This is a genomic window from Mesorhizobium sp. CA4 (assembly GCF_020165075.1).
In the GTDB taxonomy this organism is placed as follows: domain Bacteria; phylum Pseudomonadota; class Alphaproteobacteria; order Rhizobiales; family Rhizobiaceae; genus Mesorhizobium.
In genome coordinates this window covers 1-57,671 of sequence record NZ_JAIUHK010000036.1, presented here as the reverse complement: position 1 = coordinate 57,671, position 57,671 = coordinate 1, and the positions used below count along the sequence as shown (strand labels likewise).

Here is a 57,671-nt window from a genome sequence, read left to right as displayed (position 1 = left end):
GGAGGCGAGAAAGACCGCCGCCATTGCGATCTCTTCCGGCGTGGCGATCCGCCCGCCCGGATGCAGCGCCAGCGTCTTGGCCCGCGCAACCTCCGGATCGTCGAAGCTGTTCCAGTAATCGACGACCTTCTGGGTGGCGACATACCCGGGCGCCAGCGCGTTCACGCGGATATTGTTGCCGGCATATTCGATCGCCAGCGATTTGGTCAGGCCAAGCAGAGCATGCTTGGCGACGGGATATGGAAAGGTGTGCGGGATGATGGTAAAGGCGTGCGTGGAGGCGATGTTAAGGATCACGCCGCCGCCCTGCCCGATCATCCCCGGCAGCGCCGCCTTGGCGCAGTGCCAGGCGCCTTTCACATTGACGTCGAGATTGCGCGTCCAGTCGTCCTCGGTGGCTTCGAGCGGCGTCGAAAAGACGTTGATACCGGCGTTGTTGATGACGGTGTTGACCGGACCGATGGCTTTCGTCGCCGCCGCCATGGCGGCCTCGATTGCCTTGGCGTCGGCGATATCGGCTGCGGCATGCGCGACCTTACCCAAACGGCCGGCACTTTCGGCGAGCAGGCTCGCGTCGAGGTCGACCAGGAACAGCTCGGCCTCCTCGCGCAGACAGGCCTCGGCGATGGCATAGCCGATGCCTTGCGCAGCGCCGGTGAGGAAGATGCGTTTTCCGAAGAGGCGTCCCATCAGCGCCGCCCCAATGCCGAAGAACGCAGATTGTCGAGGAGCACGGCCAGGAGCAGGATCACGCCTCTGACGATGTATTGGTAGAAGGCCGGGATATTGAGCAGGTTCATGGCGTTCTCGGCGATGCCCATGATCAGCACGCCGACGATGACGCCCGGCATCGTCGCCCTGCCGCCGGCAAGCGAGACGCCGCCGAGCACGCAGGCCGAGATCACCGAAAGCTCCAAGCCCACCGCGGCGTTGGGCTGGCCGGAGGTGATGCGCGAGGCAAGCAGGATGCCAGCGATGCCGCAGACCACGCCCTGCAGCGTGAATATCCAGATGCGTGTCCGGTCGACATTGACGCCGGCAAGGCGCGAAGCCTCCGGATTGCCGCCGATGGCGAGCGTGTTCTTGCCGAAGACGGTGCTGTTAAGCACAAAGCCGAAAATGGCGAAGAGCACCGCCAGCACCCAGATCGGCGTCGGTATGCCGAGCAGCTTCGAGAGGGCCAGCTGGTAGAAATCCGGGCTGTTGATGCCCACGGCGCGGCCGTCCGACGAGATCAGCGCGAAACCGCGCACGATCTGCATGGTGGCCAGAGTGGTGATCAGGGCATTGATGCGGAATTTGGCGATGACGACGCCATTGACCCAGCCGACGATGGCGCCGCAGGTGATAGCCGCGATGAGGCCAAGCAGGATCGAGCCGGTTGCGTTCGAGGCCATCACAGCGACCATGCCGGCAAAAGCGACAATGGAGCCGACCGACAGGTCGAAGTCGCGCGCCGCGAGGCAGAACATCATCGTGCAGGCGACGATGCCGACGGTGACCACGGACTGAAGCAGGCCGAGCATGTTGCGGTCGGTGAGGAAGTTCGGCACCAGCAGCGACACCAGCGCGAAGGCGACGATGAAGATGACGACGAGGCCTTGTTCGCCAAGCAAGATCTTCTTCAGCCGACTGGTCATTAGAAGTCCTCAGGATGCGATCGCGTCGGGGGTTTTCTTGTCGGGGAGCGCCGCGGCCAGGATCGCCTTTTCGGCGAATTGGTCGCGCGCGAGCTCGGCGCTGATGCGCCCGCCGCACATCACCAGGATGCGGTCGCAAATGCCCATCACTTCCGGCAGCTCGGAGGAGACGATGACGATCGCCATGCCCTCCTCGGCCAGTTGGTAGAGCAACTCGTAGATCTCCGATTTGGCGCCGACATCGATGCCGCGCGTCGGCTCGTCGACGATGAGCACGCGGATGTTCTGCTCCGACAGCCAGCGACCGAGGATGACTTTCTGCTGGTTGCCGCCGGAGAGATTGACGATGTCCTGCTTGCGCGACGGCGTGCGCACCTTGAGCTTCTTGATGAAGGTTTCGGCCGTCGTGATCTCGCTGGTCCGGCTAAGCACGCCGAAGCGCGTGTGATGGCGCCTGGACGAGATATTGATGTTCTCCTCGATTGAGCGGCCCTGGATGATGCCGTCATGCTTGCGGTCTTCCGAGCACAGCACGATGCCGGCCCTGATCGCGTCATGCGGGCTGGCGGCGGCAACCGCCTTGCCGTCGACCGTGATCGTGCCGCCCGAACGCGGGTCGGCGCCGAAGACCAGCCGCATCAGCTCCGAGCGCCCGGCGCCGATGAGGCCGAAGAAGCCGACGATCTCGCCGGCGCGGGCTTCGAAGCTTGCCGGCGTGCGCAGCCTGGCGCCGCTCAGATTGTCGACCTTGAGGCGAACCTCTCCCGTCCTGCGCGGCCGAAAACCCCAGATGTCGGAAATCTCGCGGCCGACCATTTCGGCCACGACCTGATCGCGGGTGACATCCTTCAGCGATTGATGATGCGCGGCAAGCTTGCCGTCGCGCAGCACCGTCAGGCTGTCGCAGAGCCGGAACACCTCGTCCAGGCGGTGCGAGACATAGATGATGACCTTGCCTTCGCCGCGCAGCCGGCCGATCAGCTTAAACAGGATCTCGCTTTCGCGCGAGGACAGCGACGAGGTCGGCTCGTCGAGCGCGATCACGCGGGCGTCGAGCATCACCGCCTTGGCGATCTCGACCATCTGGCGCTCGCCGATCGAGAGCGTCTTGACCTTGCGGCGCATGTCGATATCGATGCCGGCCGATTTCAGCTTGGCGCCGACATCGTCGAGCATGCGGCGGCGGGCGATCACGCCGGCGCTTGCCGGAAAGCGTCCGAGGCTGAGATTCTCGGCGACGCTCAGCTCGGGCACCAGCTGCAATTCCTGGTGGATGACGATGACGCCATTGTCGAAGGCATTCCTGGTCGAGGCATAGGCCTGGACCTTGCCGTCGATGCTTATCTCGCCGGCATCGGCATGCTGGTCGCCGGACAGGATCTTGATGAGGGTGGATTTGCCGGCGCCGTTCTCGCCCATCAATCCGTGCACGGCACCCTTTTCGACGCCGAACGACACATCCGACAAGGCTTTGACGCCCGGATAGGTCTTGGTGATGTTGGAGAATTCGAGAAAGGACACGGGGCTTCGATCCTTCTTGAGCATGCCAAACAGGCGGCGGCATCAAGCCGCCGCCTGTTTGTACAGGGAGGACTATTCGATGCCGAGGTCCTTGCGCACCTTCTGGTAGTCGTCGCGCTTGGCCAGTGCGCCAGCGGTCAGCGTCAGCTTCGCCGGCTCCTTGTTGTTGGCGATCCAGTCATACATGCCGAGCGCCGTCTCGTAGCCGTGGCGCTTGGGCGAGATGATCACCGTGCCGACGAAGCCGGTGGCGGCGGGCTTCTTGAACTCGTTGATCGCCGATTCCGCGCCGCCGATGCCGACGCCGATCATGCCGTCCGCCGGAATGCCGACGCTTTCGGAAGCGCGCACGGCGCCCAGCACCGCCTCGTCATTGAGGCCGAAGGCAATCCACTTCTTGATGTCGGCATGGGCGTTGAGCACCACGGTCGCGGCATTGAGCGCGGCTTCCGTGTCGGTTTTGGCCTGCGGCGCGTCGAAGATGTTTTCGGCCTTGAAGCCGGCGGCCTTCAGCACCGAGATCGCGCCTTCGACGCGGTCGACGGCGGTCGGCAGTTGGTCGTACGAAACGCGGATCGCGCCGACCTCGTCCATCTTCCAGCCGCGCGCCTTCATCTCCTCGACGATGGCCTGACCCACGGCCTCGCCGATCTTGGTGGCGGAGATGCCCATATGCGGCACATCCTCCAGCGGCTTACCGTCGGCGCCGACGAGGCGGTCGTCGACCGTCATCAGCTTGAGATTGTTGGCGGCGGCCTTGGCGACGATGCCGGGGCCGAGCTTCACGTCCGGCGTGCAGACGACGAAGCCTTGCGCTCCTTGAGCGCCCAGATTGTCGATCGCCGACATCAGCTTCTCGCCGTCCTCGGCGCCGATCTTGACGAGAGTAAAACCCTTTTCCTTGGCGGCTTGGTCGGCGAACTTCCATTCGTCCTGGAACCAGGGCTCCTCCGGCTGTTTGACGATGAAGCCGATCTTGGTGTCCTGAGCGTAGGCCGACGCGATCGTCGTGACCGACAAGACGGCGAGAGCACCCGCGACGAGCGCGGTTTTCAAAAGTCGCATGATTACCTCCCAGCAAACAGCCGGGCGCCCGCCCGGATTGGTCGTGTGTAATCAATTTTATCATACCCGTCAATTGATCTGGTATGATAAATGAGATAGATAGTCCGATAAGTAGTCGCTGGCGCAAATCACTCGCATCCGCTAAGGCCGGACCAATTGCGCGCAAACCGAAGAGTTCGCTGCCTTGGAGGAGGGGCTGAGGTGAACGAAACACCGAAGAAGGCTGACGAGGACACGGAAACGCGCGAGACGGCGCGCCGGCCGCGCGTCATGCCCGACGTGACCAAGGCGATCGCCTCCGACATATTCTCCGGGCGCTACCCGGCCGGATCGTCGCTGCCGACCGAGAACGACCTCGGCATCGAATATGGCGTCAGCCGCACGGTCATCCGCGAAGCGCTGAAAGTGCTGGCGGCCAAGGGGCTGGTGCTGTCCCGGCCACGCGTCGGCACGGTGGTGTGCGACCAGGACAACTGGAACATCATCGACCCGCAGGTGCTGGCCTGGCATGCGCCGCATGCGCTGGACGACAAGCTGTTCGACGCGATCCTGGAAACCCGCCGCGCCATCGAGCCGCTGGTCGCCGAACTCGCGGCAACGCGCGCGACGCTGCAGGAGATCGCCGATCTCGAACTGGCCTGGCAAGGCATGGCGGGTGCCGGCGAGGACCTGACGCAGTTCTCGCGCTCCGACATCGTCTTCCACCAGATCGTCTATGGCGCGAGCCACAACCCGATCTTCCGCCAGATCGGCAAGCTGATCGACACGGCGCTGTTGTTTTCGCTGGAAGCCACCGCAACGATCTCGCCGATCAGGCGCAGGGAAGCGGCGGCGGCGCATGGCGAAGTGGTCGAGGCCTTGCGCATGCGCGACGCCGTCGCCGCGCGCAACGCGGCGAACAAGATACTCGATCTTGCCGCGCGCGACCTCGTCAGCGCCAAGAAACTGAAAAACAACTGAGACCGGCCGGCCGCATGAAGATCACCGCTCTGACCACCTATATCGTTCCGCCGCGCTGGCTGTTCCTCAAGATCGAGACCGATGCCGGCATCAGCGGCTGGGGCGAGCCGGTGGTCGAAGGCAAGGCGCTGACGGTCGAAGCGGCGGTCAAGGAACTGGCCGACTATCTGATCGGCAAGGATCCGCGTTTGGTCGAGGATCATTGGACGGTGATGCATCGCGGCGGCTTTTATCGCGGCGGGCCGATCCTGATGAGCGCCATTGCTGGCATCGACCAAGCGCTGTGGGACATCAAGGGCAAGGCGCTCGGTGTGCCGGTGCATGAATTGCTCGGCGGCAGGCTGCGCGAGACGATCAAGGTCTACTCTTGGATCGGCGGCGACCGGCCGGCGGAAGTGGCGGCCGGCGCTAGGGATATGGTGGCGCGCGGCTTCCAGGCGCTCAAGATGAACGGCACCGAGGAACTGCAGATCGTCGACAGCCACGACAGGATAGACGCGACTATAGAGCGCGTTGCCATGGTGCGCGAAGCAGTCGGGCCGAATATCGGCATCGCCGTCGATTTCCACGGCCGCGTGCACCGGCCGATGGCCCGAATCCTGGTGAAGGAGCTGGAGCCATACCGGCTGATGTTCATCGAAGAGCCGGTGCTTAGCGAAAACCGCGAGGCGCTGAAGGAGATCGCCGCGCTCGGCTCGACGCCGATCGCGCTCGGCGAACGGCTCTACAGCCGGTGGGACTTCAAGTCGGTGTTCGAGGAAGCGGTCGTCGACATCATCCAGCCGGATCTCTCGCATGCCGGCGGCATCACCGAATGCCGCAAGATCGCGGCGATGGCCGAAGCCTATGACGTGGCTGTGGCGCCGCACTGTCCGCTCGGGCCGATCGCGCTAGCCGCATGCCTGCAGCTCGACGCGGTGAGTTACAACTGCTTCATCCAGGAGCAGAGCCTCGGCATCCACTACAATGCCGGCAATGACCTGCTCGACTACGCCGCCAACAAGGACGTGTTCCGCTACCAGGATGGCTATGTCGCCATTCCCGATGGCCCGGGCCTCGGCGTCGAGATCGATGAAGACTATGTGAAGGAACGCGCCCGGGAAGGACACCGCTGGCGCAACCCGGTCTGGCGCCACCAGGACGGCTCATTCGCCGAGTGGTAGGCCGGCCAAGATTCCGACGGATTGGTTTGCGAGACGACCGGTGCGGCAGGAAGTGCAACCAACATCTCCCGAGCGGCGCGCGTGGCGCGATCATCTGAGCAACTTGAGCATGCCGATCGATGGGGCGCCCTCCCCACTGAACCGGCTGGCGCGCGGCAGGATGCTTACCTTGAGCTCGTGGGGACGGATCTATCATACGGCGGTATCGGAGGGCTTCGACCGCATTCGTGATGCAGGAGAGCTCATCGAGCGGGCGCGCACCGAGAGCGCGTTGACAATCTCCTGTCTACCATCTCTGGCAAGCAAGTGGCTGGCCCCACAGCTTTTCGACTGGCAGTGACACCATGCGGGCGCCACAGTTCGGCTGATCGGCTCAGAGCCCAAGGCCCGCTTCGGCGAGGAACAGATCGATTTCCGCATTTCCTGTGGCGCGAAGAGTCGCGACTACGATCACTATGTCGAACTCTTCACCGACTGGGTGGTGCCTGCCTGAGCCCGCCTTAGCTGTCGCTGTGACACGCAGCCATCTCTACCCGGACCCGGAGCAATTCAACCGCAGCTTGGCGGCGCTGCCCGAATGGACCCCGGCGCCCAGTAGCTGGGAGGCGCCGAACCAAGCGCACTGAGGGTGGCGGATTCGATTTCGCTTCGTCTGCCTCTGGCGTACGATGACCTCCGGAATTGTCACCCTGCAATGTCCGCTTCCGGCGGAGGCAAAGCTCTGCTTGAATGGCCGACATTGGACGCAAAGCAGCCATGCATCGAAACTTGATCAGACTAATGTCAGAAGTGCCATTTCGCCGAAACGCGACAACGGTCGCTCAAGTTCAGCACTCGCGATGACTGGCTCGATTCGATGTCCTTGAAATGCGTAAAAACGCTTCGAGGTTCTTCAAACTAGAGGGGGTTCGAGTCCACGTTGTGGGCAACTCTCAAAGAAAAAGGCGATAACAACGGGTTATGCGGATGTTTTGGGCCCGGAGGATGTGCAAGGAACCTTGATTTAATTAACTTTTTCGCGGGCAGATATCAGAAGCCTTTCCGCGTTGTTCCGCGTGGCCTCGCAACTGTATAAAGTACAGCTTCGGCTACGTCCAAAAGACGACAGAAAGCATTGCCGCTTTTTGTTCGGTGTCATGTTTACCTCGTTCGTAAGTCTATTGGGCGACTTGGGACACGGCCGACATCAGTTCCCGCGGGGTTGGCGCCGCAAACATGTATCGCCCACCCTCTGGAACTTCCGTGAAACTCCAGCGGACGATCCCCTGCCGGTCCAGTAGGAACTGACCGATCAGTTGTCCGTGTCCCGTCGCCATCATCTGCTCGTCGGCTTCGGTCACTTCGTAGTGGTCCTTATTGTCGAGGAATTCGCTGGCCGCAAAAGGATCCATGGGACCGGGCAACTCGCCTGGTATGTCGACCCGCATTTTCTTTGCCGCTGCCATCGAGACCTTGTACGGCCAGTTGGTCTCGTCTTGGGTGAATTCGAGATTGGGCAGTCCAAAGGCACGATGCGAAGCGCGTTCAGGGTCGGAAGCCGCAAGCAGATTCGGCATCGGGTGGTAGCGGAAATAGAGTCGCGCCCGCTCGATCGGCGTGTTGACCACCGTCAGGCTCCCGACACCCTTTTCGCGCAGCTCCGGATCAAGCCGCGCCTGAGCGGCGATATGGCGCCGGCAGAACGCGCAATGCAGACCTCGGAAAAGGCCGACCAGCACCGGTTTTTGTCCGCGAAAATCGTCGAGCGCGATCTTGCCTTCCTGGGTTATGGCGTCGAGTACCACGTTCGGCGCACGGTCGCCCGGTTGAAGTGGTACCAAGTCACTCTGCGCGGCCATTTTCCAACCTCCGTCCCGGCTAGTCGAGAAAAGGCAGCACCACAAGCCCTTCCGGGTCGAGCCCGTGCTGGGCGCAAATTCCCTGCGCCAGGGAAAAGTAGCGTTCAGCCTCGGCCAGATTGTCGAGGTCGAGATTGAGCGTCGCAAGGCCATCATAGCACGGAAACAGCAGTTGCGGCTCGCCCGTTTCACGAGCTACGTCCAGCGCCTCATGGAACAAGCCAATCGCCAGTTCCGGACGGCCGTTGCACTGGTGGATCTGCCCAAGCACGATCAACGGCACCGGCAGGTGCTCGCGCTGGTCGAGTGCCCGGTCGATCTCGATGGCCTTCTCCGCAGCGGGCACGCCCTCCGTCGGACAGCGATCCGTGAAGGTACAGCAGGCGACCGCCAGATTGGCGAGCAGGCGCGCTTGGTATCCCAAATCACCAATACGGCGCGCCACATCAAGACCGCGCCGACAGACCTCCATCGCCTTTGTCGGGTCGATGGTCGTGTAAAGCACGCCGAGATTGGTGTAGCCGCGGCAAGCCGTGGCCAGTAGACCGGCAGCTTCGGCCAGTTCGATGCTACGCTCGACTTGGCCAACGGCTTCGCGGTCTCGTCCAAGGCGCGCCAACGCAACAGCCTTGGTATTGAGCGCCTCGGCAGTCACCAGAGTGGCATCACGCCCTATCTCCGACACATGCTCGGTTGTCAGCGTGCGTACGCAATCGAGCGCCGCGTCCGCCCATTTTGCCGCGAGAGCGTTGTCTCCGCTGCGGAACGCCTGTCGGCCACGTTCTTGCCAGAGATGCGCCTGCTCGACCGGGGCATCCGCTCCATCGAGCAGCGCTGCCGCTTCGGCGTAGCGCGATTCCGCGTTGTCCCGCTTGCCGACGTCCCAGAGCAGCCGACCGATCTTACGCAAAACTCGCGCCGAAGCGACTCGATCGGCCGACGTGCGATATGCCTGCAGCACCGTCTCGTAGTGCTGGTGCGCGAGGTCGCGGCGGCCTAACGGGCCGCTCAAATCGGCAATGCGCTCTGCGATTGCCAGTTTGAGCGGTGTTTGCCCTGTCTCGCCCAACGCAATCAGTGCTCGCTCGTAGAAACGAAGGGCGTCGTCGTTGGCGTATATCATGCGAGCGCGATCGCCCGCCGCCTGCAGGTAGTGCGCGCCCCTCTCCCGCTCGGCGCTCTGTGCGAAATGATGACCGAGGGCGGTCAAATCCTCGAGCCGTTCCGGCTTGTCGCCGCACAGTTTCTCCAGGGCAGCACCGACCCGCCCGTGGATGTCGGTGCGGCGTTGCAGGAGAAGGTTCTGGTAGATCACGTCCTGCAGCAATGTTTGCGTAAAGCGGTAGCTTTGCGACGACACCGAGCCCGATCCGGCAACTTCCTCGATGATTTCCGCATCGCAAAGCAGTTCGCAGCCGGCCTCCAGCCGGCCGGGGTCGACCGCCACGGCTTTCAGGAGCGTGGCATCGAAGCGCGGCCCGATTACCGCTGCTTCCTGGGCTAACCGCCGCACCTCCGGGGGTAACCGGTCGACGCGGGCAAGCAACATTGCCTGGATAGTGGCAGGAATGCCGGTTGCGATTTCGCCTGCCGCAGTCCGCCATCGCTGGCCCTTGCGCACCAAGACACCGCGATCGATGAGGCCGCGCACGATCTCCTCGACAAAAAGCGGGTTGCCGCCCGCACGCTCGAGGATCTGGGCGACAAGGCTGCCTGTGGAGCTTACCCAGCTCTCGCCGAAAAGCGCCGCCAGCAGGCGGCGTCCGTCATCGTTGCTGAGCGGCGAAAGCCTGAGCGCTGTGTGGCTGACCCGAGTTGAGTCGAGCTGGTCGTGGTCCGGCGCCGGACGATGCGTGACCAGCAACATCAACCGCGTGCGTTCCAACCTGTCCATCACGAAACGCAGTGCCTCGAGCGACGCGGCGTCGGCCCAGTGCAGGTCTTCGACGACAATCAACAGCGGCGATAAAGCAAGCCGCCGTTCGATGATTGTGCGGACTGCGTAGAGAATTTGCCGACGCAACTGCTCGGGCTCGACGTGCTGCAACGCGGCATCGGGGTCTCCAAGGCCAAGGACATGGTAGAGCAAAGGCATCAGCCGCTTCGCCTCCTCGCCCTGCAGGCCAAGATCGGCGAGCAAGCCTGCAAGCTTGCCCCGCATTTCCTCCCCATTGTCATTTTGCATCATCCCGGCAGCGCTGCGCACCACGGCGCCCAAGGCGCCAAATGATTGTTCCCCCAGCGGTGAGCACGTGGCCTGCCGCACGGCCACGTTGCGAAAACGATCCTCGTCGCCGACGCGGGCGACGAACTCCTTCACCAACCGCGATTTACCGATACCCGCTTCTCCCACGAGGCGGACAAGCTGAGCCGAGCCGCCGCACGCCTGGTCAAGGCTCGCCAGCATTCTATTGAGCTCCGCACCGCGACCTATTATCGGCGCGCTCAGGCCGAGCGCCTCGAGCCCACGCGCTGCACGCGGATCCGCAAGCGGTGCATCCAGTCGATGGACGAGCACGCTGCCAGCCTTGCCGCGCAGCACGACATCGCCCAGCGACTCATATGAGAACGCATGCCGGGTCAGCCGGTGGGTGAGCTCGCCGACCAGCACCTCACCCGGTGCGGCCAGCGATTGCAGGCGTTGCGCCGTATTCACCGTGTCGCCAGTTACCGAATAGGATTTGGCGGTGCCGATGCCCAATCCTCCAGTAACGACCGGACCGGTATTTATGCCGACGTGGAGCAGCAGAGGCGAGCCGGAGTGGGAGGTGCTTTCGCTGAGCCGCGCCGTCCGGGCGATCATGTCGAGAGCGGCGCGAAGCGCACGCTCCGGATCGTCCTCATGCGCGACCGGCGCCCCGAACAAGGCGAGCAGCGCGTCGCCGATGAATTTGTCGACGAAACCACCAAAGTTTCGCACGGCCGCCGTCAATTCCTTGAACAAGTCGTTCTGCAGCACTTGCATGACCTCTGGGTCGAGCTGCTCGCTGAGCGTCGTGAAGCCGCAAAGGTCCGCGAACAGAACCGTCACCGTTCGGCGATCGGCGTCAGAGGGGGGATGCAGACCATCTTCGCTTTCAATGTTCGCAAGCAGCGACGGAGTTCGAGAAGGCGGCACAATGGTCCGGCTTGCTGTCGTTGCGGGACGCTCGACGGCCTTTGCGGACGCACGAACGCTGGCCCCACATTTTGGACAGAACTCGAAATCAGGTGCGCAAAGGTAGCCACAACTGGCGCATGGCACGGGCTGGCGCTTGCCACACTTCGGACAGAAGGCGAAAACGCGCTCAACCTCGAAACCGCAGCCCAGGCAGTTCATGGAACAAGGCCTCACTTGCGGCCGTGACGGCGTGATCTCGCTACGCGCCTCACGGCCAGGGTGCTCACAAGGATGGACCGATCGCGGCCGGCCAGCAAGCGGCTGCGCAATTTGTCTCGCCGCGGCGCATCGATTGCGGGCACTGGGCGGTCGGCATGAGCGCTTGCCAAAAGCCTGTCCTCAAGTCTCTTTTGCCTGCCTCCAATCCACCTCGAGCTTGACATAGCGGTGCTGCCATCCGATGCCGTTATTCCGTTTTAGACAGTCGCCGACTCTTGCCGAACAAACCAAAAGCTCGATGAACCAGGTAATCGCCGGCTATTTTTCGGGACCCTTGTTCTCCCTTCCAAACAGGCGGGGAAGACGGCGTGGCACATAAACCCCTGGTTTCAATCGTGGTACCTGCGCACAATGCGGAGGCGACGCTGCCGCGCGCGCTCGATAGCCTGCTCGAACAGGAAATGGCCGATTGGGAAGCGACCATCGTCGACGACGCCTCCACGGACCGCACTCCCGCGATCATCGCCGCATATGTAGAGCGCGATGCCCGGTTTCGGACGTTGACCTCTTCCGCCAAGAGCCCCGCCCGCGCACGCAACAGCGGGATTTCGACAGCGCGCGGCCAATGGCTCATGTTTCTGGACGCGGACGATTGGGTGGACGCCAGCTTCCTTGCGAAAATGCTGGCCGCGCTGAAAACCGCTCCCGATGCGGTGGCCGCCTATTGCGGTTCCCGGCGCGTGATGCCCGACGGCGCGCTCACCCCGGCGAGCATCTCGCCGGAGGTTGCTGTCCAGCCCTTCGAAACATTCGCCCGCCGATGTGCCACCCGCACGCACGCGCTGCTGGTAGACCGGGAGACTATCGTTAAGTTGGGCGGTTTCGATGCGTCGCTGCGCACCTGCGAGGTCTGGGATCTATGGCAGCGCCTCGCACGTCTCGGCAAAAATTGGGTGATGGTCGACGAGCCGCTCGCTTATTATCGGATCAGCCTGAACGCGCTCTCTCGCAATTCGACGCAGATGCTGGCAGATGCGGAAATCGTTATCGCCCGCGGCTTTTCTCCTGATCCCAGGGTCAAACACCCCGCATCGGCTCATGCCAGTGGGGCGATCGAGGTCAACGGCGGCACCGCTGCCGAAGCACTCGCGTGGTTTGCGTTGTGGAACGCTGCGTCGGATTGCAGCCGAGGCTCGCTCTCGGTCAACCCGCGGTCCCTTCGCGCGCTCCCGGCAGGACGCAAGCGGGCGCGTGAGATCGCCAAAGTGGTCTTCGATGGCCTTATGGAGGGAAGCCTGTCCGTGCCGGCGCAAATGGCAGCCAGGTGGAATAGGTTCGGCGGGGCCATCACCGAGTTGACCACCGAACTCGGCAAGCTCTGCCGCGATCCCGGAGCGGGTCGCCGCGTCCAGTATCACCTTGAGCAAACGCTTCTCGACTTCGATGACCTTGCCGCGCCGCGCAAACTGGGGCGGACACTCGGACTTCGCGTCAACGCTCGAAATCCGTCCTCGACCGAACTTCCGGAAGGAATCGATCAGATCTATGCCTATCTGATGATGGACGGCCAGATCGCGGCGCGCGTCCAGTTCGGCGCACTCGGGACCGTGACAAGACGTCATTGGTTCGAATTGGCGCTCAATTTCGTGCCCGCTGAGCGGCCTGTACGCCGGCCTGTTCGGGACAGCCACTTCGGCAAACTCGCGCAATTGGCCGCCCAGGCGCGGGAGCTGATTCGGTCGAGCGCCGAAGTTAGGGAGCCTCCTCCAGCGTCGCGGCGCGCACGGGCCAAGGATGGGCAAGACGATGATCGCACGTCGTTCTGGAATCGCTATTTCGCGACCGAGGATCCCTGGAACTACGGTTCGCCCTATGAGCAGGAAAAATATGAGCGGCAGCTCGAAATTCTGCCTGCCGGTCCCATCGGACGGGCGCTTGAGCTGGCTTGCGCGGAGGGCCACTTCACGCGGCAGTTGGCGCCGCGAGTGAACCATCTGACCGCAACTGACATCTCCGCCATAGCTATCGAGCGCGCGCGCGCGCGGTGCGGCGATCAGCCTAATATCGAGTTCGGCGTATTGGATTTCATGGCGGATACGCTGCCGGATGAAATGAATCTGATCTTCTGTTCGGAAGTGCTCTACTACCTGGATGATCTCGCCGAGTTGCAACGCTTCGCCAAAAAAGTCGTTGAGGCGTTGGCGCCTGGCGGCAGCTTGATCACCGCACACGCCTTCGTGCTGCGTGACAATCCTCAGAGGACCGGCTTCGACTGGAACACCTTCGGTGCGCAAGCGATCTCGGAGACGCTCGCAGGGACGGAAGGCCTCGTCCTCGAGCAATCGATTGAGACCGAGCTCTATCGCATAGACCGTTTCCGCCGTCTGTCGCCAAGCGACGTGGCGACGGAACCAATGATCGAACATGCGCCAATCCGCGCGCCCGTCGGAATAGGAGTCGCGCGAAATATCGTCTGGGGCGGGGCGCGGGCCTTGCGCCGCGACGTCGCACGCAGCGAGCGGCGGCAGCGCATCCCTGTCCTCATGTATCACAGCGTCGCCGACGACGGTCCGGCCACGCTCGCCCGTTTTCGGTGCACGCCCGCCGCATTCGCCAGCCAGATGGCATGGCTGCGCGCCAATGGCTTTCACGCGATCAATTCCGAGCAACTGGAACGGTTCATCGCCAACCGTCAGCCTTTCGTTGGCCGCCCGGTGCTCATCACATTTGATGATGGTTTCCAGAACTTTGCCGACCAGGCATGGCCGATCTTGCGCGCGAACGACCTGACCGCGGAAGTGTTCCTGGTGACGGACCTGGTGGGTGAAAGCGCACTGTGGGACGCCGTCAGTGGTCCGCCGACGCCGCTTATGGACGCCGGGACGGTGCGACGCCTCGCCGGCGAAGGTGCATTCTTCGGAAGCCATCTGGCGACGCATCGCGCGATCGATGGTCTGTCGACTTCCGACCTGGCCGCCGAGCTCCTTCGCTCTCGCATGTTCGTCGAACGATGGACCGGTCGGCCAATCGCGACGTTCGCGGCACCCTACTCTGTCACCGACCGACGGCTTGGCCGGCTGGCCAGGGAGTGCGGCTATCAAGCCGGCTTCGGCGGTAGACACGGGCCGGCCGACCTCGATTGCGATCCCATCGACCTGCCGCGCATCGAGATTCGTGGGGATCGCTCGCTCGATAACTTTGTCGCCATTATCGAGGCCGTGCTCGGATGAAGCGGCCGGCCCACCGACAGGCCCCCGTCGACTGCCTCAGGTCGCCTTGATCGCTACCTTGCCGATCTTGCGCCATCGGGCGTTTTCGCGAACCAGTTTCAGGTCGTCGGTCGTCTCGGCAAATGTCCGCAATCGGTATTGCCGAAGCAGGTCCGAAAAGAGCGCCCCTTCCGGCAGGCCGGCCAGTTGCTCGCGGACCGAAATCTTTTCGTCGATGACCCGCGTGCCCCAGGCATTTTCCCGAATCTGCAGCTCCGCGGCCAGATCGCGCTCTTCCGGTGCGTTTTCGTCCAGCGCGGCCAGCAGGATCAAGTGGAAAAGCGCCACATAGCCAATCTGTCTCAGGCCGCCCACGACCCTCACCCGTGGCAATATGGCAAGGACAAGGAACATCAGGAATAGGTTCGGCAGCAGCACGCCCTCCAGCAGCGCCTGCCTGAGGTGCGGTCGCTCGAACGGGACGGAAAGACCACGCGGCCTGTCGGGCTCGATCAGGTGCCCGTTTTCGAGGACGAGCCTGCGCACGCGCTCTTCGCGGATGCCCCAGAAATAGTCCGTGGCATTGGGCAGGAATCTGCCAAATGGACTCGACACGGCCTCCTGCAAGGCATGGTCGAGACGCTGGCGTCTTGCGGGCTGAGTGAGCAGCCTGGAAAGAAGACTGCCGTCATGTTCCAGATGCCGCGCTATGGCTGCCGCGGCGAGCCGATCATCGATGAAGACGGGAACGGCCACGCCGGAACGATCCCAGTTGGCGACCAGATCCTCATTGAGGGCCGTCAGCGCATCGGCCGCGGTTCCAAACACCTTGTCCTGGCTCGCAAGCAGTGTGCCCCGCCAGCGGCTTCCATCCGTTTCATCGCCAACCGCTTCAAGCGCGCGCTTGTTGAGGGAGACAGGACCGGCCACGCAGACGCTCTTGCGGCACAGTTTGTGGCGCCCCAAGCCAAACAGGTTGACCTTGTCGTCGCCGACATCGAGCCATCCCGGCCCCTCCCGGCCAATGGTCTCCATGGTCATCGTTGTTCCCATGAAGCCGAAAAAGGCCGACAACCCGTTTTCTACCGCGCCGAGCCAGGCAAGCAGCAGGGCATCGAAGGTAATCCGATCCATTAAGAGGAGGCAGTGCAGGCCGGATTGAAGGACCGGTCTGTGCTCGAACTCTTCGAGGACCTTGGCGACCTCCTCAGGCTGCATGATTGCATCGAGGCGCTGTCGCAGGACGTTGCGCAGGATCGAGCGGGCGGCGATCGCCGGGCCCGATACAGGCCTCGCCACCGGCCGCCACAGATGGCGAGCGTAATCGGAAACCGGTGCATTCCAGTTCTGCTCGACGTCGCGCACGACTTCTGGGCAGAGCAGCGACAACACAGCCAGAATTTCCATCGGAGGCGTAGGGGTTGGATCAGCGACAGCGGTCATTGGTCCCGTCTAGCCGCATGTGGTGCAAACGCCAAGGGAAACAGGGCATCTTAGAACCGCAGTCGGGCCATGCTCAGCAGGTCGTGGTACTGCCCGTCGGTAAAGCCGGCCTTCACATGCCGACCTTCGACCTCGAAGCCGTGGCTCGTGTAGAGACGGACGGCCGGTTCGTTGTCGGCATAGACGGTCAATTCGACCCGCTTCAAGGCCCGCCAGTTATCGGCCACGTCAAGCAGCGCGCCGAGGATGGCAGAGCCGATGCCCTTGCCGACAAAGGCATCATCAAGGCCGACATTGATCTCGCCGATATGCGAGCGGCGCGGCGAATCCTGCACGACCAGGTTGCCATGGCCGACGACCTTGCCGTCGAGCTCCGCGACGATCCAGGTGGTTTCCTGGCCGGACTTGGCGATGCGCCGCTCCACCTGCTCCACCCTCTCGAAGGGCATCCTGAGAGTGCCCTGGCGGAAGCCTGGCATGTTAAAGATAGCGCAAAGCGCCTCCGCATCGCTTGGCCGGACGGATCGAAGCAGCGGCTGGATCTTCTCGGACGATGGCGGGGTCGTGCTGGTCATAGCGTTTCCGACGAAGGCAATCGGTCCGGCACGATGCACCGGACGCCACCCGAAAATCCAGTCATGTCCGTAATCTATAATGCCGATTGCGGGCTAAAATACCGGAAAGCGGCGTAGAGTTTGAAGGCGCCGCTGAAACCGATCCAGCCGAAAAGGGCGAGCCAGCACAATGTCTCAATTGCCGTCCAGTCGATCCGGTGCACCGTAGCGTCGGTGACGATGAGGCCGAGGATGGCAAGCAGGCCAACCAGAAATTGCGCCAGCCCGAGAACCAGCAGTTCCTCACGCGGAGCGTTTTTCCAGAGGAGATACACGCCGCCGGCGCCGGCGAGGAAGATGGCGCTGTAGACCTGAGCGTGGAAGGGATCGACCGGCCACGGCCAGCTGCTGCTGACCACCCGGGGAAACAGCAACATGCCGACGCCGTATAGCCCAAGGATCGTCGTTTCCGTTGACATGTAGCCGCGCCATGCGGGGGTTAAGGCCACTCCTTTTGCCGCAGGACGGGCCCTGGCCCGCCACAGGAACAGCCCGGATACCGCGGCCGAGACAAGATAGACCAGGAACCAGAGCCAGGCCGCTTTTCGTTCGAAGTTGAAATAGCCCAGATTGATGAACGAAGCCGCTGACACGATGACTGTGAAGATGAAGGCCATGACCAGCACCAGCCTGCCGGGCGACCAGCGATTCCAGAACAAGAGCGCCGCCATCACCGCCATTTCGGCGGTATAGAAGCCGCCGAGGAAGCGGGCGCTGAACGGCGTGACGGGCCAGGGCCAGCGCGGCTTGACCAGGGCGGGCGCGAAAAACAGCCCGGCGCCCACGATCAGGACGATGATGACAGCCGCGGAGAAAAGGCGCAGGGCCCCTGGAAATGGCGGATTGTCGGATTTTGGCATGGGAGAGAGCCCCAAAACATCGATGCCCATGCGCCATCATAGTGCCGGTTGGAGTCGGAGAAAATCCGTCGAACGGAAATCGACCGTCGCCGTGCTTGTCTATTCGAATTGGCCGTACGGTCCGTTTCGAAGTAAAATGCGTCATTCGGACCAAGCGCGGTCCGGTCAACACGCCCCCGGGCGCATTTTTCCGGAGCCTTTACCATGAACGAAGCTCAGGATCTGTTCTCGCTTCTGCGGCAATCTAGCGATGTCGATCCGATGGCGATCGACGCGATCAAGCGGACCATCGCGGAGGGCGAGGACCGCGAGCTTTGCCGTATCAATGTGCCGGCCTTCGCCAGCAAGCATGGCCTCGACGAGGAGCGCGCCATCGGCGCCTTTCTCCACGCGGCGCGGGTGGGCGTCTTCGACATCTCCTGGAATGTCCTGTGCCCGGGCTGCGGCGGCGTGCTCGACACCAACGCCACGCTGAAAACCGTGCAGAAGGACGAGTACACATGCGCGCTTTGCGCCACGGGCTATTCGCCGACCCTCGACGAGATGGTCGAGGTGACATTCACCGTCAGTCCCCGCATACGCAGAATCGCCGCCCACAATCCGCATGAGCTGCCGTCGCTGGAATATTTCCGGCAGATCTATTGGGCGTCCGGCGTCGATCTACCCGATGAAGACTTCGCGAAAATCATGGAAGATATCTCGCTGGAGGACATCGAGCTTGCGCCCGGTGAAAAGGCGGTTCTGACAGTACAGCTTCCGTCCGATTTCATCATCGTCTTCGAGCCGGTTACCCATTCGGTGCAGTTCATCGACGTGAAGGGTGAGCCGACAAAGGAGCGCCGAAGCCTTTCGTTGGTGTTCGACCGCGACCACGTCCAGAGCCAGACGCTGGAGATGCAACCTGGGCCGTTGCGCATTTCGCTTGAGAACAGGACCGACACACGCGTGCTGCCGACGGTCTTCATCGCCGGCCAGGGCTTGCACGATCTGCTGGGCAAACGCCGGCCCTTCCTCACAGCCAAGCGCCTGCTCACCAATCAGACGTTCCGCGATCTCTATCGCACGGAGACGCTCGACATCAACCAGCGCCTGAAGATCACCAGCCTGACCTTCCTGTTCACCGACCTACGCGGATCGACCGCGCTTTACGAGCGGGTGGGCGACCTTTCGGCCTTCGATCTCGTGCGCGCGCATTTCCAGGTTCTGCACGAGATCGTCGCGGCTGAAGCTGGCGCGGTGGTGAAGACGATCGGTGATGCGGTGATGGCGACGTTCGCGACGCCTGACCGTGCGATTGCCGCAGCCCTCAGGATGCGCGACGCCATGCGTGCGCTCAACGACAAGAGCGGGCGCGAGGATCTGCTGCTCAAGATCGGAATCCATGCCGGTCCCTGCATCGCCGTGTCCATGAACGAGCGACAGGACTATTTCGGCCAGACGGTCAACATTGCTTCGCGGGTCCAGAACCTTGCTAACGCACAGGCGATCTTCGCCACTCATGCGGTGGTCGACGACAATCTTACCGCCGATCTACTGCACAGGAAGGCGCTGACGCCAGTGCCGCACGAGGTCTCGCTGCGCGGCATTGAGCGGGAGATAGCAGTATATACGATCCCCTGAACTTGGGTCGTCTCTGCCTCTCACACCCGCACATAAATAAAATAACGATCGGCGGGCACCGAGGGCGGCGCCGGGAGGCGTTGCAAGTGCGGGTGATCGAGCGGCGTGCCACTGACGGCGATGCCGCCGACGCGAAGCAGGCGCGCGATCAGGTCGGGAAGCCAGGTAGCGGTCACTGCGTCGCGATCTTCATAGCCGGTGCCGATGTCGGCGTGAACGAGGGCGGCGTCGATGCCGATGAACCTGATCGCCGTCTCGCGTATTTCGCCGAGCACGAGGTTTTCAGCTTCGGGAATTGAGCTGGAGTGGGCGGCCAGTGCGCGGTCGAACGCAACGATCCGGCGTCCGGGCAGGCGCTCGCTCAGATGATGAAAGGTCCGGCCATTGCCGAGACCGAGCTCGAGGACGGGGCCCTCGATGGTCGCCACCCGCGCGCAGACTTGATCGAGAATGTCGCGCTGTGCGGTAAGCCTGCGGATGAAACTCTCGAGCCGACTCATTTGGTGTGTGTCCCGAACCAGCTAAGAGATCGGCACGCACGGCACCGGAACGATCCGCGGCTGAAGCCCGAGGGCGATGTAGTAAACCCCGATCGGACCTCGCGGCATATAGAGCCGAATGATGAACACTGCAACAACCGAAAAGGCTGCCGAGAAGGATCATGCCCGGTGGAGTCGGTAGCCGGCGCAAGGCGCAACGCGATGTCACTTGTAGGGGTCTGCGGCGTCCCGCAAGCCGTCGCCGAGGAAGTTGAACGCCAGGATGACGAGAATGACGGGGAGGATCGGCAAAAGCAGCCATGGATAGAACGCGATCACGCTAACGCTGCGCGCCTCGGTGAGCAGGATGCCCCAACTGGTTATCGGCGCCCTCAGACCGAGCCCGAGGAAGCTCAGCGCCGTCTCGCCCAGGATCATGCCGGGGATGGAGATCGTCGCCGTGGCGATCAGATGCGACATGAAGCCGGGAATGAGGTGCCGCCGGATGATGCGGCTGCTGCTGGCGCCCATCAATTGCGCCGCCAGAACGTAATCCTCCTCGCGCAAGGCCAGAAGCTTTGAACGCACGGCCCGCGCCAGCCCGGTCCAGTGGAGCAGCCCGAGGATGACGGTGATGCCGAAATAGATCAGGATCGGACTCCAGGTTATCGGCATGATCGCCGCCAGAGCCAGCCATAATGGAATGCTGGGAATCGATTGTAGGACCTCGATTATCCGTTGAACTATCAGGTCGAACATACCGCCATGATAGCCGGCCAGTCCGCCGATGACGATGCCAAGGACGAAGCTGAAACCGATGCCGACGAGGCCGATTGTCAGTGAAATGCGTGCGCCGTAAATGATGCGCGAGAGCACATCGCGCCCCAGCCTGTCGGTGCCGGCCAGAAAGAGCTGGCCGTTTTCGGCAGGGCAGACAAGATGCCTGTCACCTTCGATCAAGCCCCAGAATAGGTACCTGTCGCCCTTGCAGAAGAAACGAATCCGCTGAATATCATCCTGCCTGTCCATATAGTTCCGCTTGAGGGTTTCCATATCCAGCCTCATTTGGCGGCCATATACGAACGGCCCGATAAACTGGCCGTCGTGGAACAGGTGCACCCGCTGCGGTGGCGAATAGATGTAGTCCATGTTGCGCGTGTGCAGATTGTAAGGCGCCAGGAACTCGCAGATCAGTATCCCAAGATAAAGCGCTGCGAGGAATATGCCGGATATGAGGGCAAGCCGGTGCCGTCGGAATTTCCACCACATCAGCCGTAACTGCGACGCCTGGAAGACTTTCGACTGCTCAGGCGTCATCGCCTCGACTGACTGCAGGTCAAAGGGCGCAATGGAAACGTAGTGTTGCAGTGGAGCTCCCGGCGCGGGCAGCGGCGATTGCGTGTTCATTTGGTGCTGCCGCCCTGCAAACGAATTCGCGGATCAAGCAGCGCCAGCGCCAGGTCGGAAATCAGGACACCGATGACCGTCAGGAAGGCCAGGAACATCAGGAACGATCCTGCCAGATACATATCCTGGCTTTGCAGCGCCCTGATCAGCATCGGCCCGGTCGTTTCCAAGGACAGCACGATCGCGGTGATTTCGGCGCCGGAGATGATGGCCGGCAGGATGGAGCCTATGTCTGAAATGAAGAAATTGAGCGCCATGCGCAGCGGATATTTGACCAGCGCCTTGAAGGGATGAAGGCCCTTGGCGCGCGCGGTCACGACATATTGCTTGTGAAGCTCATCGAGCAGATTGGCGCGCAGCCGCCGGATCATGCTTGCCGTGCCACCGGTGCCGATGATCAAGACCGGGATCCAGAGATGGGCGAGGATCGACTTCGCCTTGGCCCAGCTCATCGGCTCGCCGAGATATTGCTGGTCCATGAGATGTCCGATGGACGTGCCGAACCAGATGTTGGCGAAATACATCAGGATCAGCGCCAGCATGAAATTCGGAATGGCAAGGCCGAGAAGGCCGAGGAAAGTCAGACCGTAGTCGCCCCAGCTGTATTGATGGGTGGCTGAGTACATGCCGATCGGAAAGGCGATGAGCCAGGTGACGATGATCGTGACGAAGGAAACCAGCACTGTCAGCCACATTCGGTCCCCGATGACGTCGCGAACCGGCAGCTCGTACTCGAACGAATAGCCGAAATCGCCATGCAGCATCCCGCCGACCCAGTAGAAGTAGCGAATGACCGGCGGCTTGTCGAAACCATACTCCTTGCGCATCATCTGGATGCGATCGGAATCCACCGCTTCGCCCTGAGCCCGAAGCTCTGCAACATAGCTGTCGAAATAGTCGCCTGGGGGAAGTTCGATGATCGTGAACACCAGCGCCGATATGATCAGCAGCGTTGGAACCATCACAGCAATGCGCCAGACAATATATCGAAGCACGCTTAGGACTCTCCAAGCCAGAATGTGTCAGGCATATAGACACCGAAATAGGCGGTCGGGTCATAGCCGTAGAGCGCCTTGTCAGGCAGATTGCGCAGCCGCGAGGACGCCAGAATAGGCTGATGCGTTCCGTTCACCGTGCCGATCGAAAACACCTGATCGGTGTAGATCGACAACATTGAATGCCAGATTTCGGTGCGCTCAGCGGCTCCGGTCGAAGCGTTCCAGCGCTTGAGCAAAGCCATCAACTCGACGACAGGCGGAAGATCTGGCGCCTCGCCGAGCGTCCCATGGGACAGGTAGTGAGAACCCCACAGCGGCCATTGCAGTTGGTCGTCCATGGTGGGAGCCAACTGGGACGGGTTCATGTCGGCTGTCGGCACGCCATTGTCGATGCCCGACCATATCGAGATCATGATCTCGCCGCCAAGCGCGCGGCTGCGGAAGATGTCGCGCTGCGAAGTCCGGACGAACAGGGCGATACCGATCTGGCGCCAGTGATCGGTGATGAGTTCGAGCGCGTCGGTTTCCAGCGTGCTTTCGCCAGCCGTTTCCACAATGATTTGCGCCGGGCGTCCATCGGGAAGTATCCGGAGGCCGTCATCGTCACGCCTCTGAAGCCCGACCTCATCGAGCAGCGCATTGGCCTGCTCGGGGTCATGGGCGACCCAGGCTTTCGCGAGTTCCGGCCGGTAAAGCGGGCTCTCCGGCAGGACCGTATCGGCACTTTCCTGCGCCAATCCGTAGAACACCGCCAAATTGATCTCGCGCCTATCCACAGCAAGCGAAAGTGCGCGACGCACGCGCACGTCGCGAAAAAGGCCGCGCCACACCTGGTCGGCACAATTCAGATTGGGCAGTAGCGCCAGCCGCGAACCCTGCGTGCGTTTCCACAGATGCATCTTGACCGGATAACGTTTCTCCGCATCCTTCAGGAATGAATAATCGGAAAAGTCAATTCCCATGCATTGCAGGTCGCTCTCGCCTGCACCGGTCTTGGCGGAAATGATCGCCGACGAGCTGACATTCATGACCACCCGGTCAACATAGGGCAGTTGCCGGCCATTCTCGTCTATTCGATGAAAGAACGGGTTCCGCTCGAAGATGAACTGCTCGGCCGGCGGCTTGGTCCGGTTCTGCCAGGGATCGAGCGTCGGCAGTTCAGGATTCTCCGGGCGATACTGGCGCGACATGCGGATATGCAGGAGCGTCCATTTCTTGGCCCTGTTCTCCTCCATCAGGCCGGCAAGCCGGAATGCGTCCTGGTATTTCTTGTGGAACTGCTTGAGATAGGCGGCCGGCAGAACAAGCGAGAGCGGCGAAGCGCCAGCCAGCTTGGGGAGGAAGTCGGGATTAGGCGCATCCCAGCTATAGCGGACCGTCAGCGGATCGACGATCTCGAAGCGTGGCGGCTTGCCGTCCGCCAACAGGGTCGGGGGAAGCCCGCCTTGCGTAAGCTCATCGTTCAGCCAGACATCTTCCCAGCAATAGCGAAAGTCCTCCGGCGTCAGCAAGCTGCCGTTAGACCATTTATGTCCTTCCCGTATCTTGAAAGTGAAGACGCGATCGTCCGCCACGTCGAAGCTTTCGAGAATGTCGGGTTGCAGGTTGAGCTTTTCGTCATAGCCGACCAGGCGAGTATATCCGTAGATGGTCATCATCCGGATATCTTTCTGGCTGCCGATGATCGTGCGCAGCGTGCCGCCATACTGGCCGGGCTGCCGGCCGATCGCAGCGAGGTTCACCACGCGCGGCCTCTTGGGCAGGCGTTCGGCGAGTGCCGGCAGCGCCAGGGCCTTCAGCAGCGGCTGAAGAAATTCCGGCTCCAGATCGCCGGCGTGCAACGTGCTCGGCACAAACGCCGAAGCCATGAGCCCAAGGATGGCGCGCCGGCTGATCAATGGCGTAGCTCGCTCGCATCGGCCGAGCGTCGGGCCAGAACGAGATGGCCGCCGCCAAGGTCGAGCGGCGACAGCACGTCCGCTTCGCCCTCATCGCGAAATTGCGGTCCCCAGGCGCTGGTGTCGGAAGCGCCGCTGAGCTTCAGCGTCTTGAAATCCATCGGCCTGTCGAGATCGGGGAAGGGTACCGCGGCGAGCAGTGAGCGCGTGTAGGGGTGGACGGGTTTCCTTAGCAGAATTTTGCGCGGCGCAAGCTCGACGATACGCCCGCCGCACATCACTGCGATGCGGTCTGCCATGTAATCCACCACCGCCAGGTTATGGGATATGAACAGGTAGGTAAGGCCCAACTCCCTCTGCAGGTCTTTCAGAAGGTTCAGGATCTGGGCCTGGACAGAGACATCGAGCGCCGAAACCGGCTCGTCGCAGATCAGCAGTTCGGGCCCCAGCGCCAACGCGCGCGCGATGCCGATACGTTGACGCTGCCCGCCGGAGAAACTATGTGGATAACGCTTGATGAAGCGCGGATCGAGCCCGATCGCCTGCATTAGGCTCTTGACCGTGGCGAGTCGGGACGCGGCATTGCCACGTTGATGGATTTCCAGCGGCTCGCTCAAGATGTTCTCCACCGTCATGCGAGGTGAAAGCGACGAAACCGGATCCTGAAAGACCATCTGGATTTTCGCGCGCAGCGTGTGGAGGGCGCCTCCCTCGCCTTTGAGGACGTCGATCGGTCCATCGCGGCCGTTGAAGATCACAGAGCCGCCGCTAGGGGTGACAGCCCGCATGAGGATCTTGCTGACGGTGGTTTTGCCGGAGCCGCTTTCGCCGACCAGACCCAGGCACTCACCCCGCCTGATATCGAAGCTCACGCCGTCCACGGCGCGAACAGAGGGTTGATGATCCCCGCCGAACCATCCGGACTTGCGGACGGTGAAGGTCTTTTTCAGATCCTTGACCGACAGCAGGATGTCGTCCGGCCCCTTCGATGCCGGCGCGGTCTGCTTGCCGAGTAGGTTTCCGACATTCACCGGCACCTCGCGCAGCGCCTTTAGCCTTTCGCCAGGCTTCAGGTCGAAATGCGGAACGGCTGCCATGAGCCCCTTAAGGTAAGGGTGGCCTGGCCGGCGGAATATCGCCTCGACGGGCCCCGCTTCCATGATCTCGCCATGGTAGATGACCACCACCTCGTCGGCGACATTCGCGACCACGCCGAGGTCGTGCGTGATCAGCAGCATCGCCATGTTCAGCTTGGTCTGAAGCCCGCGCAGCAATTGCAGGATTTGCGCCTGGATGGTGACGTCCAACGCCGTCGTCGGCTCATCGGCGATCAACAGGGCGGGCCGGCAGATAAGCGCCATGGCGATCATGGCGCGCTGACGCAATCCGCCCGAAAGTTCGAAGGGACACATGTCATAGGCGCGCTTGGGATTGGGGAAGCCGACAAGGCTGAGCATTTCCTCGGTCCGCGCCCTGCGCTCTGCCCGGGCCATGGGCGTATGAATCTGCAGGGATTCGCTGACCTGGTTGCCGATCGTGTGCAGCGGCGACAGCGATGTCATCGGCTCCTGAAAGATCTTGCCGATGCGGCTGCCTCTCAACGCGCGGATTTCGGGCCCGTCACGCAACATCTTGAGAATATCCTGCGTCGTGCCGGGCTTTTCAGGATCGGAAAACAGGATCCGGCCACGAACATGGGCTGTGTTCGGCAAAATGCCCATCACGGCCTGGCTGAGAACCGATTTTCCGGAACCTGACTCCCCCACAAGCGCGGTAACCTTACCGGGCAGGACGCGAAGATTTGCGCGCCTGACGGCATGCAACGGCCCCCCCATGATGGGAAAAGCGATGCCAACGTCTTCGATCCGCAGCAGATCGACAGCCGAATTCATTCTTACACCAGCCCCACTCTGGCAGCTCCGAAAGCGAGACTAGCGCATTGCCAGCGCAGAGCAACTTGGATTCGAAGCGGTCGTCAGGGGCGGGACGACCGAACTGGCTACAACAGCCGATCGGCCCAGATAGGTGGCGGTTACTGGAGCTTACTCCGGTCGCCCGCCGCCATGCGCGCGGCGTCGCGATGAAGCAGCATGACCTGCTCGGCGTCCGATCTTCGGACCTGAATCGGCTCCGGGGCACTGTCTTCATCGAGTGCGAGAGCTCCCGACAGATCGGGTGAAAGCACCGTCAGCTTCTGCTTGATGCCAGCCAGTTCCTCGTGGCCGAGCGTCAGCCAGCTGTGGGCGCCGCAATAGGCGGCGAAGTCTTTGCTGGCCAGAACGCTGTGCGGATATTTCTTGGTCAGGGTCTGGAGGCGCTGGACCTCGTTCACAGCCGAGCCGAAGACAGAGAATGTGAGCCGGTCGGTAAGCCCGACATTGCCGAACATCACATTGCCGACATGCAGCCCGATACCAAATTTGATGTCGGACAACCCCTGCTCCTTTCTGCGCAGGTTGAGATCCATCATACGCGCGCTGGCCTTATGCGCGGCCGAAAGCGCAGCCTGGCAGGCGATCTCGGACTGCGAACGGTGCCTTTCGCAAGGGTAGACGGCAATGAAGCCATCACCAATGAAACTCATGATCTGCCCGCCATTGCGATTGAAAGGTGCGGCAACGGCGTCAAAAAACTGGTTCAGCGTATCGATATAGATTTCCCGGCCGGAGGTCTCGGCAAGCCTCGACGATCCGCGCATATCTCCCATTACCAATGCGGCCCGGATTGTATCGCCCTCGCCGCGCTTGATCTGGCCGTCAAGCACGCGCCTGCCAGCGTCGCCGCCGAGATAGGTGGTGATCATGTTGTCGGCGAGCTTAGTGAGTACCGCCATCTTGGTGGCGATAGCGAGATGGCTCTGGATGCGCAGCAGCGCCGAAATCATGCTGTCGCTGAAGCCCGCGGCGCTGTCGGTGGACCAGGACCCCATCATGCCCTGACTGGTGTTGCCGCTGAAGGGATGGACGAAAGCCATGTAGTCGGTTATGCCCATAAGCCGGAGGTCGTCGAAAACAGGAAACTCCGACACCACAGGCGGGTCGAGCCGGCGTCGCAGATGATCGAGCTTATTGCTGAGCAGATGGTAGTATGGGCTGGTCAGGAATCTTTCAGACGGCACGCCGGCCTCCTTGCGGAAGCCTTCCACTTCCATGCCTTGGCCGCGAACCCAGGTGAAGCCAAGCGCGTCATAAAGCGGATGAAGCATCGAGAAGCTCAAATGCACCCGCTTCAGCGGCAGGCCGGCAGCAGCCAGCCGTTCGCAAAAGCCATTTACCAATGTTTCCAGGTCCTTGCCCGCCAGCGCCGATTGGTTCAGCCAATCGGCAACCTTATCCATGAGAGTGGTGGAAATTTCTGCGTACGATGTGCTCATTCTATCTCGAAATCCGTCGAAGACTCTGATCTGCAGTTCCAACGACCAACGATAAGACACCCGAAGTCAACAAGGCCGTCGTCGGGGCAAAAGCGCGAAGAATTTCCCCGATGACCATCTTTGCGGCAAAGGGAAGGCGTAAAGGCATCTGTGTTTCGTGCCGTTATGTGGCGAGGCAGCCGGCGGAACGCAACTACGATCCTGATACCGCGCAAGAAATTCGCCGGCTCAGATGCCATCAGGCCTTCACCACCGTCTCCCGGTCCAGCCCGAGGCGGCCAAAAACATTGCGCGTGTCGACGATCAGAGGGGCGTGATCAGCGATCGTCTGATAGTCGATTGCGTCGTGGTCGGTTGCAACGACGACAGCATCGAAAGCCTTCAGGATCGCCTCGGTCAATTCGATCGAGCGGCGCCCCTTGATCGCCATATGCTCCCGTGTGGTCGGTATCTCGGTAACATGCGGATCGTGGAATTCCGCCTTGCCGCCCCAATCCTCGATGAGTTCAATGAGCCGCAATGAAGGGCTTTCGCGGATATCGGGCACATTCTTCTTATAGGCGAGCCCGACGATGAGAATGCGCGAGCGGCTGAGCGCCTTGCCGCAGCGCCGGTCCAGTGCCTTCGCCAGTTCATCGACCACATGACGCGGCATGGCCGTGTTGATCTCTGCCGCCAGCTCGATGAAGCGGGTCGGCAGTTCGTATTCGCGCGCCTTCCACGTCAGGTAGAAGGGATCTATCGGAACGCAGTGCCCGCCAAGTCCGGGGCCAGGATAGAACGGCATGTAGCCGAAGGGCTTGCTCTTTGCCGCCTCAATGACTTCCCAGATGTCAATGCCCATCGCCCCGAGCACGACTTTCAACTCGTTGACGAGAGCTATGTTGACCGAGCGGAAGATGTTCTCCGTCAGTTTGACCGCCTCGGCGGTCGCGGTGGTGGAAACCGGAACGACGGTCTTGACCACCCTATGGTAGAAAGACTGCACGAGCGTCGCCGCTTCAATCCCGTCACCTGCCACGACCTTAGGGATCGTCGCGACTTCAAAGCTGCGGTTGCCGGGATCCTCGCGTTCGGGCGAGAAGCCGAGGAAGAAGTCTATCTTCGACCGCAAGCCGGTTTCTTCCAGTATGGGCTTGATCACGTCGTCGGTGGTGCCGGGATAGGTGGTCGATTCCAGCACGACGAGCTGGCCGGGACGCATATGCTTGGCGATGGTGCCTGCCGTGGTCCTGACAAAGGAGAGATCCGGCTCACGGTTTTTCGTCAGCGGTGTCGGAACGCAGATGATGATGACCTCGCAGACGGCCAGTTCCGCAAAATCCGCAGTGGCGCGGAACCGTCCGCTCGCCACCTGGCCGGCAAGGGTTGTCGACGTCACCGCCTCGATGTAGGACTGGCCGTTGTTCAGGCTCTCGACCTTGTGGGCTTCGATGTCGAAGCCCGAAACCGGGAAGCCGGCGCGTGCAACCGCAACCGCCAGCGGCAATCCGACATAGCCCAGTCCGATCACGCCGACTTGCGCGGCGCGTGTCGAAATCCGGTTTAGAAGTTGGTCATATATCGATCGTGAGGCGTCCAAAAATCTGCTTCCCGTCAATTCGGACAGGCTGTCCGTTCCATGGCGAGGCTCATTAGGCTCCACGGACCATGGCCGAGGCATATTGCGGAAGATCGGTTTCCGCAAGCCGTCATCAAACCGGCGCCTTCGCCTTCAGGCTTGCGGCAGCCATCGCATAGCCGCCGGCCGCGCCATCGATGAAATGAAGGTGATCGCGCTGGAGCGGCGAAGCGACGAGGCATGTCATCAAGGCCGATTTCTGGCGGTGCAGGCCATAGGTGCAGACGCCCGCCTCTTCCGCCTGTTTCAGCCGGTTCTCGATCCGTTGCAAGACGTCCGCGTCCACGTCGATGGTCATCTTCAAGCCGTCGTCGAACTTCCGAAAATCCGAATTGCTCGCCACGTCGCGTTTGTAGACCTTCGGGTCGAAACTGCCGATCGTCCAGCCAAATCTATCGGTGACAGCCGTAAGCGTCATGAGGAACACTACCCACAGCTTCGTCAGCCATCGCCTTCCAGCCGGCGCCGTGGCCCGCGCCTCGATATCGAGCCCGGCGGGCAGCAAACTGTAGGCCGGCCCGTCCGCCGGTACGGGGTGACCATCGCGTTCCTGCCTGCCGGCAAGGGCGATGATGTCGGAAACCAGCAACTGAAACCCGCGTAAGTCGCGCGACGCCCGCGGTATGGCTATGATCGAGACGATTTCGCCATGTCGGGCTTCGATCGGGTTCCAGCGGCAGGAGAGGCCGGTCAGATCCGGCCGCGCGCCGGGCGGCGCGGGATCGATCCGGTAGCGCCCCGCTTTCATCTCGGCTTCCGCCCAGCTGCCGCCACCGCCGGCGAACATGGCATAGAAGACCGCTTCGGAGGCCTGGAACCTCGCCACGCGAACGTCGAGTCCTTGCGCTCTTATATCCCTTATCGGCACGATTGCGGCACGCAGGGCCAGGCCCAGTTCGTCCGCCACCCATCTCTGGACAGCGGCAAGCGCGTTGCGGGTGATCTCCAGCGCCGAGCCGGGAAACGCCACGAGCGCGCCGTCGCCGCCGAAGACAAAGGGAAAATCTTGCCGACCCAGCGCATTGAGCAGCGCCGAAATGACGCTGGCGCCGGCCATATTGACGGTTTTATAGTGCCCAGCCTCGATCGCCTTGGTCGAGCCGACGATGTCGGCGGTGGCCAGCGCCCAGTCATCGGGGAGAGGCCGATAATTGTCGATATCGGCGACGCTTCCGAACTTTGCGAAGACCGGCAGGGAAGCGACAAACGGGTGGGGCGCGGCAGCTGTTTCCATCGGCATCAGATAGCACATTCCACTGCTTGAAGGGTGAAGTCGATCATGCTTGGAAATTGACTTGCGCCGGCTTTCCGATGATAGGGTCCGGCGATGCGAATTGCCTTCTACGCACCGCTGAAGTCACCCAATGATCCCGTTGCCTCCGGTGACCGCCAGATGGCACGGACGCTGATCAAGGCGCTGGAACGCATGGGGCATAGCGTCGAACTGGCATCTGAATTGCGCTTCTATCTACGCGAACCGGAGCCGAAAAGTTTCGATGCGCTCAAGATCGAGGCCCGGGAGGAAGCAGCGCGGATGACAAGGCTTTGGAATCGCGACGGCAAGCCCGATCTCTGGTTCACTTATCATCCCTATTACAAGGCGCCCGACCTGATCGGGCCCGAGCTGGCGGCGGCCTTTGCTGTCCCCTATGTTACAGCGGAAGCCTCCTATTCGAGGCGGCGCAACGCCGGTTTGTGGACTGATACGCAAGCGTTGGTGGCGCGAGCCGTCGAACAGGCGGCGCTGAACATATGCTTCACGCAAAGGGACCGCCAGGGACTGGCGGATGCGGTACCTGGCGCCACTTTCGGCATGCTTTCGCCATTCATCGATACATCGGGATTCCGGGAAACGCCGGCACGGGGCTGTCCGACGCGCCTCGTTACCGTCGCCATGATGCGCCCGGGCGACAAACTCGAAAGCTATCGCATGCTGGCGCAAGCGCTCGGTTCGATCGGTCACCTGCCCTGGACCATGTCGGTCGTCGGGGGCGGGCCTGCCCGTGACGAGATCAAGGCGCAATTCGCCGGCTTGCCCGCCGGCCGTATCGAATGGCTCGGCGCGATTGAGCCTGCCGCCGTGCCGGATGTCCTCTACAGCGGAGGAATTTACGTCTGGCCGGGCTTCGGCGAGGCCTATGGCGTAGCCTATCTTGAAGCGCAGGCCGCCGGCCTTCCGGTGGTGGCTCAGGACATCGCCGGCGTGCCGGAGGTCGTGCGGGATGGCCTGACCGGGTTCCTCACTCCGCCGGGCGATGTGACGGCGTTCGCTTCAGCCATTGAAAGACTTCTGGCCCGTAACGACCAAAGAACCATCATTGCGGCTGAAGCCAGACGTTTCGTCCTCGAAGAACGCTCCCTCGGTGCCGCGGCAGCGCGTCTGGCCGAACTTCTCGCGAAGATCCCGGTTTCATGACATCGGATCGAATCTGGCAACCCTTGGTGGAAGAACTGGCGCGCTGGCAACGGGCGGACCGCAAGGCAGAGTTCTGGCTGCGCGACGATGACGCCGTGGATCCGACGCCTGCGCTCGATCGGCTGCTCGACCTCACCGATGAATTCACAATTCCGGTCAGTCTAGCCGTCATTCCGGCCCTGACTGATGGGAAGCTGGTCACCCGGCTTGACGAGGCGCTGCATGCCACAGTCATCATCCATGGCTGGGCGCACCGAAATCATGCGCCGGAGGGCCAGAAAAAGCAGGAGCTCGGCCCGCATCGGCCACGCGAGGCGGTGCTCGATGATATGGCTCGCGGGCGGTCGCGCATAATCGGCCTGCACGGCGCACGTGCCGTTCCGATGCTTGTGCCGCCCTGGAACAGGATCGACGCCGGCGTGGTATCCGAGCTTGGATCGATAGGTTTTACGGCATTGTCGGTCTATGGGCCGCCCAAGCCGGCTTCGCTGGCGGTCATCAACAGCAATGTTGACATCATGGACTGGCATGGCACGCGCGGTTGCCGCGATCACGGCATATTGGTTCAGACCATCATCGCGCAATTGCGGCACGCATTCGACGGCGGCGAGCCGGTCGGCCTGCTCACCCACCATCTCGTACACAATGGATCGGCCTGGCTTTTCCTTGAACGGCTGTTCACGGTCACCGCACAGACTGAAGCCTGCGCATGGCTTCCGATCAGGACATTGATCGCGCGCGGCGCCAGCAAAGGAAATAGCTCAGCGCGCTTTGTGCGATAAGACTGGAAATTCGAGCGTCTGGCCGTCCCGCGCGGCAAAAGCCCCGGCAAACCTGTCCTTGGCCAGTTTCTCGATCTCGTCTAGTTGCTCGTCGGTGCGCGCCGGATCGTGGTGAATCATCGCGAGCTCCCGCGCACCGGCCGCCTCGCAGAGCTTGACGCCCTGTTCCCATGTCGAGTGCCCGTTGCCGCGGTACCGCTCCATTTCCTCCTCGGTATAGGCGCAATCGTAAATGACGAGGTCAGCATCTTCGATCAGGCCGAGCACCGCCTGATCGAGCTTGCCCGGCTCGTGCTCGGTGTCGGTGATGACCGCCACAACGCGGCCGCTCCATTCGACCCGGTAGCCTATGCAGCCGCCCGGATGGTTAAGACTGCCGGTTCGGACCACCACCCCTTCGCGCGGCCGAAGCACGTCCCCGGATGCGAAATCGCGGCAGTCGATGCTTGCCTTGCAGATATCGAGCGTCACCGGAAACCACGGCGGCCGCATGAATTCATCGACCATCTGCCGGGTCGTCATGCGCCCTGCAAGATGCCCGGACCAGAGCCTGACTTTGACGCTGCGGTCATAGATCGGCTTAAAAGCCGGCAGGCCGATGATATGATCGTAGTGGCAATGGGTGAAAAACAGGTCGAAAGCGGTCACGCCCGACGCCCGAAGCGCTCCGCCGGCAGGCCGCAGGCCAGAGCCCGCGTCGAACAGAAGCGTATGCTCGCCGCATCGCATCTCAATGCAGATCGTGTTGCCGCCATAGCGACAGAATTCTGACCCCGATACCGAAATGCTGCCGCGCACCCCCCAAAACCTGACCAGGAAAACGTCGTCCTCCATGCTGCTCCTTCGCGGTCCAGTCGCCCTTGCTAGCCGGAGCGACGGCGGGGAACTAAGTGTGCGTCACTGCTTACTTGGCGCTCCGTGCGTCGATCAGGTCCGCGGTCGTATGGCTCAGGCGATCGGCGAGGACCCGCACCAGCTCGATGGTCATTTCCGGGAACTCCTTCATAAGCCTCAGGAAATGATCCTTGCGAATTCTCAGGGCTTCCACCGGACTTGCGGCTCTGACGGTGGCCGTGCGGGAGCTGTTGCACAATATTGCGATCTCGCCAACGATCGAATTTGGCAGCAGTTCGGCAACTTTTATTGTTCCGCTGTCGGAATCGACCAGAATATCCGCCTTGCCTGAAAGGATGACATAGGCGGCGTCTCCCTCGTCGCCCTGCCTGAAAAGGATCTGGCCGGCGCTATAGCTTACGCGATCGGATGTGAACGCGAGAAGCTTGAGCTTTGCCAACTCTATGCCGGAGAACAAGGGAACGCGTTGCAGCATCCCAACCTCATCCTTGAGCAGCATTGTCGCAAACCTCCCAAAATTCACGTCTGCCAGACTAGAACAACCGACGCCCAGATGAAATCAATTCCGTTTCCGGGTGGCGATACGAACCACTTGAGGTGGCGAGCCCAACCAGCCGGAAAGCGGACCCCCTTGACCTTGCAGCAAGTTCCCGCCGGCGGAATGATCCCACCTGAATGTCCAATGCTCTATGACAGCAGTTCCTTGAAAATACCGCCTGCTGCCAAAAGCGTCTCGTGTGTTCCGTCTTCCACCAAACGACCCGCGTCGAAGACGACAACACGATCGAACATCATCGCCATTGCCGGATTCGTCACGACCCACACAATTGCCGGCGAACGGCCGTCGCGTCTGGCTTCCTCGAGCACGTTTTGCATCACCTTCTCCTGTACGCGCTGGTCGAGGGCCAACAGCGGCCGGTTGAGAATAAGAAAATCGGGCCGCTTGAGCAGGGCCCGGGCAACATCGAGCTTCTGTCGCTGCCCACCGGTCAGCCGCCTGCCGCCGGCACCGACGTTGAAGTCCAAACCGACATCCAGCAGTTCGGCATAAAGCCCCAATTCATCAAGAATGTCATAGACGATGGAGCGTATGCGGTCCGGCGCGTCGGGATGGTTGCTGCCCAGTCGCCCGAACAGGACATTGTCCATGACGGCAGCCGCGGCAATGTATTTAGCAGGATCGTACCGTTCGACCGCGTTTTCCAGCTCGGGCGGCAGGTTTTCATAGAACTGGTTGCGTGCGGCGACGATCTTGTTCATCAATTCGTCGCTCAGCAGGCCGAAGCGATGCCGAGGCTCGACATAGGCAAAGCTCAGGGTGACGATCATGGCGCGGTCGTTCTCCGAGACCGTCTCGTAGGGACGGTTCTTGAGCCGTTGCAGCAAGGTTTCGTATGCGGGTATCTCCTCGGCGCTCATGAAGGCAAGTTGCTGAAAGAACTGGTGATCGGGCGGAAGGTCGGCGAACAGCTCGATCGCTTGTTCGGCGATCTCCAAGCCCATTTCGTAGAGCGTGCGATCGAGGCCGGCTTGCCTCAGCACGGACGCAAAATAGGGATTTGCCGCCAGAGCCCTGTCGGCCAGTTCCGGGCCGGCGGCAGCGCCGAAGAGCAGGTTCTGGCCGATCGTTGCTTCCTTGTTGTAGGCGCCCGGTTCGAAAGGAACCACCAGTTCGCTCAATCCTTCGTGTTCCAGCCGGGTTCGCAGCGCCGCGCGCAGTTCGACGATCCGTCCCGCCAGTTCCGTGTGACGCGTGAGATCGGCCGAAGAACGCAAACCTAGATCCAGAACGTCGCGCGACAGAACAACCGCGTCGAGCACCCGGCGCACGGCTTCAAAGAGGTCGTGCCGGCCGGTAGCGCCGGCGGAAGCATAGTCAATCCAGTCGCTGTGGATATCAAGGTCCGGGTTGCCCGACCGGCGCGCCTCGTGGATGTTCCAGCGGTGCTGGTCCGCCGCGGCACCCTCATAGGTCACCGACGTCAGCGGCGCGTGCTTCAACCCGTAGAGCAGGTTGTCGCGGAGGCTTGCCTGGAACAGGAAAACATCCGACGAGGCATAGGACATGCGCCGGCCGGTCACTGCTTCTGGCAGTTCAAGCAGGTCGTCGGCACCCGAAGCGACCCTTCCGCTTTCCGGCCAGTTCAGCCGCGCGAAGGCCTCTGCGAGCGCCTCCGCTCCACCTGTTGAGGTGCTGACCAGCGCCACCGTCTCCCCCGGCTTGACCTGGAGAGAGATACGATCGAGGAGCATTGCACCGCCATCGTCTGCCATGGACAGACCGATAGCCGACAGGGGGTTGGTCATCGGGCCTGGATCGTCGATCGTCAGTGCCCCGATTCGCGGCGCAATGAGACCCTCGACGGTGAACTGCTCAACGACCTGCTGGTATTTGACCTGGACATCCTGCCGGTCCTGATCCCAGTCGATCAGTTCCTTCATCGGTCCGGGCAGGTCCTTGTAGGCTCCGATCACGGCCACGAGCTGGCCAACGTCCAGCCGCCCCTGGATGACCAGATACCCGCCGACCATGTAGAACAGAAACGGCGTGATCTGCGCGAGAAAATTGTTGAGGAACTTCACCATGAATTTCCATTGGTAAAGATCGAAGCGGATCTTGAAAATGAGCCCGAGCCGGGCAGCTATGTCGGCGCGCTCGTAGTTTGATGTATCGTGGACGTGAACCGCGCCGATGCCGTCGACGATTTCGCCGACGCGGCCCGAAAGCGCGCGCGCCGTCAACTGCCGTTTGCGCCCGAGCACGATCAGCCGCCGCCGCATTCGCGGGATGAGCACGATCTGGATCAACACGATTACGGCCGCGATCATTCCGAGCCAGAAGTTCTGGACCACGATGAACAGCATAGCCGTCACCGCCTGACCGCCGAGCAGCACCGGCTGCAGGAAAGCATCGCCGATGAAACCGCCCAGCGGCTCCACCTCATCCTTCACCATGGTCGCCACCTCGGCGGATTTCACGCGCTTGAAATAACGCGGCGGAAACCGCAGCACACGATCGACCAGATCGAAGCGGATACGCCGCAACATGCGTTCGCCGAGGCGGCCCTTGTATGTGTTGATGTAGAATTTGAAAAGGCCGTTGATGACGACCAGCAGGAGGAACACGAGGCTCAGGGCAAACAGCGTCGTCGTGCGGTCGAGCTGAAAGCCAGGAAAGAACTGGACCTCTCCGATGAACGGCAGGTTATAGTGTAGCCTCATGAATGGCTGGGTCGCGCCCGGTTGATCGAAGCCCTTGCCTTGGATCGGGCCGTTGACGATCAGCTTCGGCAGGTCAAAGGACATGAAATATGGGATCATCGAAAGCAAGACGATAACCAATATCCAGAGCTGCTGCTTCTTGGTGTGCGTCCAGATATAGCGAGCTAGGCTGGGTTCCATATGCGACTGCGGACCTTCAGTTTAAGGAACAAATAGAAACATCAGCTGGTGAACGTCGCATCGGCAATCATCGCCGGCGACACGAAGCTTGCGAAGCGGCTGGCGGGCCAAGATTGCGTTGTGTCGCCCGAAATCCCCAAATACAAGACGAATATGATGGATGTCACGCAACCACGCAATGCCGGCATGGACGGGCACGAGCAAGCCCTGGACCTCACGCGGGGAATTGCTGCCTATGTCAACCACCCTCTCGTGGCGGGGCTGGCGCGCGTCATCGCCAAACATCCGCAGGCCGACATCGCCAACGCCTTCAATCACAAACAGGTCGCATGCAAGATGTGGGCGCTCGACAGGCTGTTCGAAAGCCGCGGCGGCCGGTTCGAGCGCATTTGGGTTCTGGGTGGATGGTACGGCATATTGCCGGCAATGCTTTTCAACGACGTCCGCTTCGATATTGCGGCAGTCGATAGCATCGACATCGATCCCGAGGTCGCGCCAGTCGCCCGGACCCTCAACCGGGAAGCCGGCGACCGGTTCCAGGCGCTGACGGCCGATATGTACGCACTCGACTACGCGGCCGGGCGGCCCGATTTGGTGATCAATACGAGCTGCGAACACATAACCGATCTGCGCGCCTGGCTTGCCCTGCTCGCGCGGGGCACCAGTGTGCTGCTGCAATCGAATGACTATTTCAGCGAGCCAACGCACATCAACTGCGTGGCTTCACTTTCAGCCTTCGAAGGGATGGCGGCGCTGCGGGAGGTGCGGTTCTCGGGTGAACTGCCGACAAAAAAATATACGCGCTTCATGCTGATTGGAACTGTTTAGTACCTTTCGCCCCCAAGAGCGTCGCTCTACCGTATATTGTCTGTTCGATCGCGAACCTTTCCCAAACCCGGTTCCAATTTTTGGGTCCATGTTCGATGCCGCTCGCGCAGGATTTGCGCCGAACGACGCGCCCCTTCCAGATCGATACGATGCGCGGACGGCGGCGGTGCCACAAGCGCCTGTTCGATCGCTTGCGCCAAACTGCCAGGCGTCAGCTCCTTTTCCATCAAGACCGATGCAACGCCGAGTTCTTCGAGCATCTTGGCGCGAACCGTTTGTTCGGTTTCCCCGCCCGCTGCAAATGGAACAAGCAGGGAGCGACAACCCGCGCGCAGGACATCGCAGACCGTATTATAACCCGCCTGCGAAACCGACAGGCGGGTGCCGGTCAGCAGGCTGGCAAAATCTTGGCGGAAGCGGAAGATGGACAGGCCCGGCGTGGCATCGCGTGCGATCGCGTCAAAGTCATCTTTCGGCAGGTTTGGGCCGGTGATCAAACACCATTTCCAACCGTTGTTCGCATCCCGCGCCGCTGCGATGGTGGAACTGACAAGGCCCCTTCCGGCAGCCCCGCCGCCAACCGACACCAGAACGTCGAAGCGCTCGGTGGCCGCGGGCGGTGGCGGCGCGGCAACGAGCCCTGTGTAGGTGACCTCCGCCTCGATTGCCCCGGCCAGTGGAAATGTCTTGTCGATGGTTGCGAAAGCAGGATCGCCGTGGACCATAACGAGGTCGAAATGCCTGCTGATGAGGTCGACCGTTTCCTCGTTTCGGCCCGGCTTGACGCGTTCCTGAAGGATATCACGGACGGACGTCGCCAGCAGCGGTCTGGGCGACGTCGCTTCGATGGCCTCGATCAGCGGCAAGAGTTCGAAACGCATCTGCCGGCGCCCAAATGGAAAGGCCTCGATGATGACGATATCAGGCCTGCAATCACGAAACGCCTGCACCAGCATCTCTGAACGCCGCTTCTTGAACTCATCGTCGATGGGTTTGCCATGCAGGTCGACAAGTCCGGAAAATCCTTCATCACCGGAGGTGACAGGCGGCAGGGGTACAGATTTCACCCCCAATTCCGGAAACCCCGGGATCGGCGCTCCACCGGTCACGACGGTTACGTCAAACCCGTCATCGACCAGTGCCGCCGCGATGCGACTGGAGCGCGCAAGATGGCCGATGCCGAGCAGGTGCTGGACATACAAGAAGACTCTCAGCCGCTTCATTCGGCAGCCTGCCACTCCTGTTGGAACAGTTGCTTGAGATGTCTAATGCTTGCTATATGATCGAAATTGCTTCGCACGCGCCGTTCCGCGGCGTCGCCGAGGCGACCGCGCAGCACGGGATCACGGATCAGGCGCTCCAGCGCCTGTGCCAGGGCAATCGGGTTTTCCGTCGGAACCAGCAGGCCGGTCTCATCTGGCGACAAAAGCTCCGGCACGCCGGAAATATCGGTCGACAAGCAGGCAAGCCGCTGGCTGGCCGCCTCCACCAGGACATTCGGAAGACCGTCCCGGTCACCATTTGCAGTGATCCTGCAGGCCAGGGCGAATATGTCGGCGCTCCGGTAGTGCTCAAGCACCTCATTCTGCGCAAGCGCGCCTTTCCAGGAGACGCGGCCATCCAGGTCGAGCTTTCGCGCCAGCGCCTTGAGCCGCTCCAGTTCCTCGCCGCCGCCGATATGCTCGAAACGCCACGCCAAATCGCCAGGCAAGAGGGCAAGGGCCTCCAGCAAGGTATCGTAACCTTTCTTCTCGACGGCGCGCCCGACGCTGAGAATGATGACCGGTTCGTCCGGCGCCGAGCCGTCAGGCTGCTTTCGCGCCCCGCCGAAACTGCCGAAGCGATCAAGATCGAGCCCATGATAGCTCAGATGCACGCACGATTTGCCGTTGGCGAGTTCCTTAAGACGGTCGAAGCCGGTTTTCGTGCAAGTGACGGTCCAGCGTGCCGAGGAAAGCTTGCCGGCCAGATCCCAGTCCGCCGAAGTCCAGATGTCCTTGGCATGGGCCGAGCAGCTCCAGGGCTGGCCACGAAGCTGGCTGGCATAGCGCGTCACCGACGCCGGCGTATGCGCGAAATGTGCATGCAACCATCCCGCGTCTTGCGGCCATTCGGCCGCCAGCACGAGCGCTTGCCCGAAGCGGCGCACGCGATTGCGCGTTAAGTCGCGGGATACATCGGCAGCCAGCGATCCGAGCGCGCGCCAGAAACCCGGCCGCAGCACATAGGCAAACAGCGAGCGAAGCACGCGCAGTGGCTCTTCATGCAGATATTCCGGCAGGTAACGGACGGGCGCTTTGATCTCGTCATGCACCGGGTGGCGTTTTTCGTCGGTCGGCCGCCTGAGCGCGACGAGTATCAGGTCGAACCCCGCGCGCTCAAGACCGAGCAGTTCCTGCGCGATGAAGGTTTCCGACAGCCTTGGATAGCCCTTCAGAACCACGACGATCTTGCGGTGTTGCAACTCAGTTCATTCCTTCAATGACCGAAAGGTGTGGAGTGGCCCGCCGGTCGAGCAGTTCCGCGACGATTTCGGAAATATGGGGAAGCCCTTCCAGCCTCAGATGCGGATTGCTCTGGGATGGGCGGGGCCGGTCCGGCAGCGCCACCAGAGCATCGGCAAATCGCTGGGAATCCTTGGCTTCTTCCGGCAAAAGCATCTCGATGAGGCCGAGTTCGGCTGCGCGCCGAGCGCGGATCAGCTGTTCCTCCCGAGGCTCGGTACGCGGGACGATCAGCGCCGGCTTGTCGAAAGACAGTATCTCGCAATAGGTGTTGTAACCGCCCATCGCCACTACCGCCTTGGCCCCGGCAATCAGGTCTTCCATGCGGTTGTCGAACTCGATCATCTTGATGTAGGGGATCTTGGCCCCCTTGTTAAGCAGCTTGTTGCGCTTGCGCGCCGGCATGTAGGGCCCAAGCACGATCAGCGCCCTATGCTGCAATTGCGGGTTCTGCTGATAGGCATCGATGACGTCGTGGATCAGTTCCGCGCCGTCACCGCCGCCGCCTGTGGTAACGAGGGTATACTCACCCTCGGGCCGGTGGCCGGGCAACTCGACCCGCTGCAGGCTCCGTTGCAGGAAACCGACGAACCGCATTTTTGCCCTGACAGCCGGCGGCACATCCAAACCGGTCAACGGATCGTAGAAATCCGGCGGGCCATAAGCCCAGACCTTGTCGTAGAATAGGCCTATCTTGCGCATCACATCCCTGCGTGCCCACTCTGCTGCGAGCAGATGCGGCGCATCCATCACCTCGCGCAGGCCAAGCACCAGGGTGGTACCCCGCGTCTTGAGGTAGGACAGCGTGTCCTCGATCTCACCGCGCAGGCCGAGGGGTTCCTTGTCGACGATGAAGATATCCGGCCGGAAGGTCTCGGCCGTGTGGCGAATGATCGACTGGCGCATCCTGAGCGTTTCTTGCAGATCGATATCCTTTTCCAGCGAGGTGTACTCGCCGTTGCGCAACTTGATGACGCTGGGGATCTTCACGAAGTCGACACGGGCGCGATAGTCGAAGGCGCCGGCAATAGGGGCGCCCGAAATGATCAGCACCTGAAGTCCGCGGAAATCCTCGACCAGCGAATGCGCGATGGTCCGACAGCGCTGCAGGTGGCCGAGCCCGAACGTGTCGTGGCTGTACATGAGAATTCGAGCGTCTTGTGCGTTCTGGATCATTTCTGAACGTCTTTTCGAATTCTCGCCTTGGGAAACGGGCGGTTGGGGAAGCCATCCTGAGGCCTAAGCGACCTGTTGTGAAACATGAGGGCGCAATTTTCAATTCGTATTACTGGGGGGCCATGGCTGAAGCCAGGAAGTCCACTCAGTTGCCCGCTTGCCATGTGGCCGGGAAGAAACCTGTATCACTTTGCCAAAGCGTTGTAGCGGCAGATGCATGCCGTAGGAGCGGGCGCTTCGCGTGAAAGCAGCTCCATGGAAGGCTGCATATCTTTGGCGTGCACAACCACGACATGGACGTCCTGAGTGAAATGTGCCGCCAGGTCCCGTCGCGGGCCCGCAACGATGGCGTCTTGAACCGCGACATCGGTTTCTTCAAGGTAAGGCAACAACGGACATGGATGTCGTTGATTGCCGATCTGGCCGGAGGGCTAACAGCACGATGCCACTCATGAATGGACGATTGGGAGCCAGGAAACCAGGGCGCCTGGCAAGACGTGTCGGAAATTTGACGGCGATGTTGGTCCTGATTGCCCGTCCGATCGTTCTTGCGGTGCTCGCCCTCTTGTTGGCCGGTCCGGCGCAGGCGCAGGCGCCGGCGACCGTCCCACCCGAAAAGGTCAAACAGCTGTTCGATCTTCTTGACGATCCATCGGTGAAGGCATGGGTGGCTGAACAACGAAATCAGGACGCCGGTTCAACGGCAGCCTCTGCCGCGGCAGGAGCTTCACCCGCCAGCGCATCATCTGATGCCGCGGCCGCACCGGACCAGATGAGTACGATGGCATCCTCGACGCTCGATCGGATCAAGCATCACATCGAGAGAATTGTGCAAACTTTGCCCCTGCTGCCAGGTCAGTTCGCGCATGTTCGGGCAAAGACCATGCAGGATATGTCCAGCAGGGGGTCGGCCGGTATATTCTTGCTAATCGCGGTGTTCATTGCCGCCGGCCTGGCGCTCACCTGGGCCACGTACAAGCTCACCCGTCCATTTCGTCTTTGGATAATCGCGCAATCGAAGGATACGCCCCTCGGACGAGCCAAGAAGATTGGCGGTCGCACGCTTTATTCCAGCCTGTTGATCGTGTCGTTCGCGCTGGGCAGCGCCGGCGCGTTCATGCTGTTCGACTGGCCAATGCTTATCCGCGAGATCGTGCTGACATTTCTCATAGCGGCAGTCGTTACATGGGCTGTTCGCACATACGTCATAGCCATGCTGGTCCCGTCCTTCATGAAGGTCGAGAATGCCGTTGAGGTTCGTGCATTGCCGGTCACCAACGAAGCGGCTGACCATTGGTCCTATTGGCTATCCCGGATCGCCGGCGTCTTCGCCTTCTTCGCCGCCGCGTTCAACCTCCTGCCTGGTCTCGGCATCGATCGGGACGGAATGGTGGTTCTTTCGTTGGGCGCCGAGTTCGTACTGCTGTTGCTCCTTCTGCTTGCCGTTTGGCGTCGGCCAAGAACACGGCGGAACGATGGGCACAGTCGCACGGCAGTGACATGGTTGTTGACTGCCTATTTCATCGCTCTGTTCCTGGAGCGCACCGCCGGCCTGTACACGTGGTTCTGGTTTACCTTGGCCGCATTCGTCCTGCCTTTCACAATCGTGCTGACGCAGCGAGGGGTCAATTTCGTCCTGCGGCCGGGTTCCGAAGAGGCTGGCCGGCCTACGATCCCGGCGGTGACGATCGCTGTGATCGATCGCGGAATTCGGATGATCTTGATCCTGGCGGCGGCTTACGTTCGCGCGCGTGTCTGGGGTCTGGATATGCAGTCGATGCAGGACAGCAACACGACGACCACGCTCATATTGCGCGGCTTGATCAATATCATTGTCATTGCGCTTGCCGCCGATCTCGGCTGGTCGATCATCAAGGCCTTGATCGAGAGAAAGCTGGGCATCGAAACGCGGCACGCGGTGATCGGCGACGAGGACATGCCGGTCGTCGATCCGCAGCAGGCGCGGCTGCGCACGCTCTTGCCGATCATCCAGAACATTCTGCTGGCAGTGATCGTCGTCATGGCGGTGCTGATGATGCTCGCCTCGGTCGGTATCCAGATCGGCCCGCTGATCGCCGGCGCCGGCGTCGTTGGCGTCGCCGTGGGATTTGGGGCGCAAACCCTGGTCAAGGACGTCATTTCGGGCGTGTTCTATCTGCTCGACGATGCATTTCGTGTCGGCGAATACATTTCATCGGGCAGCTACAGGGGTACGGTGGAGAGCTTTTCGCTGCGCTCGGTGAAGCTGCGCCACCATCGGGGCCCGCTGTTTACAATACCGTTCGGTGAACTCGGAGCCGTCCAGAACCAGAGCCGTGACTGGGTTACCGACAAATTCAACATCACCGTCGGCTATGACACCGACATCGAGTTCGCTCGCAAGCTGATCAAGCGGATAGGCCTGGAGCTGGCGGAAGATCCAGAATTCAAAAACTGGGTGATCGAACCGATCAAGATGCAGGGCGTACAGGAGTTCGGTGAGTATGGCATCGTATTGAGGGTCAAGGTCACAACCAGACCGGGAGGTGCCTTCGCTATGAAAGGGAGATTCTTTTTACGCCTCCGCCAGGCCTTCAAGGAGCAGGGCATCGAACTCCCATTTCCGACCGTTCACGTCGAGGGGCTGCAGAGCCCACATGGGGCAGAGAATGCGCCTGTGGAGATCACACCCGAGTTGAAACTGGCCGTCGCGCAGTCGCACACGAACCGGCGTAGGAAAAAAGCCAGCACAACGGAATAGGAAAGCTGTGACACCTGTCGGCCACAGCGCGGCGCGGCGCCCGCGCGGCAGGGGTACTTTTATTTTCAACCTCCTCCGAAAAGTGGGAACCGGTTTTCGGAAAAGATCATGCTCCACCAGGAGTTAGATCAGGCTGGCGGTTCGCTGAAACGTCATCCTGATCCAGGCCGACTGTCGTGCATCTAAGGGATTCAATCCATTCGCATCGCGCTGGTTTTTTAGTAGGCTGTCGCGAGGCAAGGTTGAGGATCCGGCGTGACGGTAATCAACGATCGTCTACTCGAAAGCAAAATGACCAAGGTGGAGCAGGCGCGCGCCTGGAGCCCGCGCGTCATCTCGAAGTTTGAGACGCTGATCAGGAGCGCCGACGACCACTCGCTCTATCGTATCAATCCGCTGGCCTTTGCTCGCGACCGCGCAATCGCCGAGCCTGAAGCAATCGACCTCTTCCTTCACGCCGCCCGCTGTGGACTATTCGACATGAGCTGGGATGTGCTTTGTCCCCAGTCCGGGATGGTGCTCGACAGTTTCGGCGCCCTGCGCACGCTGAAGACCCACTACGTCTGTGGCCTGTGCGACGTGTCGGGCGACACCGACCTCGACGATTTCATCGAGGTCACCTTCTCGATATCGCCGAAGCTGCGGCGCCTGCCGCACCATGATCCCGAGACGCTGCCTGTCGAGGATTTTCACTGGAAGCTGTACTTCGGACATGACGGGCGATTACCCGGGCAAGACGTTCGCTTTGTTGACGTTCTGCGCGGCTTCGTTCGGGGCATGACGTTTCTGCCGCCCGGGACTATCACAGTGCTACGCGCCGACCTGGGACCGGGCGCTCTTGCGGGCGTCAACGTGCAGACGCAAGCCGCATTCGCTTTGCCGATATCAGGCGATCCGGTGTTGGCCGACGCTTCTGAAGATCGATTATGACGGCAAACGCTTCTTGCCGGCGTTGCCTGGCGTGCCGCCTGGTCCGATTGTCATTGAGGTGGCGAACAGGGGGCCGGTGCGAGGTTCATTGCTTGCCATCAACTGGCCGCCCGAGCTGGTCGCGCTGACCACCAAGCCGGCGCTCGATTTCGACCCTTATGTCTCCGGCGGAGCGCTGCTTGCGCGGCAAACCTTCCGCCAGCTCTTCCGGTCCGAACGTGTCGACGAGAAGGAGGGGCTCGGCATCCGGCAGATCACCTTCCTGTTCACCGACCTCAAGGGTTCGACCGCCATGTATGAGCGCCTGGGTGACCTCAACGCCTATGCATTGGTCCGCGAGCATTTTGCTCTGGTCAACGCGGCGGTTCAGCAACATTCCGGAGCGGTGGTCAAGACGATTGGAGATGCGGTGATGGCTGCGTTTTCGCAGCCGTCGGATGCGATTTCGGCAGCACTCCACATCTTTGAAGAAATAGATCGTTTCAACAGCGACCATGACGGGCCGGGAATCATCCTCAAAATCGGTGCCCACTGTGGACCGTCCATCGCCGTGACGCTCAACGACAACCTCGACTATTTTGGCCAGACCGTGAATGTGGCCGCGCGCGTGCAGTCCTTGGCGCAAGCCGGACAGGTCTGCATTTCCGAGGCCCTCCATTCCGCGCCGGGGGTTAGCGACATGCTCGCTGGCCATCATGTCGAAGCCTTTGACGCGCCTCTTCGAGGCGTGGAGGGTGATGCTACCGTCTATCGCATTATGCGGTGATAGAAGCGATTGCGTGCCGGCTCCCTTTGGCACTGCCTGGAGCAGTCCCAGGAGACATGCTTTAGGACAGGAGCTTGTGGCGTCCGACTGCTGACCAGTTGATTTGGATTGCGCCCTCGCAGCACGGCAAATCAGCCGCGGAGCCGCCACATTCGCACACGACCCGTGCCACGCAATTCCGTTTCCCCGAGCGGGTCGCAAGCAAAATCGGGTCCAAGCAATTCGTGGGTTGTATCTGAAACACGGATTTCATCGGGCTCTGCGGCCTTTTGAATGCGCGCGGCGAGATTGACGGTGTCGCCCCACAGGTCATAGACGAACCGCCTTCTGCCGATGACGCCCGCGACGATTGGCCCTGAGTGGATTCCAATTCTAAGGCTTAGCGGTTCTCCTGCAAAGCGCTCGCGCCTGGCCGCCTCCCGCAGCTCGAGCGCATAATGTGCAAGGGCGTGCGCGTGATCTGGTCGCGCGACGGGCAGGCCAGCGACCGCCATGACGCAATCGCCGATGGTCTTGATCTTTTCGCAGCCATGCTGTTCCGAGAGCAGATCCGCAGCCCTGAAGAAGTAATTCAAGATAGCGAGCGTCGTCGTGGCTCCGACGCTCCGCGCTCTTTCCGTAAAACCGACGATGTCGGCAAAAAGCACACTGACCTCCGCGTGGTTGTCTGCAATTTGCTCGTCCGCCTTCAGCCGCTCCGCGATCGAGGCCGGAAGAATGTTAAGGAGCAGGGATTCGGCGCGCCGGTACTCGCGCGACAAACCCTCCTGGCTCTCCCTCAATGCCTCGTTCGTCGATTGTAGCTTCGCATTGAGTTGACGCTCCCTCTCCTGCAGAAGCGTCATTTCGTATGCCTTCTGCTGAAGCCGCTGCTGGTGGTCGCGTTCGGGCGTGGCGTCGAGAAAGACCAGCCACACCGAGTCGCCATCGCCAAAGAAGTGAAGGTCCGCGACATGCCCGCCGGGCAGTTCCATCATGGGCATATGGAATGGAAGCTCGGGGCAAGGCAGCAGCCCTTCCATGAATTCAAGCTGCTGGGCAACGGGCTCGCCGATGCGAAGCGACGAGAGCCCGTAAAAGTCGAGATTGCCGCCCTTGGCTTCTATGCATTGCCGGGTATCGATCATGAGATACGCTGCGAAGCGCTCATTCGAGAAGAAGTCGTATATCCAGCTTCTGACTTCTTTCGGCAAACTGGACATGGTCTAGTTGGCGACCATCGAAGCAAGCTGACGAAACGCATCGTCGACATGTTCGCCCGAAAGCGCGCTCGTCAGATAGATCTGCCATCCACGTTGCTTGAGTTCGTCGATCTCGCCCTCCGATATCGCCCACCGATCGGTCAGATCGGATTTGTTGAACAGCAATATGAACGGCATGGCGCCGAATTCGGCCTCGCACCGTTCGCGCAGCGTGAGCGCCACGGCAAGAGTGGCTGGCCGGGTTCCATCGGCGACCAGCACGAGCCCGGTCGCGCCTCGCACATAGCTGACGCGGAACGAGCCGATATCGTCTTCGCCGGCCAGATCCCACAAGATCAGATCGACTGTCTTGTCCGGAAACGCGACGCTCTTCTTGTCGATCTTGACGCCGACCGTGGTCAGGTAGTTTTCCGAGAAGATGCTTTGGACGAACCTGCGCACCAGGCTCGTCTTGCCGACGGCGAACCCGCCCAACATGCAGATCTTTTTTTGCAGCATCCTGGGCTCCGCGCTACTCCAGGTTCACCGTAACCGAAACCCGGCGATTGGTGGAGTTCCCAGTTCGGCTATTTTCATTTTCGGGCACCGCAGGCTCGAAGGTGCCGGCGCCCCGAACCTGCAGGAGTTCCGGAGTAACGCCGCGCTTGTTGAGAAGCGCGCGAACTGTCTCGGCGCGGGCGGCGCTGATCGACGCGTTGGCCGTCTCGCGACCCGTTGTGTCCGAATGGCCGGTCAACATGAACCGCGCCGTCACGCCTGCCTTGTGGGCATTTTCTGCGAATTCCTTCAGCTGATCAGCCAGTCTGTCGAGCACCGGCGTCTGCTCCGGTCCCGGGACAACTCTACCGGAAGAGAAGAAAATATCGGTCGTCTGGATGGCCTCTCTCAACTGATTAAGCTCTGCAAGGTTTAGCTCGCTCAGCTGCGAGACGTCCAGAACCACTCCGTCCGCCGAAAGTTGGTCGGCGGCGGCCCGCGCCCGGCTGATCCAGCCGGCAGGTGCCTCGCCCACAACGACGATGCGACCCTGGACGATCGAGAGCCGAACCGATTTCGGCGGGGACAGCGACGCCGTCAGCCGCTTCACCACGAACTTCGGATCAAGACTCTGATAGAATTGCCACTGTGAATGAACGCGAGCGGGATCGACCTGTGTTCCGGACAGCAGAGCTTTTGGGTCGACGGCAAGAGGATCTCTCAGACCGGAAATGTAGAAATCTCCGCCCCTCGCCGATTGCTGAGCGACGATGATTCCCGGTTCGGCCTCAAGTCGCGACACATAATACTGCCAATGCTCCGCCGCGCGTGCATCGGGGCTCACATCACGAACCTTGGAGATGTCGAACTCCGGCCCGCCTTCTGAAAGCTGTCTTGCCGCTACGCGCGCCCGATCTATCCAGGTGTCGGGAGCCTCACCCTCGGCAACGATGCGACCCTTGACGATTGAAAGTCGCACTTTATCCATCGGATAAAGCGACGCCGTTAACCGCTTCAAGACGAACTGCGGCTCAAGGCTTTGATAGAATTGCCAACTGGCATGAACGCGCGCGGGATCGACCTGCGTCCCGGACAGCAGCGACTGCGGGTCGACGGCAAGCGGGTCTCTCAGGCCGGCAATATAGAATTGGCCATCGCGCACATTCTGTTGGGCGACGACGATGCCGGGCTGCGCCTCCAGGCGCGACACATAGGCCTGCCAGCGCTCCTCGGGGCTCACATCACGGACCCCGGAAATGTCGAAGACCGGGCCGCCGGCTGAAAGCTGCTGGGCGGCCGCGCGCGCCCGGTTGATCCACGCGGTGGTGGCTACGCCCGCGGCAACGATGCGATCATTGACGACTGAAAGCCGCACCGAATCCGGCGGAGCAAGCGAGGCCGTCAGCCGTTTAAGCACGAACTGCGGCTCAAGGCTCTGGTAGAATTGCCAGCTTGCATGAACACGCGCGGGATCGACCTGCGTTCCCGCCAACAGCGACCTTGGGTCGGCGGCAAGCGGGTCTCTCAGACCTGTAATGTAGAATTGGCCGTCGCGCACGTTGTGATCGGCGACGATGATGCCAGGCTGGGTCTCCAGTTGCGACACGTAGGCCTGCCAGCGCTCCTCGGCGCTCACATCGCGGACCCCGGAAATGTCGAAGACCGGGCCGCCTGCCGAAAGCTGCTGGGCAGCGGCCCGCGCCCGGTCGATCCACGTGGTGGTCGCGTCGCCCTCGGCGACGATGCGACCATCGACGACCGAGAGTCGTACCGAATCCGGTGGCGCCAGCGACGCCGATAGCCGCTTCAGCACGAATTGCGGCTCGAGGCTCTGATAGAACTGCCAGTTTGAATGAACGCGGGCGGGATCGACCTCCGTTCCCGGCAGCAGCGACCGCGGGTCCGCGGCGAGCGGGTCTCTCAGGCCGGCGACATAGAAGTCGCCGCCACGGATTTCTTGGTCCGAAATGACGATGCCGGGCTGGGCTGCCAGCCGCGACAGGTAGGTCTGCCAGCGATGTGCGGATTGCCAGGACAGAAAGGACCAGCCGCCCGCCACGATCAAAACCAGCAGGACCGCCGTCAGCACCAGCCAGGGAAATCCCTCTTTCGAATCCCTGTGCTGCAGTTCGACGCAGGTCTGCAACTGCGTCTCCACGCCGGGCAACTGGGAACTGTCGCCGTCGAACCGCTCCAGGGCTCGCGAGGATTCTTGATGGATGCGAAGCAGTACATCGCGGATGACTTCATGCAGTTCCTCCGGAGGATTTCCCCGGATCACCGCAACCAGTGTCGCGAACTGTCCGACTTCCGACCAGAGGCGAAGTTCCCCGAACCGGATGGTGTCGAGGCCGCTGTTTTCCTTCTCTTTGAAAGAATCCTTCACAAAATCCTGGATCGCGCTCAGCATCGAGGAAATCAGTTGAGGGTCTTCGCTGGTTGCGTCTTGGGAAGTTACATGTGCAATCAGGAGCCCGGAAGCGCGGCTGATGAGAAAGACATGTTCGACGCGATAGACAAGAGAATGCTTGAGAACAACTGCCGAGAAGCTTGTCCCCGTTCGCCAGGCTTCAAACCTCCACTTCAACCCATGCCATGTGAATATATGCCTTAAAGACTCATTCAACGACTGGAAAGTCTGGTCGATCTTTTCGCCGATCGACTTGCGAATGGCGGGCAGAAACACCGGATACAATATATCCGTCAGCGTGTTCGGGTTCTTCTGGATGGACCGCTGCGCGGCCCTCTCGACAGCCGGAGCAAGGGCCTCGCCCAGTTGCGCATGGGACGCGCGCGCAGTTGCTTCGGGCAGAACGTTGCCCACTGCTGTGGCAAGCTGCTCGGGTTCGTCGAGCAGGTGCGTAACGCGTGACAGCTCCGAGATTTCGCCGCCAACCAGCAACTGGCGGAGCATTTCCAGCCGATGGTCGGCGGCTGGAACGCCTTCGTAAAGGGCATGGTTGTCCGGATCGACGTTCCGGGCAATTTCCACCAAAAGGCGGGCCAAAGCCTCGCGATCAATACCGGTATCGTTCGAAGCTTGTCTTTGAGATAGGCTGATTGGTTCGACGCTCGACGTCAAGTTCCGATCAACTCACTTTCCAGCCACGCTCCGAATTGCCCTTGCTGCCGACGGGATCCTGGTTGAGACATTTCGCGACCTCGACGAACAGGCCGGCCAGAAGATTCCGGTCGGTCTTGACGTTGCTGAGATCGGAAAAGATCTTCTCCATCAGCATTTGAGCGCTTTCGTTCTTCTGCTTAATTTCCTCGCGCAGCAAATGGTCGCTTCTGCTCATGCGATCCGCGAATTCGCGCTCGAGCTCGCTCAATTGATCCGACAAGGCGCGCACCTGCTTTTCGAGCGCCTGGTTTTGATCGCGAAGATTGCGGTCGATCTCCTTGTCGGCCTCGGCGCGCGCATCCTTTTCGTTGCGCAACTGCGTCGCCAGCGAGTCGACCTGTTTCTTGGCATTCGACTCGTAGGTCTCAAGATTGCGCTTAGTTTCGGATTCGACATCCTTGAATCGCTGCAGGAACCGTTCCTCAAGCTTGGAGAAGCGCCGATCATAGTCTTGCATCTGATTGCCGAACAAAAGATCGCGTATCTTATCGACACCTGGAGCGTCACCGCCAGGCCCGCCCTCGCGCCCTTGGGGGGCCATAAAGTTCAGCCCGTTTCCCTCTGCATTACCTATCAGACTTGCATCCGCTTTATTTGCCGAAGAAGCGGCACTCGAAGATTCCTTCGCCATCTCAGAGCCCCATTTACTCACTGCAACATTAGAACATGGTAAATTATGTCAGACAAATACCAGGCCCGCAAGGCGGAATCCCCTTGGCCTGAGCGAATTCGTCCGTCCTTGTTCGCCTCTCGGACCGTCAAATGCGCCGATTGGCGTCGCTGTCGGTACCGCTTGCGCCTTTGGCTAACCGACGGAACCGTAGGGATGACGGCCATGTGCAAAGCGAACGTTACGTCGGCGGGCCTATATCTTCATCGCCGCTCCGGCCTTCGTTGCTGTGCTCCTACCGATGCGGGCCCAACTGGCACCAGCCTGATGTTCGACGGTTCTCGCCTTGTGCTTGAGAGATTGCCCGACGGTGGCGCCAAACTATGCCGCGAAGCGGTCAGAGTTGGCAGAAGGCGAGCGGCTCGGCCGACAACCTTTGGCAAAGCCACCAAGAGCAAAGGCAAAGAGCGCATAGCCCATTGATTGCCGACCCTTGCACGTTTTGCACCAGCTCAGGCGATACGCCATTCGCGGGCGAGTAGTGATAAGCTGCGAGGACTGTGGCGCGTCCGGTCCCGTCTGCATCGACAAATTGGCGTCGTCAGAAGCTGGAGTCGCCGCCCGGGCTGCGCCTGACCAGGTATGTGACTGGGGTCAGCGACCTCATCTTCGCCAAGGCCCCAGAATGGAAGGCGTGATCGGCCCTTTGCGGTCCGCTGCCGTGGTGCGGACCACGGGCCATTGGTGCAACGGGGGTGCTGTCCCGTCGACCAGGAGACACTGCTCTCGATAAGCGGAACCCACTTCAACTGGATTTACGGATTCGCAGGATAACTGGCCCTGTCATAGGCAAGGCCTCCACCGTTTGTCCGGCGATGCGCGCCTCGATCACAGCAGAAAGAGTTCGAGCACTTTGCGATTTTTCTTCTCAGAACTTGATTTTTCGGTACAACGAGTCGCAAGAACCAAGGTTGTCTAAGCTAAGATGGGGGATATCCACAGCTTGCCGGAGTTCCGCCGCCAGAAGGAGCGGGCGGGACGGATTCGTTTCCTCGAAAGGGACGAGGAAGCGAGGCTGTTCGTCGCGATCAGGAGCCGCAGCGAGGATGCCTACAGACTCTCCGTCTTCCTGGTCGATACCGGCTGCCGCCTCGGCGAGGCGCTCGGCCTGATCTGGAATGACATCCAGGAACACCGGGGCAGCCTCTGGATCACAAAGTCTGGCCGCAGCCGCACCATCCCGATGACCGAACGGGTCAAGGAGGTGGTCAAGCTGCCGCCGAAAACGGAAGGGCGCCGGCCGAAAGGCCCGTTCGCCATGCTGACCCAGGCGCAGTACCGCGCGATCTGGAACGAGGCGAAGGCGGAAGTCGGTCTTGGCGCCGACGAGCAGGTGGTGCCGCATATCCTCCGTCACACTTGCGCTTCACGTCTCGTCCAGGGTGGCATTGACATAAGGCGCGTCCAGATGTGGCTGGGTCACCAGACGCTGTCGATGACTATGCGTTACGCGCATCTGGCGACCAATGATCTCGACGGCTGTGTCATGGTGCTCGAGAAGCCGCGCCCGCCACAGGCCCCGGCGCTTGCGTCCCTGCTGACTACGCCTGCCAAAGCTCCTCGCAACGAGAGCGGAGTGGTGGAGGTGCGCGGCAAGAGCTCGAAGCCGTGATCTCGTCAACCCTCAAATGGCGTGGAGCCGCGGGCAGCGCTTGTGACCATATCGACTTTTCGATCCAGAAGGAGATCCAGGCCGGTCTGCCCGCCGAAATCGGACCGTCGCGTCACCAGCCATAGCCAAGCAGTGCGCTGATCGCCGAAAATTGAAATTATTTCCGCAATCCCGCTGAGCGGGCGTCCGTCAACGAACTGCTTCAAAGGGAAAACTGGCTTGCTGCTCGTTCGAGAGTTTATCGACACCACCTCGTTGCGTTTCTGCCATCGATAGAGCGTGGATCGTGGAATTCCAAAGTACCTTTCTATCTCAGTAGGTCCTGCTACTGGGCCAGCCCAATCATCGGCTAATTCGATTGTAGCCTCAAGCGATAATTGGGGAGGTCTGGCGCGGAATTTGCTTAATCGCTTATTGAAAGTCTTCGTGGTCTCGTCAATCAGACCACTAACAAAATCTGTCGCATATTCCGAAAGGTCCTCCTCAATTGTTTTAAAAGAACGCTGGGTAGCTTGAGTCTGCACAGCAATTTGAGCCGCAATAACCGCGGCCAACCTTGATGCAGTGCGGACGGCAGGCAAACGGATGGTTGGATCATGCTCTTTCAGCATTCTCTGAACTTCAGAGTACAGTCGAGTTTCAAGGTCCTCGCGGCGCGTAAGTTTAACGTTGTGAACTGCTCTGGCTAGACGGCGCCTAGTAACCATGTCCCAGCCCCGAAACTCGAAGGATGTAATAACGATCGCACTGTCGCTCTTTCGGATCAACGGATGACACCGAGTCAGGACCCGCGGCGAAGATCAGCGTAGGTGGGGACATTGGAGCATGGCAGAGGCCCGGGAAAAATGGAGTTTCTTGCTACCGCGGCGGCTATAGGGGTGCAAGATTCTTCGTGTGCATGGAGTCTAGATTCCGGCTGTCGCTTTTGCTAGCCAAGAGAGATGACCAATCGATTGCCGCCAGCCTGGGCAAAGCACCTCAAGACGCAGCCTTCGGCGAGGGCGGTATCGCCGAAAGCTGCATCACCCATAGCCCAGCCGAAGGTCGGTCCGCCCCGTAATCAGGCCGACGACATACTGTTGAGACAGGCGCTTGAGCTGCAAAAAGCCGAGCAATTGCCGGAGGCCGAGGAACTCTGTCTCAGGGTTCTGGCGCGCACGCCAAACCATCCTTTGGCTTTCTACATCCTGGGAACCCTCGGCATCGGATACGACGACGAGAAGGCCTTGCGGTACTTTGCCCGTGCGGTCGCAGCGGAGCCGCGAAATCCCTATTACCACCTTAGCCTCGGTGAGGCCTACCTGAAGCTTAGCGAATTTACGCCGGCAATCAGGCACATTCAGCAGGCTTTGGCATTGAAGCCGGACCTGGTGGAAGCTCTTTGCGCCTTGGGCGATGCTTACAATGCGTTTGACAAGGGGGAAATGGCGCTGCCGCTTTTTGAGAAGGCGCTCAAGATCGAACGAGATCACCCTCTGGCCCGGATCGGGCTGCCTCGCGCGCTCACAAGCCTCGGACGCATGGATGAAGCCGCACTTCATCTGAAAGAGGCGATAGGACGGCGCATTGCGGTGCCAGCAGCCTATAACGCACTTGTACACACACGTAAGTACACGGAAGAGCCGCCGGAGCTCGCGGCGATCCTAAGGGAGCTTGAGGACCCAAGCCATATGCCGGAGGAAGCGGCAGCGCTCCATCACGCCGCCGGAAAGGTTCTCAACGACCTCCGTCGCTACAAGGACGCGATAGACCACTTCAAGCAAGGGAATCAGGCTGGGGGCCAAATATTCGACATAGGAAGCTATCGTCGCTGGGTCGATGTCATGATCGAAACCTTCACGCCCGAGCTGGTGGCTTCAATGGCCGCCTATGGCAATCCCTCAGAGGCGCCTGTATTCGTCATCGGCATGCCTCGCTCGGGCACGACGCTGACGGAGCAGATTTGCGCCAGCCATCCTCATGTTCATGGCGCCGGCGAGCTCAGCAAGCTTGCGCGAACAGCCAATGGACTCGGGCTCAAGGCCCGTACCGGCGCAGACCTCGGCAATTCGATTGCCAAAATGACCCCCGATCTGACCAGGACACTGGCAGACGAGCACCTCGCCTATCTGCGTGAGCGAGCACCCGACGCACTCCGAATCGTCGACAAGATGCCCCACAATTTCGAGCTAATCGGCCTGATCGGCATCCTGTTTCCCAACGCGCGCATCGTTCACTGTCGCCGTGACGCTATCGACAATTGTATCTCCTGTTTCGTCCTGCAATTCAGTAAAGCGCACAGCTACAGCGGCGATCTTCAGACTCTAGGACTCTACTACAGGGAATACGATCGCCTGACGCGGCACTGGAGCAAGGTCCTCCCTGGCCGCATCTTTGAAAACCGGTATGAGACATTGATTGAAAATCAAGAGGAGCAGTCGCGCCGCTTGATAGATTACCTCGGGCTGCCCTGGGACGATGCCTGCTTGCGTTTTTTTGACAGGGCTGGCTCAGTAAACACCTATAGCAATTGGCAGGTGCGTCAGCCGATCTACAAGTCGTCGGTCAAGCGATGGAAGAATTACGAAAGCGAGATCCAGCCCCTGATCGAAGCGTTGGGCGAGCTAGCTGATACCTGACCGCAATTTTCAATTGTGCCAGTTCAGTGAACGATAGCAATACCGCCGCAGCAGTCTGATCTGACGACATTCTGTTCACAAAAAAACCCGGCGGTCGCCCGCCGGGTTTCTATTTCCTACAGACAGCGCCGATTAGAAGTCGCGCTGGAAGCGGAGGAGACCGCCGACGCTGTTCTTCTTGTCGGCATTGGTCCAGTTGCCGTAGAGGGAATTGCTGTTGTTGGCGAAGGCCGAGTCAAAGGTACCGAGGTGATCGTAGTCCACTTCGGCCGTGATGGTGAAGCCGGGAACAACCGTGTAGGCAACGTTCGCCGCTACACCGTAGTTCTTGTCATCGTCACCCGACACCTGAAGATTGAACGCGGTCTTCTCGTTGAACTTGTAGGTGCCGCCAGCCCACCAGGCCCAGTTGCCGCCCCACTGCTTGTAGAAGCCGCGACCGTGGGCATCAAAAACGTTGGTTGCATCGTCGTTCAGCTTGCCATCATTGCCGTAGCCGAACATGCCGAACAGTGAGAACTGGTCGTTGATAGTGACGTCCACGCGAACCTTGCCGGTCACCTGCTCGTAGTTGCTGTCATAGGCGACAACACCCGAGATGCCGCCCCAGCCCTGCGTCCACTTCACGCCACCGACGACATGCGGAACGTAGCTGTCGATGGTGCCCTTGAGGCCCGAGCCTTCTTCGAGCGACACGACAGCCGAGAAGCCGTTGCCGGCGTCGAAGTAGTACTGGACGACGTTGGTGTCGAAATCGCCATAGGGAACGATCGTATCCTGGATGACGTTGCCGGCGTAGCCGACGAACGTATCGAAGGCCGATTCGTCCTTACCGACGCGGAGACCACCGAGCTGGATCCAGGCGAAGTTCAGCGAAACGCCCTTGTTGTGGGCGTAATTAAATGTGCCGGCACCGGTGCGGAAGCCGTAGTCGTTGTGATTGCCGAAGTTGAAGCGGGTCTCGGTGTAGGTCTTCAACGTGCCGAGCTCGGTCTCCTGGCCAGTCCAGGTCTTCAGCGTGAAGCGGGCCTGCTTGTAGAACGTTTCCTGCTCATCGCCATCCCGATGATCGAACGCCTTCGCGCCGTCGAACGAGCCGACGTCGCCGACGCCGATGTCGTAACGGACATAGCCGCCGATGCGCAGGCAGGTCTCGGTGCCCGGGATGTAGAAGTAGCCGGCGCCGTAGACGTCGCAGATCTTGACGTATTCGGCCGGTTCCGGCTCGGCGACGGTCACCGCGTCGGCGGCGCGAGCACCGGAAACTGCGATCAGGGCCGCAGCTGAGCCGAGAAGAAGGCTCTTGATGTTCATTTTCTGACCTCCAGTCAAAAGTTAAAAAACGGGTCTGGGTATTTTTTGCTGAAGGACAGCGTTCCCTGCCCCATCCCCACTACCGAAAAAGATGCGCACCGCGCCGCTCCTTCGAACGTGACCTTTACCCATGAGCCGGCGCCGTTCAACCATGATCGTTAAGGCTAGGGGTCCCTCCATGTTCTATGCCTTGCGTGTGTTGCAGAAACGTCACGATTTTGCCTCACTCCGAAAGTTCTCATTAACCATTGACGTGTTGCAGCCGGTCGAATCCGATAATCATCGGCGTGAATTGGCGCGTGGCCTCTGAGTCGCCAGAAGGCCGCCGCCAAGAATCGGCGCCTGCTCTACTAAAATCTCCCCGGTGTGGCCCCGGCTTGTTGATGTGCCGGCGTCTTTCTCTATCCAGCGCCGTTACGGAGAGCTGGCCGAGTGGTCGAAGGCTTACCTGCCAAGGGAGTAGAGGTCAGAAGCTTCTCGTGGGTTCGAATCCCATCATCGCAGCCTTAAGATTCGCTGGGACTGGCTTTCGCGTTTCTCAGGGCCCCGGCGCTCTAACGACTTCAAATCAGCGACGGACCGACGCTCGTGGTGGTCGTCCAGAATCGCGGACTTAAATATTTGCCGCACCGAGCCGTTGCTCATTCAACTGACCCATTGGCTTAGCGACGATATCGCTTGGCGTGCTTTCGGAACAAATCCGCTAAGAGCCCGCAACATGCATTGGGTTTCCATGCCGTGGGGAAATGGCAGTAATTTCACGCAAACAGAGGTCAGCAATTTGACGCTCGGCGCGGTTTCGTGGCAGCGAGCGCGGCGTGCCTTTAATTAACCACACCATCAGCACGGCTGATCCGCCGGGATGCTGATTATTTCGGAGTCAGTGACGGTGCTGCTCGGCGGGGATTCGCCCTCAGGGACATGCGGCGTCCTGGGTGTTGACGGACGCCGCAATTCTCACTCGCATCGCCGGTGCTACCACCAGGAGCGATGCGGCTTAGGCTCCTCAAAAGACGGCCGGTGCAGCCTGGGACTGGGGAGATATCAGCGGACCGCATCGGCCAGATGCGGGATTGGCGGTGTGTACCCCGCGCTGCATCAAGCTATTATCACATTAGCAGTCGCTCAATTACGGCTGGGAGTTTATCCAGCGGAGGTCTAGACGTCATGTTCCGAGGCGGAGATCGGTGGCCCGCCCTTTCGTGCGATTAAAAGACGAGGGTTGCT

General features: G+C 60.9%; 38 protein-coding genes, 1 tRNA gene and 2 pseudogenes (1 of these 41 running past the window's edge). 12 read left to right on the top strand and 29 right to left on the bottom strand.

All coding sequences use genetic code 11. From position 1 onward, the window contains the following. From LB528_RS24675 to LB528_RS24660, 4 genes are all read right to left on the bottom strand, one after another. Positions 1–693, bottom strand: the 5' portion of a protein-coding gene (locus LB528_RS24675) for an SDR family oxidoreductase (protein WP_224716652.1). It extends 72 nt beyond the left edge of the window; only the first 693 of its 765 coding nucleotides appear in the window; it begins with the start codon at positions 691–693; its stop codon lies off the left edge, out of view. Continuing rightward, complete coding sequence (gene araH / locus LB528_RS24670; RefSeq protein ID WP_224518004.1) at positions 690–1,640, bottom strand: L-arabinose ABC transporter permease AraH; 951 nt, start codon at positions 1,638–1,640, stop codon at positions 690–692. The genes LB528_RS24675 and araH overlap by 4 nt, the downstream gene beginning before the upstream one ends. Before the next feature lie 9 nt (positions 1,641–1,649). Then, on the bottom strand, positions 1,650–3,161 hold the full coding sequence (gene araG / locus LB528_RS24665) for an L-arabinose ABC transporter ATP-binding protein AraG (protein WP_318012350.1): 1,512 nt from the start codon (positions 3,159–3,161) through the stop codon (positions 1,650–1,652). Positions 3,162–3,233: 72 nt separating this feature from the next. After that, complete coding sequence (locus LB528_RS24660; protein ID WP_224716644.1) at positions 3,234–4,226, bottom strand: arabinose ABC transporter substrate-binding protein; 993 nt, start codon at positions 4,224–4,226, stop codon at positions 3,234–3,236. A 270-nt stretch (positions 4,227–4,496) separates the two neighbouring features. Between LB528_RS24660 and LB528_RS24655 the strand changes: the two genes are divergently transcribed. Continuing rightward, a complete protein-coding gene (locus LB528_RS24655; RefSeq protein ID WP_224518013.1) occupies positions 4,497–5,186 on the top strand; it encodes a FadR/GntR family transcriptional regulator in 690 nt (229 codons plus the stop codon). A gap of 14 nt (positions 5,187–5,200) precedes the next feature. Beyond that, a complete protein-coding gene (gene dgoD, locus LB528_RS24650; RefSeq protein WP_224716643.1) occupies positions 5,201–6,349 on the top strand; it encodes a galactonate dehydratase in 1,149 nt (382 codons plus the stop codon). Between the two features lie 1,157 nt (positions 6,350–7,506). On the opposite strand, the gene LB528_RS24645 is transcribed toward dgoD, so the two are convergent. Next, on the bottom strand, positions 7,507–8,187 hold the full coding sequence (locus LB528_RS24645) for a redoxin domain-containing protein (protein ID WP_224518000.1): 681 nt from the start codon (positions 8,185–8,187) through the stop codon (positions 7,507–7,509). Positions 8,188–8,206: 19 nt separating this feature from the next. Further along, on the bottom strand, positions 8,207–11,506 hold the full coding sequence (locus LB528_RS24640) for an adenylate/guanylate cyclase domain-containing protein (RefSeq protein WP_224716642.1): 3,300 nt from the start codon (positions 11,504–11,506) through the stop codon (positions 8,207–8,209). Positions 11,507–11,874: 368 nt separating this feature from the next. On the opposite strand from LB528_RS24640, the gene LB528_RS24635 reads away from it, so the two are divergent. Continuing rightward, a complete protein-coding gene (locus LB528_RS24635; protein ID WP_224517998.1) occupies positions 11,875–14,736 on the top strand; it encodes a glycosyltransferase in 2,862 nt (953 codons plus the stop codon). 36 nt (positions 14,737–14,772) lie between these two features. Here the strand turns inward: LB528_RS24635 and LB528_RS24630 are convergent, their stop codons facing one another. The 3 genes from LB528_RS24630 to LB528_RS24620 form a co-directional block, all read right to left on the bottom strand. Further along, positions 14,773–16,158: a hypothetical protein gene (locus LB528_RS24630; protein WP_224716641.1), complete on the bottom strand. Its 1,386-nt coding sequence runs from the start codon at positions 16,156–16,158 to the stop codon at positions 14,773–14,775. A 50-nt stretch (positions 16,159–16,208) separates the two neighbouring features. Next, complete coding sequence (locus tag LB528_RS24625) at positions 16,209–16,733, bottom strand: GNAT family N-acetyltransferase (RefSeq protein ID WP_224517996.1); 525 nt, start codon at positions 16,731–16,733, stop codon at positions 16,209–16,211. 74 nt (positions 16,734–16,807) lie between these two features. Then, positions 16,808–17,662 carry a hypothetical protein gene (locus tag LB528_RS24620; RefSeq protein ID WP_224517995.1) on the bottom strand — a complete coding sequence of 285 codons (855 nt, stop codon included), beginning with the start codon at positions 17,660–17,662 and terminating at the stop codon, positions 16,808–16,810. A gap of 174 nt (positions 17,663–17,836) precedes the next feature. On the opposite strand from LB528_RS24620, the gene LB528_RS24615 reads away from it, so the two are divergent. After that, on the top strand, positions 17,837–19,252 hold the full coding sequence (locus LB528_RS24615) for an adenylate/guanylate cyclase domain-containing protein (protein ID WP_224716640.1): 1,416 nt from the start codon (positions 17,837–17,839) through the stop codon (positions 19,250–19,252). 20 nt (positions 19,253–19,272) lie between these two features. Here LB528_RS24615 and LB528_RS24610 read toward each other — a convergent pair whose 3' ends face one another. The 8 genes from LB528_RS24610 to LB528_RS24575 all read right to left on the bottom strand — a co-directional run bounded on the left by LB528_RS24610 (position 19,273) and on the right by LB528_RS24575 (position 30,280). Next, on the bottom strand, positions 19,273–19,752 hold the full coding sequence (locus LB528_RS24610) for a class I SAM-dependent methyltransferase (protein ID WP_224517993.1): 480 nt from the start codon (positions 19,750–19,752) through the stop codon (positions 19,273–19,275). A gap of 204 nt (positions 19,753–19,956) precedes the next feature. Next, the gene (locus LB528_RS24605; protein ID WP_224517992.1) at positions 19,957–21,138 is read right to left on the bottom strand and encodes an ABC transporter permease; all 1,182 of its coding nucleotides are present in this window, start codon (positions 21,136–21,138) and stop codon (positions 19,957–19,959) included. Beyond that, positions 21,135–22,133, bottom strand: a complete 999-nt coding sequence (locus tag LB528_RS24600) for an ABC transporter permease (protein WP_224517991.1) — start codon at positions 22,131–22,133, stop codon at positions 21,135–21,137. Before LB528_RS24600 ends, LB528_RS24605 begins: the two co-directional genes overlap by 4 nt. 2 nt (positions 22,134–22,135) lie before the next feature. Next, positions 22,136–24,034 (bottom strand): ABC transporter substrate-binding protein, encoded by a 1,899-nt coding sequence (locus LB528_RS24595; protein WP_224517990.1) that lies wholly within the window; start codon positions 24,032–24,034, stop codon positions 22,136–22,138. Continuing rightward, entirely contained in the window at positions 24,031–25,926 is a 1,896-nt protein-coding gene (locus tag LB528_RS24590) for an ABC transporter ATP-binding protein (RefSeq protein ID WP_224716639.1), read from the bottom strand. The genes LB528_RS24595 and LB528_RS24590 overlap by 4 nt, the downstream gene beginning before the upstream one ends. A 140-nt stretch (positions 25,927–26,066) precedes the next feature. Further along, positions 26,067–27,407, bottom strand: coding sequence for an adenylate/guanylate cyclase domain-containing protein (locus LB528_RS24585; RefSeq protein ID WP_224716651.1), 1,341 nt, complete (start codon positions 27,405–27,407; stop codon positions 26,067–26,069). Between the two features lie 238 nt (positions 27,408–27,645). Further along, positions 27,646–28,989 carry a nucleotide sugar dehydrogenase gene (locus LB528_RS24580; protein ID WP_224716638.1) on the bottom strand — a complete coding sequence of 448 codons (1,344 nt, stop codon included), beginning with the start codon at positions 28,987–28,989 and terminating at the stop codon, positions 27,646–27,648. A gap of 112 nt (positions 28,990–29,101) precedes the next feature. Next, positions 29,102–30,280 (bottom strand): DUF3095 domain-containing protein, encoded by a 1,179-nt coding sequence (locus LB528_RS24575; protein ID WP_224716637.1) that lies wholly within the window; start codon positions 30,278–30,280, stop codon positions 29,102–29,104. Positions 30,281–30,355: 75 nt separating this feature from the next. Here LB528_RS24575 and LB528_RS24570 point away from each other — a divergent pair, with 75 nt between their 5' ends. Both LB528_RS24570 and LB528_RS24565 read left to right on the top strand, forming a co-directional pair. Further along, positions 30,356–31,444 carry a glycosyltransferase family 4 protein gene (locus LB528_RS24570; RefSeq protein WP_224716636.1) on the top strand — a complete coding sequence of 363 codons (1,089 nt, stop codon included), beginning with the start codon at positions 30,356–30,358 and terminating at the stop codon, positions 31,442–31,444. Then, positions 31,441–32,226, top strand: coding sequence for a polysaccharide deacetylase family protein (locus LB528_RS24565; protein WP_224517985.1), 786 nt, complete (start codon positions 31,441–31,443; stop codon positions 32,224–32,226). Before LB528_RS24570 ends, LB528_RS24565 begins: the two co-directional genes overlap by 4 nt. Here the strand turns inward: LB528_RS24565 and LB528_RS24560 are convergent. From LB528_RS24560 to LB528_RS24550, 3 genes are all read right to left on the bottom strand, one after another. Next, on the bottom strand, positions 32,206–33,060 hold the full coding sequence (locus LB528_RS24560) for an MBL fold metallo-hydrolase (RefSeq protein WP_224716635.1): 855 nt from the start codon (positions 33,058–33,060) through the stop codon (positions 32,206–32,208). The genes LB528_RS24565 and LB528_RS24560 overlap by 21 nt on opposite strands. Before the next feature lie 70 nt (positions 33,061–33,130). Next, positions 33,131–33,580 carry a cyclic nucleotide-binding domain-containing protein gene (locus LB528_RS24555; protein WP_224517983.1) on the bottom strand — a complete coding sequence of 150 codons (450 nt, stop codon included), beginning with the start codon at positions 33,578–33,580 and terminating at the stop codon, positions 33,131–33,133. Between the two features lie 188 nt (positions 33,581–33,768). Then, a complete protein-coding gene (locus LB528_RS24550; protein ID WP_224716634.1) occupies positions 33,769–36,483 on the bottom strand; it encodes an ABC transporter transmembrane domain-containing protein in 2,715 nt (904 codons plus the stop codon). Positions 36,484–36,639: 156 nt separating this feature from the next. Here LB528_RS24550 and LB528_RS24545 point away from each other — a divergent pair, with 156 nt between their 5' ends. Further along, complete coding sequence (locus LB528_RS24545) at positions 36,640–37,311, top strand: class I SAM-dependent methyltransferase (protein WP_224518011.1); 672 nt, start codon at positions 36,640–36,642, stop codon at positions 37,309–37,311. A gap of 26 nt (positions 37,312–37,337) precedes the next feature. Here the strand turns inward: LB528_RS24545 and LB528_RS24540 are convergent, their stop codons facing one another. Genes LB528_RS24540 through LB528_RS24530 form a run of 3 tightly spaced genes read right to left on the bottom strand, consistent with a single transcriptional unit; the run spans position 37,338 to position 40,991 of the window. Further along, positions 37,338–38,534: a glycosyltransferase family protein gene (locus tag LB528_RS24540; RefSeq protein WP_224716633.1), complete on the bottom strand. Its 1,197-nt coding sequence runs from the start codon at positions 38,532–38,534 to the stop codon at positions 37,338–37,340. Then, positions 38,531–39,775, bottom strand: a complete 1,245-nt coding sequence (locus LB528_RS24535) for a glycosyltransferase (RefSeq protein ID WP_224716632.1) — start codon at positions 39,773–39,775, stop codon at positions 38,531–38,533. The genes LB528_RS24540 and LB528_RS24535 overlap by 4 nt, the downstream gene beginning before the upstream one ends. 1 nt (position 39,776) lies before the next feature. After that, entirely contained in the window at positions 39,777–40,991 is a 1,215-nt protein-coding gene (locus tag LB528_RS24530; RefSeq protein ID WP_224517979.1) for a glycosyltransferase family protein, read from the bottom strand. A 517-nt stretch (positions 40,992–41,508) separates the two neighbouring features. Between LB528_RS24530 and LB528_RS24525 the strand changes: the two genes are divergently transcribed. After that, complete coding sequence (locus tag LB528_RS24525; RefSeq protein WP_224716631.1) at positions 41,509–43,731, top strand: mechanosensitive ion channel family protein; 2,223 nt, start codon at positions 41,509–41,511, stop codon at positions 43,729–43,731. 255 nt (positions 43,732–43,986) lie between these two features. Beyond that, a pseudogene (locus LB528_RS24520) lies at positions 43,987–45,427 on the top strand (DUF5939 domain-containing protein). Positions 45,428–45,558: 131 nt separating this feature from the next. Here LB528_RS24520 and LB528_RS24515 read toward each other — a convergent pair. From LB528_RS24515 to LB528_RS24500, 4 genes are read right to left on the bottom strand one after another with little or no spacing between them, the layout of a single operon-like run. Continuing rightward, the gene (locus LB528_RS24515; RefSeq protein WP_224517976.1) at positions 45,559–46,629 is read right to left on the bottom strand and encodes an adenylate/guanylate cyclase domain-containing protein; all 1,071 of its coding nucleotides are present in this window, start codon (positions 46,627–46,629) and stop codon (positions 45,559–45,561) included. A gap of 3 nt (positions 46,630–46,632) precedes the next feature. After that, on the bottom strand, positions 46,633–47,127 hold the full coding sequence (locus tag LB528_RS24510) for a Rab family GTPase (RefSeq protein WP_224517975.1): 495 nt from the start codon (positions 47,125–47,127) through the stop codon (positions 46,633–46,635). A 13-nt stretch (positions 47,128–47,140) separates the two neighbouring features. After that, entirely contained in the window at positions 47,141–50,188 is a 3,048-nt protein-coding gene (locus tag LB528_RS24505; protein ID WP_224716630.1) for an OmpA family protein, read from the bottom strand. Positions 50,189–50,195: 7 nt separating this feature from the next. Next, positions 50,196–50,861 (bottom strand): hypothetical protein, encoded by a 666-nt coding sequence (locus LB528_RS24500; protein WP_224517973.1) that lies wholly within the window; start codon positions 50,859–50,861, stop codon positions 50,196–50,198. 961 nt (positions 50,862–51,822) lie between these two features. Between LB528_RS24500 and LB528_RS24495 the strand changes: the two are divergent. Beyond that, positions 51,823–52,512, top strand: a pseudogene (locus LB528_RS24495) (site-specific integrase); the annotation flags it as partial. Between the two features lie 5 nt (positions 52,513–52,517). Here LB528_RS24495 and LB528_RS24490 read toward each other — a convergent pair. Beyond that, the gene (locus tag LB528_RS24490; RefSeq protein ID WP_224517972.1) at positions 52,518–53,123 is read right to left on the bottom strand and encodes a hypothetical protein; all 606 of its coding nucleotides are present in this window, start codon (positions 53,121–53,123) and stop codon (positions 52,518–52,520) included. A gap of 330 nt (positions 53,124–53,453) precedes the next feature. Here LB528_RS24490 and LB528_RS24485 point away from each other — a divergent pair, with 330 nt between their 5' ends. Further along, entirely contained in the window at positions 53,454–55,130 is a 1,677-nt protein-coding gene (locus tag LB528_RS24485) for a tetratricopeptide repeat-containing sulfotransferase family protein (protein ID WP_224716629.1), read from the top strand. Positions 55,131–55,262: 132 nt separating this feature from the next. Here the strand turns inward: LB528_RS24485 and LB528_RS24480 are convergent, their stop codons facing one another. Beyond that, complete coding sequence (locus tag LB528_RS24480) at positions 55,263–56,444, bottom strand: porin (RefSeq protein WP_224517970.1); 1,182 nt, start codon at positions 56,442–56,444, stop codon at positions 55,263–55,265. A 426-nt stretch (positions 56,445–56,870) separates the two neighbouring features. On the opposite strand from LB528_RS24480, the gene LB528_RS24475 reads away from it, so the two are divergent. After that, positions 56,871–56,945: transfer RNA gene (locus tag LB528_RS24475), tRNA-Trp, on the top strand. Positions 56,946–57,671: the final 726 nt, after the last annotated feature.

Bases quoted from the DNA above. Each gene is read 5' to 3' on its own strand.
- araH (WP_224518004.1), bottom strand. From the start codon at position 1,640: ATGACCAGTCGGCTGAAGAAGATCTTGCTTGGCGAACAAGGCCTCGTC.
- LB528_RS24660 (WP_224716644.1), bottom strand. From the start codon at position 4,226: ATGCGACTTTTGAAAACCGCGCTCGTCGCGGGTGCTCTCGCCGTCTTG.
- LB528_RS24655 (WP_224518013.1), top strand. From the start codon at position 4,497: ATGCCCGACGTGACCAAGGCGATCGCCTCCGACATATTCTCCGGGCGC.
- dgoD (WP_224716643.1), top strand. From the start codon at position 5,201: ATGAAGATCACCGCTCTGACCACCTATATCGTTCCGCCGCGCTGGCTG.
- LB528_RS24645 (WP_224518000.1), bottom strand. From the start codon at position 8,187: ATGGCCGCGCAGAGTGACTTGGTACCACTTCAACCGGGCGACCGTGCG.
- LB528_RS24640 (WP_224716642.1), bottom strand. From the start codon at position 11,506: ATGAACTGCCTGGGCTGCGGTTTCGAGGTTGAGCGCGTTTTCGCCTTC.
- LB528_RS24630 (WP_224716641.1), bottom strand. From the start codon at position 16,158: ATGACCGCTGTCGCTGATCCAACCCCTACGCCTCCGATGGAAATTCTG.
- LB528_RS24625 (WP_224517996.1), bottom strand. From the start codon at position 16,733: ATGACCAGCACGACCCCGCCATCGTCCGAGAAGATCCAGCCGCTGCTT.
- LB528_RS24620 (WP_224517995.1), bottom strand. From the start codon at position 17,662: ATGGGCATCGATGTTTTGGGGCTCTCTCCCATGCCAAAATCCGACAAT.
- LB528_RS24615 (WP_224716640.1), top strand. From the start codon at position 17,837: ATGAACGAAGCTCAGGATCTGTTCTCGCTTCTGCGGCAATCTAGCGAT.
- LB528_RS24610 (WP_224517993.1), bottom strand. From the start codon at position 19,752: ATGAGTCGGCTCGAGAGTTTCATCCGCAGGCTTACCGCACAGCGCGAC.
- LB528_RS24605 (WP_224517992.1), bottom strand. From the start codon at position 21,138: ATGAACACGCAATCGCCGCTGCCCGCGCCGGGAGCTCCACTGCAACAC.
- LB528_RS24590 (WP_224716639.1), bottom strand. From the start codon at position 25,926: ATGAATTCGGCTGTCGATCTGCTGCGGATCGAAGACGTTGGCATCGCT.
- LB528_RS24585 (WP_224716651.1), bottom strand. From the start codon at position 27,407: ATGAGCACATCGTACGCAGAAATTTCCACCACTCTCATGGATAAGGTT.
- LB528_RS24575 (WP_224716637.1), bottom strand. From the start codon at position 30,280: ATGTGCTATCTGATGCCGATGGAAACAGCTGCCGCGCCCCACCCGTTT.
- LB528_RS24570 (WP_224716636.1), top strand. From the start codon at position 30,356: ATGCGAATTGCCTTCTACGCACCGCTGAAGTCACCCAATGATCCCGTT.
- LB528_RS24565 (WP_224517985.1), top strand. From the start codon at position 31,441: ATGACATCGGATCGAATCTGGCAACCCTTGGTGGAAGAACTGGCGCGC.
- LB528_RS24560 (WP_224716635.1), bottom strand. From the start codon at position 33,060: ATGGAGGACGACGTTTTCCTGGTCAGGTTTTGGGGGGTGCGCGGCAGC.
- LB528_RS24555 (WP_224517983.1), bottom strand. From the start codon at position 33,580: ATGCTGCTCAAGGATGAGGTTGGGATGCTGCAACGCGTTCCCTTGTTC.
- LB528_RS24550 (WP_224716634.1), bottom strand. From the start codon at position 36,483: ATGGAACCCAGCCTAGCTCGCTATATCTGGACGCACACCAAGAAGCAG.
- LB528_RS24545 (WP_224518011.1), top strand. From the start codon at position 36,640: ATGGATGTCACGCAACCACGCAATGCCGGCATGGACGGGCACGAGCAA.
- LB528_RS24540 (WP_224716633.1), bottom strand. From the start codon at position 38,534: ATGAAGCGGCTGAGAGTCTTCTTGTATGTCCAGCACCTGCTCGGCATC.
- LB528_RS24530 (WP_224517979.1), bottom strand. From the start codon at position 40,991: ATGATCCAGAACGCACAAGACGCTCGAATTCTCATGTACAGCCACGAC.
- LB528_RS24525 (WP_224716631.1), top strand. From the start codon at position 41,509: ATGTTGGTCCTGATTGCCCGTCCGATCGTTCTTGCGGTGCTCGCCCTC.
- LB528_RS24515 (WP_224517976.1), bottom strand. From the start codon at position 46,629: ATGTCCAGTTTGCCGAAAGAAGTCAGAAGCTGGATATACGACTTCTTC.
- LB528_RS24510 (WP_224517975.1), bottom strand. From the start codon at position 47,127: ATGCTGCAAAAAAAGATCTGCATGTTGGGCGGGTTCGCCGTCGGCAAG.
- LB528_RS24500 (WP_224517973.1), bottom strand. From the start codon at position 50,861: ATGGCGAAGGAATCTTCGAGTGCCGCTTCTTCGGCAAATAAAGCGGAT.
- LB528_RS24490 (WP_224517972.1), bottom strand. From the start codon at position 53,123: ATGCTGAAAGAGCATGATCCAACCATCCGTTTGCCTGCCGTCCGCACT.
- LB528_RS24485 (WP_224716629.1), top strand. From the start codon at position 53,454: ATGACCAATCGATTGCCGCCAGCCTGGGCAAAGCACCTCAAGACGCAG.
- LB528_RS24480 (WP_224517970.1), bottom strand. From the start codon at position 56,444: ATGAACATCAAGAGCCTTCTTCTCGGCTCAGCTGCGGCCCTGATCGCA.